Annotated in this window: 58 protein-coding genes and 1 tRNA gene (1 of these 59 running past the window's edge); 18 read left to right on the top strand and 41 right to left on the bottom strand. The window is 63.3% G+C overall.

The window, feature by feature from the left end:
- On the bottom strand, window positions 1-424 hold the 5' portion of the coding sequence (tsf, locus tag BAUR9175_RS05430) for a translation elongation factor Ts (RefSeq protein ID WP_009885085.1). The gene continues 404 nt to the left of window position 1, outside the view; the window shows 424 of its 828 coding nt (coding positions 1-424); the start codon lies at window positions 422-424; its stop codon lies off the left edge, out of view.
- Between the two features lie 33 nt (window positions 425-457).
- A complete protein-coding gene (gene rpsB, locus BAUR9175_RS05425) occupies window positions 458-1,438 on the bottom strand; it encodes a 30S ribosomal protein S2 (RefSeq protein WP_009885086.1) in 981 nt (326 codons plus the stop codon).
- A gap of 616 nt (window positions 1,439-2,054) precedes the next feature.
- On the opposite strand from rpsB, the gene BAUR9175_RS05420 reads away from it, so the two are divergent.
- Complete coding sequence (locus BAUR9175_RS05420; protein WP_257944279.1) at window positions 2,055-3,080, top strand: D-alanyl-D-alanine carboxypeptidase family protein; 1,026 nt, start codon at window positions 2,055-2,057, stop codon at window positions 3,078-3,080.
- 33 nt (window positions 3,081-3,113) lie between these two features.
- Here the strand turns inward: BAUR9175_RS05420 and BAUR9175_RS05415 are convergent, their stop codons facing one another.
- From BAUR9175_RS05415 to smc, 18 genes are all read right to left on the bottom strand, one after another.
- Complete coding sequence (locus BAUR9175_RS05415; RefSeq protein ID WP_009885089.1) at window positions 3,114-4,073, bottom strand: tyrosine recombinase XerC; 960 nt, start codon at window positions 4,071-4,073, stop codon at window positions 3,114-3,116.
- Between the two features lie 52 nt (window positions 4,074-4,125).
- Window positions 4,126-5,340 carry a DNA-processing protein DprA gene (dprA, locus tag BAUR9175_RS05410; RefSeq protein ID WP_009885090.1) on the bottom strand — a complete coding sequence of 405 codons (1,215 nt, stop codon included), beginning with the start codon at window positions 5,338-5,340 and terminating at the stop codon, window positions 4,126-4,128.
- Window positions 5,337-6,887: a YifB family Mg chelatase-like AAA ATPase gene (locus BAUR9175_RS05405; protein WP_009885091.1), complete on the bottom strand. Its 1,551-nt coding sequence runs from the start codon at window positions 6,885-6,887 to the stop codon at window positions 5,337-5,339. Before BAUR9175_RS05405 ends, dprA begins: the two co-directional genes overlap by 4 nt.
- Window positions 6,884-7,282, bottom strand: a complete 399-nt coding sequence (locus BAUR9175_RS05400) for a YraN family protein (RefSeq protein ID WP_009885092.1) — start codon at window positions 7,280-7,282, stop codon at window positions 6,884-6,886. Before BAUR9175_RS05400 ends, BAUR9175_RS05405 begins: the two co-directional genes overlap by 4 nt.
- A 170-nt stretch (window positions 7,283-7,452) precedes the next feature.
- Window positions 7,453-7,770, bottom strand: a complete 318-nt coding sequence (locus BAUR9175_RS05395; RefSeq protein WP_009885093.1) for a DUF2469 domain-containing protein — start codon at window positions 7,768-7,770, stop codon at window positions 7,453-7,455.
- A complete protein-coding gene (gene rnhB, locus BAUR9175_RS05390; RefSeq protein ID WP_009885094.1) occupies window positions 7,767-8,498 on the bottom strand; it encodes a ribonuclease HII in 732 nt (243 codons plus the stop codon). Before rnhB ends, BAUR9175_RS05395 begins: the two co-directional genes overlap by 4 nt.
- On the bottom strand, window positions 8,498-9,202 hold the full coding sequence (lepB, locus tag BAUR9175_RS05385; protein ID WP_009885095.1) for a signal peptidase I: 705 nt from the start codon (window positions 9,200-9,202) through the stop codon (window positions 8,498-8,500). Before lepB (BAUR9175_RS05385) ends, rnhB begins: the two co-directional genes overlap by 1 nt.
- Before the next feature lie 177 nt (window positions 9,203-9,379).
- Window positions 9,380-10,003, bottom strand: a complete 624-nt coding sequence (lepB, locus tag BAUR9175_RS05380) for a signal peptidase I (protein ID WP_009885096.1) — start codon at window positions 10,001-10,003, stop codon at window positions 9,380-9,382.
- Between the two features lie 33 nt (window positions 10,004-10,036).
- On the bottom strand, window positions 10,037-10,378 hold the full coding sequence (rplS, locus tag BAUR9175_RS05375; protein ID WP_009885097.1) for a 50S ribosomal protein L19: 342 nt from the start codon (window positions 10,376-10,378) through the stop codon (window positions 10,037-10,039).
- Between the two features lie 175 nt (window positions 10,379-10,553).
- Entirely contained in the window at window positions 10,554-11,336 is a 783-nt protein-coding gene (gene trmD, locus BAUR9175_RS05370; RefSeq protein ID WP_101583156.1) for a tRNA (guanosine(37)-N1)-methyltransferase TrmD, read from the bottom strand.
- Between the two features lie 8 nt (window positions 11,337-11,344).
- Entirely contained in the window at window positions 11,345-11,845 is a 501-nt protein-coding gene (rimM, locus tag BAUR9175_RS05365) for a ribosome maturation factor RimM (protein WP_069600462.1), read from the bottom strand.
- Window positions 11,846-12,079: 234 nt separating this feature from the next.
- Window positions 12,080-12,310, bottom strand: coding sequence for an RNA-binding protein (locus BAUR9175_RS05360; RefSeq protein ID WP_009885102.1), 231 nt, complete (start codon window positions 12,308-12,310; stop codon window positions 12,080-12,082).
- Between the two features lies 1 nt (window position 12,311).
- The gene (gene rpsP / locus BAUR9175_RS05355) at window positions 12,312-12,749 is read right to left on the bottom strand and encodes a 30S ribosomal protein S16 (protein ID WP_009885103.1); all 438 of its coding nucleotides are present in this window, start codon (window positions 12,747-12,749) and stop codon (window positions 12,312-12,314) included.
- Between the two features lie 160 nt (window positions 12,750-12,909).
- Entirely contained in the window at window positions 12,910-14,517 is a 1,608-nt protein-coding gene (ffh, locus tag BAUR9175_RS05350; RefSeq protein ID WP_101583214.1) for a signal recognition particle protein, read from the bottom strand.
- Window positions 14,518-14,773: 256 nt separating this feature from the next.
- Window positions 14,774-15,994, bottom strand: a complete 1,221-nt coding sequence (locus tag BAUR9175_RS05345) for an ammonium transporter (protein WP_009885105.1) — start codon at window positions 15,992-15,994, stop codon at window positions 14,774-14,776.
- A gap of 212 nt (window positions 15,995-16,206) precedes the next feature.
- On the bottom strand, window positions 16,207-17,349 hold the full coding sequence (gene ftsY / locus BAUR9175_RS05340; protein ID WP_009885106.1) for a signal recognition particle-docking protein FtsY: 1,143 nt from the start codon (window positions 17,347-17,349) through the stop codon (window positions 16,207-16,209).
- A 180-nt stretch (window positions 17,350-17,529) separates the two neighbouring features.
- Entirely contained in the window at window positions 17,530-17,931 is a 402-nt protein-coding gene (locus tag BAUR9175_RS05335; RefSeq protein ID WP_009885107.1) for a hypothetical protein, read from the bottom strand.
- Between the two features lie 199 nt (window positions 17,932-18,130).
- Window positions 18,131-21,730 carry a chromosome segregation protein SMC gene (gene smc, locus BAUR9175_RS05330; RefSeq protein WP_101583154.1) on the bottom strand — a complete coding sequence of 1,200 codons (3,600 nt, stop codon included), beginning with the start codon at window positions 21,728-21,730 and terminating at the stop codon, window positions 18,131-18,133.
- Window positions 21,731-21,816: 86 nt separating this feature from the next.
- Here smc and BAUR9175_RS05325 point away from each other — a divergent pair.
- The 6 genes from BAUR9175_RS05325 (at window position 21,817) to BAUR9175_RS05300 (ending at window position 25,324) form a co-directional block, all read left to right on the top strand.
- Window positions 21,817-21,889: transfer RNA gene (locus BAUR9175_RS05325), tRNA-Asn, on the top strand.
- A 263-nt stretch (window positions 21,890-22,152) separates the two neighbouring features.
- Window positions 22,153-22,371, top strand: coding sequence for a choline/carnitine/betaine transporter (locus tag BAUR9175_RS05320; RefSeq protein ID WP_009885109.1), 219 nt, complete (start codon window positions 22,153-22,155; stop codon window positions 22,369-22,371).
- 9 nt (window positions 22,372-22,380) lie between these two features.
- Window positions 22,381-23,943 carry a BCCT family transporter gene (locus BAUR9175_RS05315; protein WP_101583153.1) on the top strand — a complete coding sequence of 521 codons (1,563 nt, stop codon included), beginning with the start codon at window positions 22,381-22,383 and terminating at the stop codon, window positions 23,941-23,943.
- A gap of 102 nt (window positions 23,944-24,045) precedes the next feature.
- A complete protein-coding gene (locus tag BAUR9175_RS05310; RefSeq protein ID WP_125178233.1) occupies window positions 24,046-24,330 on the top strand; it encodes a hypothetical protein in 285 nt (94 codons plus the stop codon).
- A gap of 30 nt (window positions 24,331-24,360) precedes the next feature.
- The gene (locus BAUR9175_RS05305) at window positions 24,361-24,681 is read left to right on the top strand and encodes a hypothetical protein (protein WP_125178234.1); all 321 of its coding nucleotides are present in this window, start codon (window positions 24,361-24,363) and stop codon (window positions 24,679-24,681) included.
- 97 nt (window positions 24,682-24,778) lie between these two features.
- The gene (locus tag BAUR9175_RS05300; RefSeq protein WP_009885112.1) at window positions 24,779-25,324 is read left to right on the top strand and encodes a hypothetical protein; all 546 of its coding nucleotides are present in this window, start codon (window positions 24,779-24,781) and stop codon (window positions 25,322-25,324) included.
- On the opposite strand, the gene mutM is transcribed toward BAUR9175_RS05300, so the two are convergent.
- From mutM to BAUR9175_RS05265, 7 genes are all read right to left on the bottom strand, one after another.
- Window positions 25,315-26,238 (bottom strand): bifunctional DNA-formamidopyrimidine glycosylase/DNA-(apurinic or apyrimidinic site) lyase, encoded by a 924-nt coding sequence (gene mutM, locus BAUR9175_RS05295; protein WP_009885113.1) that lies wholly within the window; start codon window positions 26,236-26,238, stop codon window positions 25,315-25,317. The genes BAUR9175_RS05300 and mutM overlap by 10 nt on opposite strands.
- A 10-nt stretch (window positions 26,239-26,248) precedes the next feature.
- Window positions 26,249-26,953, bottom strand: a complete 705-nt coding sequence (rnc, locus tag BAUR9175_RS05290; protein WP_009885114.1) for a ribonuclease III — start codon at window positions 26,951-26,953, stop codon at window positions 26,249-26,251.
- 3 nt (window positions 26,954-26,956) lie between these two features.
- Window positions 26,957-27,160: a 50S ribosomal protein L32 gene (gene rpmF, locus BAUR9175_RS05285; protein ID WP_009885115.1), complete on the bottom strand. Its 204-nt coding sequence runs from the start codon at window positions 27,158-27,160 to the stop codon at window positions 26,957-26,959.
- Between the two features lie 2 nt (window positions 27,161-27,162).
- A complete protein-coding gene (locus BAUR9175_RS05280; protein ID WP_009885116.1) occupies window positions 27,163-27,681 on the bottom strand; it encodes a YceD family protein in 519 nt (172 codons plus the stop codon).
- Between the two features lie 121 nt (window positions 27,682-27,802).
- On the bottom strand, window positions 27,803-28,990 hold the full coding sequence (locus BAUR9175_RS05275) for an MFS transporter (protein WP_009885117.1): 1,188 nt from the start codon (window positions 28,988-28,990) through the stop codon (window positions 27,803-27,805).
- A gap of 3 nt (window positions 28,991-28,993) precedes the next feature.
- The gene (gene coaD / locus BAUR9175_RS05270) at window positions 28,994-29,482 is read right to left on the bottom strand and encodes a pantetheine-phosphate adenylyltransferase (protein WP_009885118.1); all 489 of its coding nucleotides are present in this window, start codon (window positions 29,480-29,482) and stop codon (window positions 28,994-28,996) included.
- On the bottom strand, window positions 29,479-30,240 hold the full coding sequence (locus tag BAUR9175_RS05265) for a GntR family transcriptional regulator (protein ID WP_009885119.1): 762 nt from the start codon (window positions 30,238-30,240) through the stop codon (window positions 29,479-29,481). Before BAUR9175_RS05265 ends, coaD begins: the two co-directional genes overlap by 4 nt.
- A gap of 115 nt (window positions 30,241-30,355) precedes the next feature.
- Between BAUR9175_RS05265 and ehuB the strand changes: the two genes are divergently transcribed.
- The 4 genes from ehuB to ehuA are packed head-to-tail and all read left to right on the top strand — an operon-like array spanning window position 30,356 to window position 33,511.
- Complete coding sequence (gene ehuB, locus BAUR9175_RS05260) at window positions 30,356-31,237, top strand: ectoine/hydroxyectoine ABC transporter substrate-binding protein EhuB (protein ID WP_009882490.1); 882 nt, start codon at window positions 30,356-30,358, stop codon at window positions 31,235-31,237.
- Window positions 31,238-31,261: 24 nt separating this feature from the next.
- Entirely contained in the window at window positions 31,262-32,053 is a 792-nt protein-coding gene (gene ehuC, locus BAUR9175_RS05255) for an ectoine/hydroxyectoine ABC transporter permease subunit EhuC (RefSeq protein ID WP_096145859.1), read from the top strand.
- Window positions 32,050-32,709: an ectoine/hydroxyectoine ABC transporter permease subunit EhuD gene (gene ehuD, locus BAUR9175_RS05250; RefSeq protein ID WP_009882488.1), complete on the top strand. Its 660-nt coding sequence runs from the start codon at window positions 32,050-32,052 to the stop codon at window positions 32,707-32,709. The genes ehuC and ehuD overlap by 4 nt, the downstream gene beginning before the upstream one ends.
- Complete coding sequence (gene ehuA / locus BAUR9175_RS05245) at window positions 32,696-33,511, top strand: ectoine/hydroxyectoine ABC transporter ATP-binding protein EhuA (protein WP_096145860.1); 816 nt, start codon at window positions 32,696-32,698, stop codon at window positions 33,509-33,511. Before ehuD ends, ehuA begins: the two co-directional genes overlap by 14 nt.
- A gap of 68 nt (window positions 33,512-33,579) precedes the next feature.
- Here ehuA and BAUR9175_RS05240 read toward each other — a convergent pair whose 3' ends face one another.
- From BAUR9175_RS05240 to BAUR9175_RS05220, 5 genes are all read right to left on the bottom strand, one after another.
- The gene (locus tag BAUR9175_RS05240) at window positions 33,580-33,828 is read right to left on the bottom strand and encodes a hypothetical protein (protein WP_009882486.1); all 249 of its coding nucleotides are present in this window, start codon (window positions 33,826-33,828) and stop codon (window positions 33,580-33,582) included.
- Window positions 33,825-34,571: an RsmD family RNA methyltransferase gene (locus BAUR9175_RS05235; protein WP_096160628.1), complete on the bottom strand. Its 747-nt coding sequence runs from the start codon at window positions 34,569-34,571 to the stop codon at window positions 33,825-33,827. The genes BAUR9175_RS05240 and BAUR9175_RS05235 overlap by 4 nt, the downstream gene beginning before the upstream one ends.
- Window positions 34,572-34,638: 67 nt before the next feature.
- Entirely contained in the window at window positions 34,639-36,786 is a 2,148-nt protein-coding gene (locus tag BAUR9175_RS05230) for an ATP-dependent DNA helicase RecG (protein WP_009882484.1), read from the bottom strand.
- The gene (locus tag BAUR9175_RS05225; protein ID WP_009882483.1) at window positions 36,783-38,465 is read right to left on the bottom strand and encodes a DAK2 domain-containing protein; all 1,683 of its coding nucleotides are present in this window, start codon (window positions 38,463-38,465) and stop codon (window positions 36,783-36,785) included. The genes BAUR9175_RS05230 and BAUR9175_RS05225 overlap by 4 nt, the downstream gene beginning before the upstream one ends.
- 1 nt (window position 38,466) lies before the next feature.
- Complete coding sequence (locus tag BAUR9175_RS05220; protein WP_009882482.1) at window positions 38,467-39,555, bottom strand: thiamine-phosphate kinase; 1,089 nt, start codon at window positions 39,553-39,555, stop codon at window positions 38,467-38,469.
- 32 nt (window positions 39,556-39,587) lie between these two features.
- On the opposite strand from BAUR9175_RS05220, the gene BAUR9175_RS05215 reads away from it, so the two are divergent.
- Window positions 39,588-40,106: a DUF3515 domain-containing protein gene (locus BAUR9175_RS05215; RefSeq protein WP_081448534.1), complete on the top strand. Its 519-nt coding sequence runs from the start codon at window positions 39,588-39,590 to the stop codon at window positions 40,104-40,106.
- Window positions 40,107-40,113: 7 nt separating this feature from the next.
- Here the strand turns inward: BAUR9175_RS05215 and BAUR9175_RS05210 are convergent, their stop codons facing one another.
- From BAUR9175_RS05210 to leuC, 7 genes are all read right to left on the bottom strand, one after another.
- Window positions 40,114-41,229: a D-alanine--D-alanine ligase family protein gene (locus BAUR9175_RS05210; RefSeq protein ID WP_009882480.1), complete on the bottom strand. Its 1,116-nt coding sequence runs from the start codon at window positions 41,227-41,229 to the stop codon at window positions 40,114-40,116.
- A gap of 56 nt (window positions 41,230-41,285) precedes the next feature.
- On the bottom strand, window positions 41,286-41,819 hold the full coding sequence (locus tag BAUR9175_RS05205) for a YbhB/YbcL family Raf kinase inhibitor-like protein (protein WP_009882479.1): 534 nt from the start codon (window positions 41,817-41,819) through the stop codon (window positions 41,286-41,288).
- Window positions 41,820-41,869: 50 nt separating this feature from the next.
- On the bottom strand, window positions 41,870-42,883 hold the full coding sequence (locus tag BAUR9175_RS05200; RefSeq protein WP_009882477.1) for an NAD(P)H-dependent glycerol-3-phosphate dehydrogenase: 1,014 nt from the start codon (window positions 42,881-42,883) through the stop codon (window positions 41,870-41,872).
- Entirely contained in the window at window positions 42,880-43,668 is a 789-nt protein-coding gene (locus BAUR9175_RS05195; RefSeq protein WP_009882476.1) for a lysophospholipid acyltransferase family protein, read from the bottom strand. Before BAUR9175_RS05195 ends, BAUR9175_RS05200 begins: the two co-directional genes overlap by 4 nt.
- Entirely contained in the window at window positions 43,665-44,981 is a 1,317-nt protein-coding gene (gene murA / locus BAUR9175_RS05190) for a UDP-N-acetylglucosamine 1-carboxyvinyltransferase (protein ID WP_096145868.1), read from the bottom strand. Before murA ends, BAUR9175_RS05195 begins: the two co-directional genes overlap by 4 nt.
- 155 nt (window positions 44,982-45,136) lie before the next feature.
- Window positions 45,137-45,736, bottom strand: a complete 600-nt coding sequence (gene leuD / locus BAUR9175_RS05185) for a 3-isopropylmalate dehydratase small subunit (RefSeq protein WP_009882472.1) — start codon at window positions 45,734-45,736, stop codon at window positions 45,137-45,139.
- Window positions 45,737-45,748: 12 nt separating this feature from the next.
- A complete protein-coding gene (gene leuC, locus BAUR9175_RS05180; protein ID WP_101583151.1) occupies window positions 45,749-47,239 on the bottom strand; it encodes a 3-isopropylmalate dehydratase large subunit in 1,491 nt (496 codons plus the stop codon).
- Between the two features lie 198 nt (window positions 47,240-47,437).
- Between leuC and BAUR9175_RS05175 the strand changes: the two genes are divergently transcribed.
- The 4 genes from BAUR9175_RS05175 (at window position 47,438) to BAUR9175_RS05160 (ending at window position 51,083) form a co-directional block, all read left to right on the top strand.
- Window positions 47,438-48,154, top strand: coding sequence for an IclR family transcriptional regulator (locus BAUR9175_RS05175; RefSeq protein ID WP_009882470.1), 717 nt, complete (start codon window positions 47,438-47,440; stop codon window positions 48,152-48,154).
- A gap of 10 nt (window positions 48,155-48,164) precedes the next feature.
- Window positions 48,165-48,923, top strand: a complete 759-nt coding sequence (locus BAUR9175_RS05170; RefSeq protein ID WP_101556927.1) for a DeoR/GlpR family DNA-binding transcription regulator — start codon at window positions 48,165-48,167, stop codon at window positions 48,921-48,923.
- Window positions 48,924-49,086: 163 nt separating this feature from the next.
- The gene (locus tag BAUR9175_RS05165) at window positions 49,087-50,784 is read left to right on the top strand and encodes a sodium:solute symporter family protein (protein WP_009882468.1); all 1,698 of its coding nucleotides are present in this window, start codon (window positions 49,087-49,089) and stop codon (window positions 50,782-50,784) included.
- A gap of 17 nt (window positions 50,785-50,801) precedes the next feature.
- Window positions 50,802-51,083 carry a hypothetical protein gene (locus BAUR9175_RS05160; RefSeq protein ID WP_069600478.1) on the top strand — a complete coding sequence of 94 codons (282 nt, stop codon included), beginning with the start codon at window positions 50,802-50,804 and terminating at the stop codon, window positions 51,081-51,083.
- A gap of 62 nt (window positions 51,084-51,145) precedes the next feature.
- Here the strand turns inward: BAUR9175_RS05160 and galK are convergent, their stop codons facing one another.
- Both galK and galT read right to left on the bottom strand, forming a co-directional pair.
- On the bottom strand, window positions 51,146-52,384 hold the full coding sequence (gene galK, locus BAUR9175_RS05155; protein ID WP_069600479.1) for a galactokinase: 1,239 nt from the start codon (window positions 52,382-52,384) through the stop codon (window positions 51,146-51,148).
- Window positions 52,381-53,550, bottom strand: coding sequence for a galactose-1-phosphate uridylyltransferase (gene galT / locus BAUR9175_RS05150; protein WP_101583149.1), 1,170 nt, complete (start codon window positions 53,548-53,550; stop codon window positions 52,381-52,383). Before galT ends, galK begins: the two co-directional genes overlap by 4 nt.
- A 179-nt stretch (window positions 53,551-53,729) precedes the next feature.
- On the opposite strand from galT, the gene BAUR9175_RS05145 reads away from it, so the two are divergent.
- Window positions 53,730-54,686, top strand: coding sequence for an aldose 1-epimerase family protein (locus tag BAUR9175_RS05145; protein WP_101583148.1), 957 nt, complete (start codon window positions 53,730-53,732; stop codon window positions 54,684-54,686).
- 72 nt (window positions 54,687-54,758) lie between these two features.
- Window positions 54,759-55,565, top strand: coding sequence for a DUF4282 domain-containing protein (locus tag BAUR9175_RS05140; RefSeq protein WP_096145873.1), 807 nt, complete (start codon window positions 54,759-54,761; stop codon window positions 55,563-55,565).
- Window positions 55,566-55,778: the final 213 nt, after the last annotated feature.

The following is a 55,778-nucleotide window of genomic DNA, read 5'->3' as shown; positions in this document are numbered from 1 at the left end:
CGACGCGACGCAGGGCGACCTTCTCGCCCAGAGTCGCACCGCTTTCGGTGATGAATTCCGAGACGGGCTTGCCGTCCTTCGTGGACTCGAGGACAGCTTCGGCCGAATCGGCGTTGCTGGACACGGCCAGAGCCAGAACTTCGTCAGCGAGTGCGACGAAGGGATCGGACTTCGCAACGAAGTCGGTCTCCGAGTTGAGCTCGATCATCGTTCCGACGCCGCCGTCGACCTGTGTGGCCACGAGACCGTCAGACGTGGAGCGACCTTCACGCTTGGTCGCGCCCTTGAGGCCCTTCACACGGAGGACCTCGATAGCTTTCGCCTGATCGCCGTCTGCTTCGTCAAGAGCCTTCTTGACATCCATCATTCCGGCGCCGGTCTTCTCGCGCAGTGCCTTGATATCAGCGGCAGTGTAGTTTGCCATTCTTTCTCCTCAGGGTGGTGGAGTTATGGAAAATCAGGACTCGGTCGACTCGGTGGAGTCTGCAGCGGCGTCCGCAGCCGGAGCAGCGGTCTCTTCCGTTGCTTCAGCAGCTGGTGCAGCGGCTTCCTCGGCAGCTGGCTTCTCAGCAGCAGCGTCGGCAGCAGGAGCAGCAGCTTCTTCAGCGGCTGGCTTCTCAGCAGCGTCAGCGGCCGGAGCGGCGGCTTCCTCAGAGGCAGGAGCGTTGCCCTCGAGCAGTTCGCGTTCCCACTCAGGCATCGGTTCGACGGCGGAGACGTTCTTCTCGCCGCTGTCATCGTCGGAGGAGTGACGGGCGATGAGGCCCTCTGCCACTGCATCGGCGATCACGCGGGTCAGCAGGGACACCGAGCGGATGGCGTCGTCGTTGCCCGGGATCGGGTAGTTGACGTCGTCAGGATCGCAGTTGGTGTCGAGGATCGCGATGACCGGGATGCCCAGCTTGCGAGCTTCGTCGACTGCGAGGTGTTCCTTCTTGGTGTCAACGATCCAGACAGCCGAAGGGGTGCGCTGCATGTCGCGGATACCGCCGAGGGTCTTCTCGAGCTTGTCCTTCTCACGACGGAGAATGAGCAGTTCCTTCTTGGTGTGCGAAGAACCTGCAACGTCGTCGAAGTCGATCTCTTCGAGTTCCTTCAGGCGGCGCAGACGCAGCGAGATGGTCTGGAAGTTGGTGAGCATGCCACCGAGCCAACGCTGGTTGACGTAGGGCTGGCCCACGCGCTTAGCCTGTTCGGCGATCGATTCCTGTGCCTGCTTCTTGGTGCCGACGAAGAGGATCGAGCCACCGTGGGTCACGGTTTCCTTGACGAACTCGAAGGCAGTGTCGATGTAGCCCAGCGACTTCTGCAGGTCGATGATGTAGATGCCGTTGCGCTCGGTGAAGATGAAACGCTTCATCTTCGGGTTCCAACGACGGGTCTGGTGTCCAAAGTGAACGCCGCTGTCGAGCAGCTGGCGGATGGTGACGACGGCCATGCCGACGCCCTCCTTTCTCTTGCACCCGTAGGTGCTTTTACGTCAGTGTTCTCCGGCAGCATTGAGCTGTCGGCAACAGTGACCTTTTCGGTTGATTCCTGGTATTCGGTTCATCCGCCCCACAAATTCGCCCTGACGGACAATTTGCACCATGGGATGGAGAAGAAATCGAATACGCGTAGTCAGAAGACACGCTTCTGCTGAGGCCAGTCTATCCCCGTTGCCCAAGGCATTTCCAATCGATCGGGCACCTGCCGGATGGTCTGCATCACATGCAACGCACATTCGCTGTCCTTTTCGAAGACGATGCCCATTGACTCGTGCGCGTTGGTATGTGGACACAGCCGGATCTGCGGAAGTGTGAGCCCCGATTCTGCAGCCGATCGTGTTCGCCCAGATCGTTCTCGGCCGCCTCATCAGACGCGGCGGCCCGTCACTCATGCGCGCTCTCCTGTGGATTGCCCGATGACTCGTGTTCGTTTCGCCTGTGCACACTCGCGACCTGTCCACAGGGGCCGAGCTTGGGCCTGACTTCGGCAAGTGATCCCGCTTCCATGGGCTCATGGATCTCTTCACCGACTCGTCTCACACCGCCCTCCCGTCCTGGCTTCGGCCTGTGCCGGCAACTCGTCGTCTGCGACTCCTGCTTGCCGGGAGTCTGCTGGCCCTGACCTTCACCGTCGCCGAGGTGGCCCTGCCGTTGGAGTCACCGACGCACATCTCGTCGGCGGCGGCCGCCACCTCGACAGTGGCTGCCACCTCGGTGTCCGAGGCAGAGCCGACGTGGGTGTCCCCCGTGCCTGCGATGGAGATCATCGAGGCCTTCGATCCGCCGACCGAAGCCTGGCTGAAGGGACACCGCGGCATCGATGTGCTGACGGTCAGCGGTGAACCGGTCCGTGCGCCCGCCGCGGGCACTATCCGATTTCGCGGCACTGTGGCCGGCACCGCGACCGTGAGCATTGTGACGGACTCCGGGCATGTGGTCTCCTTCCAACCAGCGAAGTCGGAACTGAATAAGGGTGAGAGGTTCGCTGCCGGTGAGGAGATCGGGACTGTCGGCAAAGGTTCGCACTGCGATGAATCGTGCCTGCACATCGGAGTTTGGGCGGCTCAGGGCGACAAGGTCTACATCGACCCGGCAGGCTTCTTCGGGCAGGAGGAGTCGATCCTGTTGCCTCTGTCTCGCAAACCTGCGAAGGAGCCAACCGGGGATTCCACGACCTCGGGTGCAGGAGCCTGGGGCGGGCATCGCAATGGCCGAATTCCTGCGGCTGCCATGTGCACGCTGGACTCGGCACCAGGGCAGATGCTGCGCTGTGATGCGCAGAAGGCATTCGACCGCATGTCCCACGCCTACGAAGCCAGATTCTCGACCCCGATCTCCGTCACGGATGCTTACCGCGACTACGACACCCAGGTCATCCTCAAGAAGCGCAAGGGACGGATGGCTGCAACCCCGGGGACCTCGAATCACGGATGGGCGCTGGCCGTTGACTTGGGCGGCGGAATCAATTCCTTCGGCAGTGCCCAACATCAGTGGATGCGCGCGAATGCACCCAAGTTCGGGTGGATCCATCCCGGCTGGGCCCGCCAGTCCGGTTCTCTGCCGGAGCCGTGGCATTGGGAGTTCCGTCAATGACGACACCCCAGGACCGCGCACGGCCCGCTGCGATCAGGCCCGGGGGTGTGCCTGTCGGTAGGTCTCCTGCAGCCGCTGCATCGAGACGTGGGTGTAGATCTGGGTGCTGCTCATCGTCGAGTGCCCCAGAAGTTCTTGGATCTGCCGCAGGTCCGCTCCCCCGTCGAGCATGTGTGTAGCGGCCGAGTGTCGGAGTCCGTGTGGGCCGATATCAGGTGCGCTGGGGTCAGCGGCACCGTAGCGGTGGACGAGTTCCCTCACCTGCCTGGCTCCGATGCGGCCACCTCTGACGCCGAGGAAGAGCGCGTCACCGCTGCTCTCGGAGGCGAACGTGTCCCGCAGACTCAGCCACTTCTGCAGTGCCGTCTGGGCTGGTTTCCCGTAGGGAACGCGGCGTTCCTTGTTGCCCTTGCCCAACACGGTGATCATCGAGCGCTGGTGATCGACGTCGCCGCGGTTCAGCCCGGTCAGTTCAGAGACTCGCACCGCTGTGGCATAGAGCATCTCCAAGATGGCTGCGTCTCTGACCCATTTGGTGGCCTCGATGGGGTCGCTGTTGTCGGCCTCAGTATGAACAGTCCGTTGCCGGGATACGAGATCGGCGGCCTGCTGCGGTTTGAGCACTGTGGGCAGACGTGAGTCCTTCTTGGGAGTTCGCAGTCGTGCCGCTGGATTGTTCGACAGCCCATGCTGGTTCACGCAGTAGGCGAAGAATGACTTCACTGCTGCGATCTTCCGAGCCACCGTCGACTTCGCGGCTCCAGCATCATCGAGCGTGATGAGCCACGACCGCAGATCGTTGAGATCGATGTCGCTGACTTGAAGTTCAGCAGCCCGGGACTTATCGCCAGCGCCCGGTGCGTGGGCCGTGTGGTCGAAGAAGTCGCTGACATCGGCGACGTAGGCTCTCGAGGTGTGGGCTGAGACGTCACGCGATCTCAGGTGGTCGGCATAGCCGGACACCACCTCGGCGATGGTCGTCGGAAGGGTCACAGCCCCAGGTTACGCGATCGGACGTGTTCAGCGGCGGACCTTCATCGGCGTCTCATTGTGCTGGCCGCAGCTTGACCCAACCGGATTCCCGGCGGGCGCTCAGGCCTGCCAGTTCGAGGACGGCGAGCGCGGAGAGAGTGTTCGACACTGTCAGTCCGGCCCGTGAAGCCACGGTTGAGACGTCGAGAGCCTTGGTCACTGAGAGCACGTTGACGCAGATCTTCTCCCGTTCAGCAAGATCATCGACCGGGTCGGAGGCCGCTGTGCTGGGGTGTTCGCTCGTGAGTCTTCCGTCGTCGAACAATGTCGGTTCCTCTCCGCCGATGAGTTCGATGACGTCTGTGCAGCTGGTCACCAGTTCCGCTTCATGCGCGCGGATGAGTCTGTGGGTTCCCGTCGAGGATGCCGAGTACACGGATCCGGGGAATGCTGCGACCTCGCGGGAGAGTTCCAATGCGTGCCGGGCGGTGTTGAGGGCTCCGCTGCGCCAGCCGGCTTCGACGATGACCGTGACTTGCGATGAGGCGGCGATCAGGCGGTTGCGGAGGAGGAACCTGTGCCGCATCGGGGTCATTCCGGGAGCGGTCTCCGAGACGATCGCGCCGTCTTCGAGCACCTGCTGGAACAGTTCGGTATTGGCCACCGGATAGAAGCGATCGACTCCCCCGGCCATGAAGGCGATCGTGGTGCCCTCTCGGGCGATGGCTGCCCGGTGGGCGGCCGCATCGATTCCGAAGGCCCCGCCGGAGACGATGGTCAGTCCCCGTGCGGCCAGGTCCCAGGCAAGATCTGAGGCACACTTGGTGCCGTAGTTGCTCGACGCACGTGCTCCGACGATGGCGACGGCCGACCGCAGCGCTGTGTTCAAACGTGCCGCGCCTCGAACCCACAGTCCCAGTGGTGCCGCCGGCCCCAGGTCGGTGAGAGCTGTCGGCCATTCGTCATCGCTGGGGATGACGAGTCGCCCTCCCAGCCTGTGCACGGCTTCAAGATCACGATGCCCCTGGGCGTCCTCGCCGCGCACGGCCCACCGGTCGAAGGCCTCTGGAAGCTGCCCGCTGCCTGGAACTTCTGTCACGATCGTTGAGAGACTCGCAGCAGCTTCGGCCGCAGATGACGTTCCCACAGCCACCGCCCGAATCAGTTCGAGGACTGCGATCGGTCCGATTTCGGCGACGAGCCCGGTGAGCAGACCGTCGCCGGGTTCGCCGATTCTCAGCAGCGCGGCCACGGCTGCCCTGATCTCCCCGTTGGCGTCGTCGTTCATGATTCCTGCGTCCTCAATGCCAGCGCCGCCGTGATCTTGTCGGGTGTCGGCGCACCGGCTCCCTCGAGGTCGGCCAGAGTGGTTGCGACCCTGAGCACTCGGTCATATCCGCGCATGGTGATCCTTCCGGTGTCGAGAGCACGGTCCAGGTCGCGCAGACTGTTCGGGCTCAGCGCAAAGTGTTCACGCAGCCAGGCTCCGGGAGCATTTGAGTTCAGCGTCCACTCGCAGTCGACGTATCTCTCCGCCTGTCGTTGCCGGGCGAGATGGACCCGCGCTGCCACAGTTGCGCTGTCCTCCTGTCCCCCGCCGAGGCGGATGTCTGCTGGGGAGACCGGGAACAGTTCGAGCTGCAGGTCGACTCGGTCCAACAAAGGCCCGGAGAGCCTGTTGCGGTAGCGGCGTTTATCCATCGGTGTGCACCGGCACGTGGATTCGGCTCCGCGCATTCCTACCCCGCACGGGCAGGGGTTGGCCGCCATGACCAGTTGGAACGATGCGGGAAGCACCATCGAGCCCCATGCCCTGTGGATGTGGACCTGTCGAGATTCCATCGGCTGCCGCAGCGCTTCGAGGACGTCCCGTGAGAATTCGGGGGCCTCATCCATGAAGAGGACGCCCCGGTGAGCTCTGCTGAGTATTCCTATCGATCCTGGTCGGCGCCCACCGATCAGCGCCGAGGCGGTGCTGCGGTGGTGGGGCGCTTCGAACGGGGGCGTGCGGTCGAGTCCTTCGCCGCCGTTGAGCTCTCCCCGCAGCGAGCGCACCGCCGCCGCTTCGATGGCCTGCTCGTCATCCAATGGTGGAAGTATCCCCGGCAGGCACTGTGCCAGCAGCGTCTTTCCGGCTCCTGGGGTGCCTCGCATCAGCAGATTGTGTCCACCGGCGGCGGCGACTTCGAGACCGAATCGAGCTTCGGCCTGGCCTTGGACTTCGACAAGGTCGTGACGTTCGGAGGCTTCCGGGCTAATGGTCTCAGCCTCGACGACCGGTGGCAGCTCCGGGACCGCAAGGCTTCCACCGTAGATGTTGATGAGTTCTGCCAGTGAGGCGACGGCCTTGACTCCGCCTCCCCCGAGCAGGGCTGACTCCTGACTGTTACCGACCGGAACGACGAATCGCTCGAAGCCGGCTTGGAGACCGCTGTGCAGACTCGGCAGGACCCCAGTGACGGGACGAATGCGCCCGTCGAGGCCGAGCTCACCGCAATGGATGATCGATTCGGTGTCCGTTGCGGTGATGATGCCTTGAGCCTTGAGCACGGCCACTGCGATTCCGAGGTCGAATCCTGTGCCGATCTTCGGCACGGTGCCCGGGGTGAGGTTGATCGTCAGATGCTGCGAAGCAACAGGGATTCCCAGATAAGCCAGTGCGGCCCGAAGTCGCTTCCTGGACTCGCTCACGGAGGCATCAGGCAGGCCCACGATGTCGATGCCCGGCAGGCCGGCGCTGACGCATGCTTCGATGGACACGATCTTGCCCGCCAGCCCCCAGAGTGCGACGGCGGAGGCCCGTCCGATCACGTTGAGCTTCGTCTCCTCGCTCACGAGTCGACCTGCACGTTGCGGCGATGGGAGTAGTCGGGTTCAGGGTCCATCACGATGCCGAGGGCATCGATGCGGATGGATGCGAAGAAGTCCTTCTGCTGGCTCAACCAGATTCCCGACAGTGTTCTGATCTTCCGCAGCTTCGCTGCCGTCACCGCTTCGAGAGGTGATCCCTGTGCGAGGGTTCTGCGGGTCTTCACCTCGACGAAGACGATGGTGTCGCCGTCTTTGGCGATGATGTCTATCTCTCCGCGTGGGCACCGGAAGTTGCGTTCGATGATGACCATTCCCTGCCGTTGCAGGAAATCTGCGGCCAGGTCTTCTCCTGTCTGCCCCAGCGCGCGCTGGCGCAGTCCCGATGTCGTTGCGCTGCGTCTGCCAGTTGTCGGTCCCATGGGGCTCAGACCACCATCGGGGATACAGACGCGGCAAGGGCAGAAGATCGGCCTGTGGACGACGATGTGTCGTCCACAGGCCGAGCACACACAAGTCGAGGCCCCGTCCACAACGGAGCGGTGTACGAGTCACCCTGAACGCGTCAGGAGCTCACAGGCACCGGCTGCGTTCAGCCTCTGATCGACGTCGGCGGTTCCAGATCGTTCTTGGAGATCTCTTCGATATTGACGTCTTTGAAGGTCAGCACGTGCACGGTTTTGATGAAGCGTGCTGATCGGTAGCTGTCCCACACCCAAGCGTCGCGCAGCGTCAACTCGAAATAGACGTCTCCGGCGTCGTTGTGGGCCTTGAGGTCAACGTGGTTGGCCAGATAGAAGCGTCGTTCCGTCTCCACAACGTAGGCGAAGAGTCCTACGACGTCGCGGTACTCCTTGTAGAGCTGCAGCTCCAGTTGAGCTTCGTAATCGTCCAGATCATCAGTGCTCATGACGATCCCTCCTTCGCATCGTGTGCCGTTTGCAGGCGGAAGCTTCTCCGGTGGTGAATGCTGGGACCGAAGTCGGCGATGCCCCGACGGTGCTTCATGGTTCCGTACCCCACATTCGACTGCCAACCATACTGGGGGTTTGCCTTCGCGAGTGCGATCATCTCCTCGTCTCGCTGCACTTTTGCCACAATACTTGCTGCGGCAATCACCGGAACACTTCCGTCGCCCTTGATCACGGTTCGCACCTGAGGCAGCTGCAGGTCGGCGGCGTCGCCGAATATCCCCAGACAATCGAGCGTGAGTGGCGCCGAAAGCCAGTCATGCTTGCCGTCGAGGAGGATCATCGTCGACGGCGGAAAGTCGGTCGATCCGACACACTCCAGCAGCATCTCAGACAGGGCCCTCCGACCGGCCAGGTTCAAGGCCATGGTCATCCCGAGTTCGTCGAGTTCGTTCGGAGTCGTCGAACCCACGGAGGTAGCCCTGGCCCAGCCATTGACGCGATCAGTCGCGGTTTGACGGGACAGCGCACTAAGCTGCTTGGAATCATGGATGCCAGCGGGCACCTCGGCGGCGGTTACCTCTCTGAGGTCGAAGAGGGCGACCCCGACGCTGACCGGTCCTGCCAATGCTCCCCGACCGACCTCGTCGACGCCGATGACGAATTCATAGCCTTCTGCCAACAGTGCGCTCTCATAGCTGAGGTCGTACAATCCTGTCTGCGCCATCAGTTGCCGGTGATTCCTTCGGAGTCGGGGACATCGGCGAAGACCGCCTTCGGCGTCGACATCCAGCTGAAGTGCTTGAAGGGCCAGTTGATGAGGAAGACGGTGCCCACCACATTGTCTTCGGGCACATAGGGCTGTGTGTCGACGTGGTACCTGGAATCGGCGGAGTTGCTGCGGTTGTCGCCCATGACCCAGTAGTGGCCGTCGGGGACGGTGACCTTGAACTCCACCTCCGAGGGGGCGGTGTCATCTTCCAGGTAGGTCTCATCGATGGGTTCGCCGTTGACGAGGATGCGTCCCTGCGCGTCGCAGCATTCGACGGTGTCGCCGCCGACGCCGATCACCCGTTTGATCAGCTGCTGACCCCCGTCTGCCGGAGCCAATCCGACGAATTCGAGGATCGGGTTGGGCTCATATTCCGAGACTTCCTGGGGGCTCAGCCAATGGTCGGGATCATCGAAGACGATGATGTCACCGCGGCTGGCCGGTCCGAAGCGGGGTGCCAACTGATCGACAAGGACCCTGTCGTCGATCTGCAGAGTTTCCATCATCGATCCCGACGGAATGTAGAACGAGCGGACGACCCAGGTCTTGAGTGCGGTGGAGATGAGGATGGCGACGAGGATGATCGCTGCGGTCTCGAGCAGGCCCCGGAGGAGTTTCTTCGAGGCTGAAGGTGGGGAAGCTTCTGATTCGGTTGACATTCGTTCGCTTTCGCATCGGACCACAGGTTCCGCAGAGGGACTGAAATGAGCGTACCAGCACCTCGTCGCGTCACCTGTCAGGCTGCGATCATCTCTGAGAACCGTTCAGTTTTCAGACTGGGTCCTGTCGGAAGATGGGTCAGAGACGAGTTCGGGCAGCCGGGTGAGATCGCCTTCTCAGTCGACCGAGGAGCCGTGTCCGATGACGGGGCCGATGACCCGATCAAGGGGAATGAAACCGCCTCCGGGTCTGCCCAACAGCGCTCGGGAGTCTGCCGAGTCGTTCCGGTTGTCGCCCATCACCCACATGGTGTCGGCGGGGACCTCGATCGAGAACTCCGTCTTCGAAGCTGGCAGAGGGGCGTAGTCCTCTTTCAGTGGTTCGTCGTTGAAGAGCAGTCGACCATGGGCATCACAGCATTGGAGTGTGTCGCCGCCGACGGCGATGACGCGTTTGACGTAGTAGACGTCTTTGCTTCCCAGCCCCACCCATGACCCCACCTTCTGGATGGGGGTCGGAAGGGCATCGTCGACGAAGGAGCCTCGTCCGTCGAAGACGACGATGTCGCCGCGTTCGATGTCAGAGCTCAGAGCGTCGGGGCGCCAGACGCTGATATCGTCGCCGACATCCAGGGTCGGCTCCATCGATGCACTGGGAATCGTGAACCGTTGGACGATGAACCCGCGAACGGATCCGCCGATGACGATGATGAGGATCGCGATGACGGCGATGAGCTTCCAGAAGCGGCCAGAATACAGAAAACGCGACCCGAAGGTCGCGTTTTCTTGTTGCTTCGGCACAGCGCGATCATTGCCCACAGTGCCAGGCAATAATCAGGCCTTTTCGCGGATGCGAGCAGCCTTGCCGCGCAGTTCGCGCAGGTAGTACAGCTTGGCACGACGAACGTCACCGCGGGCGAGAACTTCGAGCTTCTCGACGATCGGCGAGTGCACCGGGAAGGTACGCTCGACACCGACGCCGAAGCTGATCTTACGAGCGGTGAAGGTCTCGCGGACTCCGTCGCCCTGGCGACGGATGACGATTCCCTTGAACACCTGGATACGCGAACGCGATCCTTCGACCACGCGGACGTGAACGTTGAGCGTATCGCCCGGGCGGAAATCAGGAACGTCAGTCTTCAATGAGGCTGCGTCAACAACATCAAGCTTCTGCATTGTGTTTCTCCATGTGTCCCCTGCTTCAGGTCGAGAACACGCATATCGGACCGGTTGTACCGGTGATTGGATCGTCTGTCGGGATTGCTCCCCGGAATTCTGCGATATCAACACCGCAGAATCGCTGTGGGCATCCATCCCCCTGAAGCAGGTGAATGCCAACAAACGCGACGATCTATTCTGTCATGGATTCGTCTCCGGACTCAAACCGTTCCACAACGGCACGGTCGTGCTTGTCCAGATCCTGGAGTTCGGCGAGCAGATCGGGCCTGACCTCGGCCGTGAGTTCGAGTCTGCGGTCTCTTCTCCAGCGTGCGATCGCACCGTGATTTCCGCTGAGCAGGATGTCCGGAACGTCCCGGCCCCTCCAACTGGCGGGCTTCGTGTAGATGGGGTATTCGAGGAGTCCGTCCTCGTGGCTTTCCTCAGTCAGCGATTCCGGGTTGCCGATGACTCCAGGAACGAGACGGCTGACGGCTTCGATCATCACCATCGAGGCGACCTCTCCCCCGTTGAGCACATAGTCTCCGATGCTCATGGGGCGCAGATCGAAATGCTCGGCCGACCAGTCGATGACCCGCTGGTCGATGCCCTCGTAGCGTCCGCACGCGAACACGAGGTGTTCGGCCTCGGACAGCTCCTCGGCGATGCGCTGATTGAAGACCGGGCCGGCAGGGCTGGGGACAATGAGGATCGACTTCTGCGGCGTGCCCGCCCCCGCAGCCTTCGGCTCGTCGAGGATGTTCTCGAGGGCCAGCGCCCAAGGCTCGGCCTTCATCACCATGCCCGCACCCCCACCATAGGGTGAGTCATCGACGGTGTTGTGCCGGTCGAACGTGAAGTCGCGCAGGTCATGCACTGTCAAATCGAGCAGCCCCTGGTCGACGGCCTTGCCGATGAGAGAGAGCTGAAGCCCAGCGAGATACTCCGGGAAGATGGAGACGACGTCGATCTTCATGCCGGTACTCACGAAGCGTCGAAGAGACCGGCCGGAGGTGTGACCTTGACCCACCCGGCCTCAACATCAACCTCGGGCACGATCTCCGTGACGAAGGGAATGAGTGCCTGATGTCCATCGACGTGCTTCATATGGAGCAGGTCCTGGGCGGTGCCGTTGGTGACATCGACGATCTCTCCGACCTGCGTCTCACCGTCGAAGACTCGGAGTCCGATGAGGTCCTCAAGATACCAAGCATCGTCTTCGACCTCGTCGTCCTCCTGGTCGCTGAGGATCAGGGTATTGCGGATCTCCTCTGCCCGGTTGCGATCGGGGACCTCGTCGAAGGTCAGCAGCAGACGGTCCCGGTGCCACCTCGCGGTCCTCAGCGTCAGCTCACCGATGTCGGGGTCAGTGGAATAGGTCTGTCCGGGAACGAGTCGTTCGTCGGGTCGGTCCGTGCGCACCTCGACGGTGAACTCACCTTTGATGCCGTGCGGCTTGCCCAACCGGGCGATCACCGTGTCCATGCTGCTCCTCGTGTTCGTGGAAGTGCTCAAGTTCGTGTTCGTGAAGACGCAGGTGCCCCTCCAGATGCGGGCGCGCATTCACTTCAGTCACACAGTTTAGTCCGCTGATCCGTCGCTCGCGGCAGTGGCCACAGCAACGCTCACCTGCAAGCCGGCGAATACGCCAGCACGCCAGTGAATACAGGAAAGGGGACACGGCGATGATTCGCCGTGTCCCCTTTCCTGATGAAGGTGTTACGCCTCGATGAGGTCCACTCGCACCGACTCACGGCCGGCAAGAGAGTTGATCACGGTGCGCAGAGCCTTTGCGGTTCTCCCCGCGCGACCGATGACACGACCGAGGTCTTCGGGGTGAACCCGGACCTCAAGCGTGGTCCCGCGCTGTGACGAGCGGGATCGAACTGCAACATCGTCTGGATGATCGACGATGCCGCGGACCAGGTGTTCGAGCGAATCAGCCAACATGTCAGGCTTCAGCGCTCTCTTCGGAAGCAGCAGGTGCAGCTTCTTCAGCAGACTCAGCAGGTGCTTCCGCGGCCTTGTCCGAACCCTTAGGGGTGATAGCTTCCTTGATGACGGAGCCAGCGGTGGGAGCCACGTAGGCTTCCTTCTCCGGCTGCGGCTTCACAGTGTTCACTGCTTCGCCGACGCCGGTGTGCTTCTGCCAGTCACCGGTGAGCTTGAGCAGGGTGCGAACCTGATCGGTCGGCTGAGCGCCGACGGAGAGCCAGTGCTGTGCACGCTCCGAATCGATCTCAATGACCGAAGGGTTGCGTGTCGGGTGGTAGATGCCGATCTGCTCGATGGCCTTACCATCACGACGTGTACGCGAATCAGCGACAACGACGCGGTAGAACGGTGCACGGATCTTGCCCATGCGGGTCAAACGAATTTTGACTGCCACTTTAGTGGTGTCTCCTTTTGTCTTTAAGTTGCACAGAGGTCCCAGAAGAATCGTGGGGTTGATCTGCCGGAATCTGTGACCTGGACTATCACTCCGGGGCGGAAGAGAGGGCCCGCACCGGTAGCAAAAGTACAAGAGTCAATTGTGCCAGAAAGCCCTATTACTTTCCACCTGGGAACATTCCGCCGAAGCCCTTGGGCAGGTTCTTCATATCGAACTCTTCGTCACCGTCGAGATCGACTCCCCCGAAGGCCGAACCGACCGGATCCTTCGTCTTACCGGCCTTCTTATCTTCAAGCGCCTGAGCCTGCTGTGCCCGCTTGGCCGGGTTGCCCGACTGACCGCCCTTGCGGCCCTTCTTCTTGCCCACGGCCTTCTTCTTGCGGTTGGCTCCGCCACCGGGCATTGAGCCCATGCCGGGCATACCGCCCATGCCCGGCATGCCGCCTCCGCCCGGCATACCGCCGCCACGGGTCATTCCGCGCATCATCTTCTGCGCCTGAGTGAATCGCTCCATGAGCTGGTTGACCGCGGTCACCGTCGTGCCGGCGCCCTTGGCGATGCGTGCACGGCGCGAGCCGTTGAGGATCTTCGGGTTGGTGCGCTCTGCCGGAGTCATCGACCGGACGATGGCCTCGACCCGGTCGACTTCGCGCTCGTCGAAGTTCTCCAGCTGGTCTTTGTACTGGCTCATGCCGGGCATCATGCCCAGCATCTTCTTCATCGAGCCCATCTTCTTCAGGCCCGACATCTGAGTCAGGAAGTCATTGAGGTCGAAGTCCTCACCGGCCTCGACCTTCTTCTGGAGCTTCGCGGTCTCCTTCTCATCGAAGTTCTTCTCGGCCTGCTCGATGAGGGTCATGATGTCGCCCATATCGAGGATCCGGTCAGCCATCCGGTCGGGATGGAACTGCCCGAACTCCTTCATCGACTCACCAGTCGATGCGAACATGATCGGCTTCCCGGTCACCTCGGCGACGGACAGCGCGGCACCGCCACGTGAGTCACCATCGAGCTTCGAGAGCACGACACCGGTGAAGTCGACTCCTTCGAGGAAGGCCTCAGCAGTCTTCACCGCATCCTGACCGATCATCGCGTCGATGACGAAGAGGACCTCATCTGGGTTGACCGCGGAACGGATGTCCGCAGCCTGCTGCATGAGCTCTTCGTCGATGCCGAGTCGACCGGCGGTGTCGACGATGACGACGTCGTGGAGCTTGGCCTTGGCGACCTCGAGCGAATCCGTGGCCACCTGCACCGGGTTGCCGACGCCGTTGCCGGGTTCTGGTGCATAGACGAAGGCGCCCGCACGTTCACCGACGATCTCGAGCTGATTGACCGCGTTGGGACGCTGCAGGTCGGCTGCGACGAGCATCGGACGGTGGCCTTCGGACTTCAGCCAATAGGCGAGCTTGCCGGCCAAGGTGGTCTTACCCGCACCCTGAAGACCGGCGAGCATGATGACCGTGGGTGGTCGTTTCGCATAGTTGAGGCGACGGGTCTCCCCGCCGAGGATGCCGACCAGCTCATCGTTGACGACCTTGACGACCTGTTGGCCCGGGTTCAGTGCACCCGAGACCTCTTCGGACAGGGCCCGCTCGCGGATGCGTCCGGTGAATGCACGAACGACCGGCAGTGCGACGTCGGCGTCCAGCAGGGCGCGGCGGATCTCGCGGATGGTGCCATCCACATCGGCTTCGGACAGCCGGCCCTTGCCGCGCAAGTTCTTGAACGTCGCGGTGAGCCTGTCGGAGAGAGAATTGAACACGTACAAGCCTTCTTCACGATAATTGGTCGACTCCCTAGCCTAACAACTCAGTAGTGTCCGACTGAAACCGAGAATGCTGGGAAAGCGCCCACAACCGCCTCACCCCAGAACCTGTCGACTGCGCTGAGATGACTGATCGCCTCGGTGGGGTGGCTGCTTCCACCCCACCGAGGCGATCGGTGAGTACGCTCACGCACTCCCCCTCACCGAGGCGGCCGGCGAGACCGACCGACCCCCTGGCGGGAGATTTCGGGGCTCAGCGGAACGAGTAGGCCTGCTCCGCGTGTTCGAAGGCATCGATGCCCGCCAGTTCGTCTCTGGGATCGATGCGCAGCCCCATGGTCTTGCGGAGGACGAGAGCGATGACCAAGGTTACGACTCCGGCGTAGATCAGGGCGACGAGTGTGGCCACGATCTGGGACACGAGAAGCCCCAGCCCTCCACCGTGGAAGAGACCCGCGGCCGAATCTGGACTCGGAACCGCGAAGAGGCCGATCATCACGGTGCCGATGACACCGGCGACGAGGTGGACGCCGACGACGTCAAGAGCATCGTCGTAGCGGAGGCGGTTCTTGGCCTCCACAGCGAGCACAGCTCCAGCTCCTGCGGCGATTCCGATGATGACTGCCGCGTACGGTTCGACATTTGCACAGGCTGGGGTGATGGCCACGAGGCCGGCGATCGCGCCGGAGACGCTGCCGATGCTGCTGGGGCGAGTCGCCCGAATTCTCTCGATCGCGATCCAGGTGATCATTCCGGCAGCTGGGGCGGCGAGGGTGTTGACCCAGATCAGCCCGGCCTGTTCGATCGTCGAGGCGGCTCCCCCGTTGAACCCGAACCAGCCGAACCACAGCAGTGCCGCGCCGAGAACGGTGATCGGAATGTTGTGGGGCTTGTGTGGTGTCGAATAGCGAGCCCGGCGCCCCATGACGACGACGAGCACGAGGGCCGAGATCCCGGCATTGATGTGCACGACCGTGCCACCGGCGAAGTCGATCGCGGGCCCGAAGGCGCTGCCGATCGCACCCGATTCGCTGAGCAGTCCGTCACCCCAGACCATGAAGGCCAGAGGGCAGTACACGAGGGTGACCCACAGCCCGGCGAAGACCAACCAGGTGGAGAACTTCGCCCGATCAGCCACGGCACCGGCGATGAGTGCGATCGCGATCATTGCGAAAGTGGAGCCATAGCCGATGGAGATGAGGGCTTCGGGTTCGTTGGCGACTGCGTCGGCGAGGCCGATCTGGGACAGCGGATTGCCGAAGATCCCCAGCACCGAGTCACCGGAGCTCAACCCATATCCGAAGAGGACCCAGACGAGCCCGCCCATCGCCATTGCCGAGAACACCATCATCATCATGTTGATGCTCGAGGTGATTCGGGTCATTCCGCCGTAGAAGAAGGCCACACCGGGGGTCATGAGCAGGACCAGACCGGCCGCGACCATCATCCATACATTCACTGCGTCGAGTTCCATGTCGTCTCTTTCGTGTCTCTGTCGGCTCCGATTAGAACCGAACAGTGACAGTGTCCATGACGGATGTCACACCTGAGAGTCGATCATGTTTCCAACATGTTACACGGACGCTCTCACAGGGGGATATTGCCGCATTCGCCTGCGGAGATGATGGAGCCTGCGCAGTGCCGATTGAGTCACCGCGACGACGGAGTCTCTGCGACGAAGCGGAGTCAGTCGAGGAGTGCGTCGACGAAGCCCTCAGCGGTGAATGGTGCCAGATCATCGGCGCCCTCACCGAGGCCGATGAGCTTGACGGGAACTCCGAGCTCACGCTGAACGGCCACGACGATTCCGCCCTTGGCCGTGCCGTCGAGCTTCGTAAGCACGATGCCGGTGATGTTGACCGCCTCGGCGAAGACCTTCGCCTGCTGCATTCCGTTCTGACCGGTCGTGGCATCGAGGACGAGGAGCACCTCGTCGATTTCGTGCCCCTCACCCAGGGGACGAGTCGCGACACGTTTGACCTTGCCGAGTTCGTCCATCAGGCCGATCTTGTTCTGCAGGCGTCCGGCCGTGTCGATGAGCACGACGTCGGTGTTCTCCGACTTGCCGCGTTCGACGGCGGAGTAGGCCACGGAGGCGGGGTCTGCGCCCTCCTCACCGCGGACGGTTTCGACTCCGACGCGTCCGCCCCAGGTCGACAGCTGCTCTGCAGCCGCGGCGCGGAACGTATCGGCTGCGCCCAGGAGCACGGTCTGGTCTTCGGCGACGAGCACGCGGGCGATCTTGCCCACGGTTGTGGTCTTGCCGGCGCCGTTGACGCCGACCACGAGCATCACTGCTGGGTCGTCGCCGGTGCCTGAGACCGCGAGCTCGCGGTCCATGGTGGGGTCGACCAGCTTGATGAGCTCCTCGCGCAGCAGCCCTCTGACCTCTTCGGGTTCGCGGGTGCCGAGGACCTTGACGCGTTCGCGCAGCCGGTCGACGAGTTCGGTGGTCGGATCGACTCCGACGTCGGCGAGGATGAGCGTGTCTTCGATTTCCTCCCACGTCGATTCGTCGAGGTTGTCACGCGAGAGCAGACTGAGCAGTCCGCGGCCCAGGCCGGAGTTGGACTTCGCCAGGCGTTCGCGGAGGCGAACGAGTCGGTTCGCTGGTTCGGTGGGAACCTCGGAGCCGCGAGTCGCCTCCTTCTCCTTGGCGACCGCCTCGGAGATGTCGTCGATCTTGAGTTCGCCGGTGACATCGGCGTCGATGCTGCGCCGGTCGCGCAGTCCCTTCCGCTTGGCGTTGACGCGCAGGGTGAAGCCCAGCCCGACGACCAGCATGAAGACGATGGCTGCGACGATGAGCAATACGATCGGCTGATCCATTGACGTACGTCCTCCTTTGAGTACCTTTGCAGGCCCCACGTTCTCACGTGGCGACCGCCGGTCAAGGGTGCAGTCCTGGTTCCGTTGCGCGCATCAGCCCGAGACCGTTGTCGCGTTCCGGTGGCCCGCACCCAGCGCCCCGTTGTCTCGGGGCGCGTGTGATGATGTCGTGTTGTCCGGTCAGGAACCTCGGCTGCCGAAGAGCAGACCGGCTGTGGTTCTCCATCCGGTCCCGGATTCCGGGATCTTCCAATGGCGGGTGCGCGGTCTCACGGTCAGCAGAGACGGCGCTGCGTGCCGGCGCGGCTGCGGCCTGAGCACGTAGGAATGGTCCCGGATCGCGGTGACGGCGGCCTGTTCCCGAGTCGCGAGATGGGAGGTGCCGTCATCATGTCCGAAGAATTCGTGGACCTCGTCGTCGTAACCGGTCCATTGTCCCGGCAGTCGAAACCGCTGCACATCGGAGGAGTACTTCAGGCGACCTTCGGCCCTCAGCCCCGGCAGTGCGACAAGGAGCACGACGATGAGGGCGAGTGCGAACGATACGGCGAGTCCGACGATGACGACGAGTACTGCATTCATGCTCTCGAGTCACCTCGTGATTCAGCCGACTCGGCCATGGACGTCCCGCTCCTCAAGCTTTTCGATAATGCTTCCCTGTGCTCAAGTCTATCGTCCAAACACACGACATTTGTGCTCAGGGGCCGTGAGCCTGTTGGAGAATTTCCTGGGACTCCCCTGGACATCCCTGCCAAATCGGCGTCTGACGAAGGTCCGCCGATCATGGGATCCGCTGCGAGATGACCTTCGACACACCGTCCCCATGCATCGTCACCCCGTAGAGTGCGTCGGCGATCTCCATCGTGCGCTTCTGGTGGGTGATCACGATGAGCTGGGAGGAATCCTGCAGCTCCTCGAACACGGTGAGCAGGCGGGACAGATTGAGATCGTCAAGGGCCGCCTCGACCTCGTCCATGACGTAGAACGGGCTGGGCCTGGCCTTGAAGATCGCCACCAGCATGGCCACAGCGACCAGTGACCGCTCCCCGCCGGAGAGCAGCGACAGCCGTTTGACCTTCTTGCCCGCCGGCCGGGCGTGGACATCGACGCCGGTCGTGAGCATGTCATCGGGGTCGGTCAGGCTCAGTGAACCCTCACCGCCGGGGAACAGTCGGGAGAAGATGTCCTCGAACTCCCGCGCGGTGTCCGCATAGGCTTCGGCGAAGACCCGTTCGACGTGCCGGTCGACCTCGTCGACGAGCTTCATCAGGTCCTTCCTCGAGGTTTCGATGTCGGTGATCTGCTTCTCGAGGAACTGGTGCCGTTCCTTGAGCGCCTCGTACTCCTCGAGCGCCAGCGGGTTGACCGTACCGATGCGTTTGAGTGCGGCAGTCGCCTGCTTGTGTCTCTTCTCCACCTCGGCCCGCACATAGGGCCGTTCCTCTTCGTCCTCACCGAACGCAGGAACCGGAGTATGGGGACCGTAGAGTTCGACCAGCCGCTCCAGGCTCAGTCCCGTCTCCTCCCCTGCCCGGTTCTCGATCTCCTCGAGTTTGAGTCGGAACCGCTCCTTCGCGAGTTCGGCTTCCGCCGCGGCATCTTTGAGCCGCTGCAGCTCGGTGCGCGTGGTGCCCAATTCCTCGCCGAGGTGGCCCTTCTCCTCCCGCATCTGCCCGCGCTCTTCGACGAGGACCTGGATCTGGGAGGCCAGTTCGGTCACTGTCGTCTCCGCGAGTGCCGTCGCGTTCTGTGCGGTCTCGACGATGAGCACCGCCGAGGCCGCGGACCGCTTCTTGCGGGCGATCGTCCGCTGCGTCTGTTCGCGTGCGCTTTCTTCGGCTGCTGCCTGTCGCAGCAGGGAGTCGACCCTGTCGGAGAGGAATCGTGCCCGGTCCGTGGCTGCCTTGTGGCTGATGCGGGTCTCGATGACGTCTTCGGAGGATTGGGAGACCTGTCGGCTCAGTTCGTCGCGGTCCGTGGTGTCGACGACCTCTTCGACGTCCCCTGCCCCGGCGAGGGCGGATTCGGCCGTGCGGGCATCACGTTCGGCCGTCTCCAACCGTGTCGCAAGCTCCACCTCGTTGTCCTTGGCCCGTTGCAGGCGGGTTTGGGCTGTGGTGATGTCGCTCGTGATTCGTGAGACTTCTTCGCCTGCGGCCATGATCGCCGCATCCGAGGAATGCAGCTTCTCAAGCGCCGCGGCGGCCACTGTCTTCGCTTCGGTGAGCTTCGCGGCGACCCGATCGATGTCGGTCTCGACTCCGCTGTGAGCTGTCTGCAGTTCGGACATGGAGGCTTGGGTCTCCTCGAGCGCGGTCTGCGAGGCCAACCGCGTCCCCGAGGCGGTGCGTGCCCGACTGACCCGCGTCGCGGTCACGATCTCCCCGTGGATGGTCACGGCGGTGAGTTCGGGATGGGAGTCGATGACGGACAGCGCACTGCCGGCATCGTCGACGCACACGACCGTCTCCAGCGCAGCGTTGAGGAGCTGGGTGAGCTCGGGGACATCGCTGCTGACGACCTCGGTGAGCCACCGCACTGTCGACTTACCGTCGGCAGAGCCGGTGAGCGTGGGCAGTGCCCGCGACTTGGCCATCGTCTCGGCTGTCGGGTTCGCCCCCTTGCCTGCGCTGGACTTGCCCGCCGCTCCCCCGCGTGACCCCGCACCGGCGGGAATCGTGAGATGGACGTTCGTGTCCTCGCCGAGGTGGTCGAGCACTGTCAGCGCCACCTGGCCGGAGTCGACGAGCACACCGGAGACCGTGTTCGACAGAGCAGCGGCCACGGCCATCTCGAACCCGGTGGCCACGCTCAGTCGTTCGGTCACCGCCGAACCGACACCCGGCAGATCGGCGTTGAGGATGTCTTCGAGGTCGGCTTCCAGCGCGGTGCCCAGTGACAGGGCTTCGGCCCTGGCCTGCGCCGAGGCCAGCTCGGAGGCCGTCTTCGCCTTCTGTGCGCGCAGACCCTCGAGTTCAGTCTCCAACGACGTCGCAGCCTCGTTGGCAGACTCGTATTCCGTGTCGAGTTCGGATTCCCCGGCTTCGACCCCTTCGACGGCGGCTTCAGCTGTGGCCAGTTCCTCGCGGCGTTCGGCGATGCGGGCCGATGCGGTGTCGATCTCCGTCCGGTTAGCTTCGATTCGGGCTGTGAGGTCGCTGATGCGCTCACGCGCCTGGGAGTGCTTCGACTGCAGTGCCGACCGGTTCTTGATCGCCTCGGTGATGGCCAGTTGTGCCGCTTTGACCTCGTCATCGGCCTTCTTCAGCGCCAGAGCGAGTTCTTCCTTGCGCATCTGGCTGCGGTCCAGTGCTGCTGCGGATTCCTCCACTGCAGTCTCCGCGGTGCCGAGCTCTTCCCGGTGATGCTCGGCTTGGGATCTCAGCTCTTCCGGTGATTTCGATTCGCGGCGGCCCAGGCTCGCGACCTCGGAGAGCAGGTGTGCGCGTTTGTCCTCGGCGCGCTGGGCGATCCCTTTGGCCCGCACGATCTGGGTCTGGGTGCGCGACTCTGCGGTGCGCAGGTATTCGAGTTCGGAATCGAGCGTCCCCAGGCGTGATTCGATCTCCTGCAGCCGCTCTTCGGTGCGGGAGCGGCGATGTTCGAGGTCGCTGATGCGATCGCCTCCGTCCTCGCCGCCGGCGCTGGCGGTCGAGGCCAAAGAGGACTGCAGGCGCACCGTGTCATCGGCGAGCAGTCGTGCTGTGGAGTCGCGCAGTGTGGCTTGGACCGTGGCGGCCTTCTGTGCGGCCTCCGCCTGCCGGCCCAATGGCCCCAGCTGGCGGTTGAGTTCGGTTCGCAGGTCAGAGAGGCGATCGAGGTTCGTCTGCAGACCCGTGAGTTTGCGCACAGCCTTGTCCTTGCGCCGCCGGTGCTTGAGGACGCCGGCGGCCTCTTCGATGAAGCTGCGGCGCTCGATCGGATCCGCGTGGAGGATCGCATCGAGACGACCCTGGCCGACGATGACGTGCATCTCCTTGCCCAGGCCCGAGTCGTTGAGCAGCTCCTGGATATCAAGGAGTCGTGCCGGTGTCCCGTTGACGGCGTATTCGCTTCCCCCTGTGCGGAAGAGGGTGCGTGAGATCGTGACCTCGGTGTAGTCGACGGGGATGGCTCCGTCGGTGTTGTCGATGGTCAGGGTCACCTCGGCGCGGCCCAATGCCTGGCGTTTGGAGGTGCCGGCGAAGATGACGTCGTCCATCTTGCCGCCGCGCAGATTCTTCGCTCCCTGCTCGCCCATCACCCAGGACAGGGCGTCGACGACATTGGACTTGCCGGATCCGTTGGGGCCGACAACACAGGTGATGCCCGGCTCGAATCGGAGAGTCGTCGCCGAGGCAAAGGACTTGAATCCTCGCAGGGTCAGGCTTTTGAGATGCATTGTCCACCCAGCATATCCCGAAGGAGTTCCAACAATTCTCGAATCTTTTGATAGAGTATTTCCTCGTGCGCCGAAATCGGCGTCTTTCCTCCGTAGCTCAGTTGGCAGAGCATTCGACTGTTAATCGAAGGGTCGCTGGTTCGAGCCCAGCCGGGGGAGCTGATCGAGGCCCCGTCGTCCGCGACGGGGCCTTGACCATGTCCGGGCAGAATCGTCGGCACCATGGCGAAGTCTGACCCCGTCTCGCATCTCAGCTGAAATGATCTTTGGTGTGAACCGATAGGAAACTGAAAAATCGGACTAATTTGGACTCAGCGCCCCAATCGGCCCGGTGACAATCAACGCCGTCCATGAACAGGAAGGAGCGCCGACCGGGACCGGCCGCGGACTTACTGCGGCCACGCTGATCGGCAAGCATCCCTATGAGCAGTGAAACGACAAAGACTCAGGAGCTGATACGGCACCTGAAGAATCCGACCACGAAGCAGAAGCCGCTCATCCGCAAGGGCGTCGACAAAGTGGTCTTCTTCACGGCAGGCGTCCTCGCAGTCGGCTTCGTCGTCTGGGGCTTCCTCTCTCCGGACAGCCTCGGTGCTGTGGCAGGAACTCTGCTGACCGGCGTGATGGACAACTTCGGCTGACTCTTCGTCATCGCCGCCACCGTCTTCACGATCTTCGTCATCATCGTCGCCCTGTCCAAGTTCGGGCGGATTCCGCTGGGCCGAGACGATGAGAAGCCGCAGTTCAAGACCTCATCGTGGATCTCGATGATGTTCGCGACCGGTATGGGCATCGGTCTGGTGTTCTCCGCGGTCGGCGAGCCTCTCTTCTTCTACATGTCTCCCCCGCCGAACACGGTCGATGGTTCGACTGCGGAGGCCATGGGCACCTCGATGGGTACCACGCTCTTCCACTGGACCCTCTACCCCTGGGCGATGTACGCGATCGTCGGACTCGGCGTCGCCTACGGCTCCTTCCGTCTGGGACGCTCCCAGCTGTTCTCGTCGATGTTCACCCCACTCTTCGGTGAACGTGCGGTCAACGGCGCCGGCGGCAAGGTCATCAACATCCTCGCGATCCTCGCCACGCTCTTCGGCTCGGCCTGTTCACTGGGTCTCGGTGCGATCCAGATCGGCGGAGGCATCGAATCGGCTGGCATCATGTCCGATGTCTCCTCGCCGATCCTCGTCATCATCATTGCGATCCTCACCGCAGCCTTCGTCGCTTCGGCCGTATCCGGTGTCGCAAAGGGCATTCAGTGGCTGTCGAACATCAACATGGTCCTGGCGATCATCATCGCCCTCATCGTGTTCATCGGCGGACCGACTCTGTTCATCCTCAACGTCATTCCCTCCTCTCTCGGTTCGTTCATCCAGGATCTGCCGCAGATGGCGTCGCGGACCGCAGCCAACGGCCAGGACGTCAACACCTGGCTGTCCTCGTGGACCGTCTTCTACTGGGCCTGGTGGGTCTCATGGTCACCCTTCGTCGGCCTCTTCATCGCCCGCATCTCCCGCGGTCGCACCGTGCGTCAGTTCGTCCTCGGCGTTCTCATCGTTCCTTCGGTTGTCTCGACAATCTGGTTCGCGATCTTCGGTGGCGGCGCCATCGGCATCCAGGAACGTGCTGAGCGCGGCGAAGGCACCGTCAAGGCCTTGGCGAAGATCGTCGACGGGGAACCGGACATCAACATGGATACGATCCTGTTCGATCTCCTCGGCGCTCTGCCGCTGCCCAACGCCATTGCCATCATCTTGATGGTCGTCACGGTCATCCTCATCGCGATCTTCTTCGTCCCGGGTGCCGACTCCGCGTCGATCGTCATGGGCACGCTGTCGGCCAACGGCCGCGAAGAGCCCGGCAAGGGCCTCGTCCTCTTCTGGGGTGTGGCTACCGGTGCTGTGGCAGCGGTGATGCTCCTGGCTGGAGGTTCCGACCCGGCCGAGGCTCTCGAGGGTCTGAAGAACATCACGATCGTGGCGGCATTGCCGTTCGTCATCGTCATGCTGCTGTTGTGTGTGGCCGTCTGGAAGGACCTTTCCCGAGATCCGCTGATCATTCAGGGACAGCTGGCCAACCACGTCCTCGAGCAGTCGGTCGCCACGGCCGTCAACGAGTACGACGGTTCGGTCTTCGGACTCGAGACCTCTGAGCTGCCGGCCGAGGACATCGAGAACGACTCCGACGACGATACAGGCACAAGCCAGAGCTGACCTTCCGGTCACCAACGGTCCGAGGGCCGGGTACTGCTCCGAACGGAGCGGAACCCGGCCCTCGTTCTCGTTCCCGGCTGGCCACCGCTATATTCTGTGTGTATGGATTCGATGACCGGGCTGAGCAGCATTCTGCAACGCTTGGAATTCCAGGGCAGCGTGACGTTGCCCGGTCGACCGTCCGAAGCGCTGTCTCGTTGGCGACGGAAGAGAAGCATTGCCATCGGAATCTCGTTCGCAGCAGCCGGCGCTGGAGTGGTGCTGATTATCATCGGTGCCATTGTCCGCGATGTCGGATTCTGGTCTCTCAGCATCATCGTCGGCGCGTTGCTTGGCGTGCTGGGTCTGTTTGTCGGAGTGATTCTCGTCGGCGTGGGTCTGCTCTAGCGTGAGCGCATCGCCTCCGAGAAACTTCCCGTGCGCCTTGATGCTGTCGGAATCTCCCTGCGCGGCATCGGCCACATACCTTGGAGAGATCTTCGCGCCCCCGAACGCCGTTATGTGCCGGTCAAAAACGACATCGGGGGCCGATGCACCGTCATGCCGCTGACGCAGCGCGCTCAGGCCCGGGTACGCATGCAGCCCGGTGATTGGCAGCTGCGAGTCGGTCCCCGCCCGTACCTGAGCTTCGACCAGCCGTTCCTTCTCCTGCCCGGAGTCCAGGGCCTCAGTGAGGACGAGGTCGTTCGACTCTTCCACCATGTCTGGTCCACGTTCTCGACTGGGTACCAGCGCTGAGGGACGGTATGGGCTCAGGCGCCCATCCTGCCGCGCCGCTGACGTGAGAAGATAGCGCCGTGCGCCTGACGGATCAGCGGGAAGGAAGCGACGACGAATGAATACGATCATCCGAACCCACGGCGTGGTGTCACTCGTCGTCGGGTGGATGCTGACCGGCATGGGGATTCTGGCCATCGCGACGGTGATCATTCTTTCCGTATTCGTGGAGGACTGGATGATCATATTCCTCTTCGGTCCTGTCCTCCTGTTCATCGGTGCTGCAGTCAACTTCTGGATGGGGTCTAGGGCACGATTGGAGATCACTCCCGATCGCTTCATCTGGTGCGGATTCATCGGTCGAGCTCGAAGCATCGCCTGGCACGATGTGCACCGGATTGTGCGACCCCCGCCAGGTTCACCCCCACGTCTGGCCGCGGTCGCGCACCTCAGAGACGGCAGTTTCGTCGAGGTCACAGCCCTCTGGAAATCTCCTTCCTGGCCGACGACCTATCTCAGTCACCAAGACCACGGGCGCGCGCAGCAGGCCCTGATCGATGGGCACATCGCACACCTCAATCGGATGTCACGAGGTTCCCGGCAGCAGCATGGGCGACAGCAGCCCGGCTGGTCTCAGGGGCAGTCCGGCTCGCCTCAGCGGTAGCGGGGCGGCTTCTGGCAGTTCGGGCAGAAGTGGCTGCCACGTCCACCGATCGTCATCTTCTCGATCTCGGTCCCGCAGCGCACACATTCCTGGCCGCCGCGTCCGTAGACGAGCAAGGCACGGTCGAAGTAGCCGGATTCGCCGTTGACATTGACGTAGAGCGCGTCGAAGCTCGTCCCACCCACAGCCAGGGCATCGCTCATGACTCGTGTCGCGGAGTCGAGAACGGCGGCCAGACGGGACTTGCGCGTGCGAGCGGGAATCGCCAGGGGGTGGATTCCGGCGCGGAACAGTGCTTCGTCGGCATAGATGTTGCCGATGCCGCTGACCAGGGACTGGTCGAGCAGCGCTGATTTGACCACCGTCCGCTTACGAGCAAGCTGCTCGAGAGCGAGTCCGGGTTCGAAGGCCGGTTCCAGAGGATCGGCTGCAATGTGATTCGCCGAGGCGGGCACGAGCCGACCATAGGCATGCACCAGTGGCTGTACGCCGAGATGGCCGAAGATCCGCTGATCGATGAAGCGCAGCTGAAGGCTCTCACTCCCCCGCTCAAGGCGAAGGATTGCCCGGGTATGTCGGTGGATCTCGTCAGCGGCATCGTGGACGCGCAGCTGTCCGCTCATGCCGAGGTGGACGAGCAGGCTGAGTTCGGGGGCAGCCGGCTCGGCGGCCGGGCCGGCCCCGAGGTCCTCCCCCAATGTCAGCCACATGAACTTGCCGCGACGTTCGGCAGCGATGATCCGGCGACCGGTGACAGCGGCGATGAACCCGTCGACGGCGGAAGCATCGATGCGACGCTGGGATGTCGTTCCCAGGATTCGGGGGTCGATCACCTCGGCGCCGGTGATGGTGGTGCCGGCAGTCCATTCATGGACGCCCACACGGACGCTCTCGACCTCGGGAAGCTCAGGCATCAGGAATGCCTCAGCGCGTGTAGTCCGGGTAGATGGTGCGGATGGCCTTGACGGCGACTTCCGCTGCTGCCGCTTCGGCGTTCTTCTTCGAGGATCCGTCGCCGGTGCCCCAGCCGTTGGCACCCAGAAGGGCGGTGGCGGTGAAGACCATGGCGTGGTCGGGTCCCGAGGACACGATCTCGTAGCTCACAGCACCCAGGTCAAGGTCGGCCGCTGCTTCCTGCAGGGTCGTCTTGTAGTCCATTCCGGCACCAAGATTCACAGCGTCGGAGAGCATCGAATCGATGAGTCGGTGGACGAATGCGAAGGCCTCTTCACGTCCCCGGGCGACAAAGGTCGCGCCGATGAGGGCTTCGACGGTGTCGGCGAGGATCGAGTCCTTGTCGCGTCCGCCGGTGAGCTCTTCGCCCTTGCCCAGAAGTATGTGGGGGCCGATGCCGTGCCTGCGCGCGATCGACGCCAAGGCTCGGGTATTGACCACGGCGGAGCGCATCTTGGCCAGTGAGCCTTCGGCCAGATCCGGGTTGTCGTAGTACAGCGACTCGGTGGCCACGAGGCCCAGGACGGAGTCGCCGAGGAATTCGAGGCGCTCGTTCGTGGGAATGCCGCCGGCTTCGAAAGCGAAGGAGCGGTGAGTTAAAGCGAGACGAAAAGTCTCGGGATCAATATCGATCCCGAGACTCTTCTGCAGTTCTGCTGTGGTGTCAGTGTCCACAGGTCAGACGTCAGCGACCTTGCGTCCCTTGTATTCAAGGAACAGCGGGGTGCCGGCTGCGTCTTCGACAACTTTGGCCTGGTGAGGGCGCGAGTACACAACGCGACCGTTCTCCACAGTCTTGACCAGGCTAGGAGCCTGTGCCTTCCACTGCGAACGACGGTGGCGGGTGTTGCTGCGCGACAATTTACGCTTTGGAACAGCCACGTCTAGCTCTCTTTCTTCTCATCCAACAAACTCTTCAATGATGCGAACGGCGAATCCGCTTCGCTCTCGTCCACCTCGAGGTCTTCCCCCACGGTGAAGCTGAACTCTTCGCTTTCGTCCTTTGACGGACTGAACGGAAGAGCCATTACGACAGCGTCTCGAATCGCGGGCTCGAGGTCGAGCTGATCGCGGTCGATGACATAGGAATCCTCGTCGCCCTCGGCCTGCTCATAGACGTACATCTCTTGGATGTCGACATCTATAGGCAACTCGATTTCGTCGAGAGTCCTTACATCTTCGCCGCGGGCCGTGGCCGAGACTGAGCCCGACACGTAGATTCCCTCTGACACGCTTTCGAACATCAGCTCGAGTGCCAGTGGTGAACCTTCTGCGACCCCGATCACTTCGATCTTGAGATCCGCCGGAGCAGACAGGGTGGTGTTCACCCGTTCCCATTCACCAGGATGACCGAGCAATCCCATCGACCTGAGATCGTAGACGAACTCAGACTGCTTCTTCATGCTCACTCCTCCTTTACGTGATTGAGGATGCTTACTCCTGCGTTCACACGCGACTCACCATTCTAGTCATCATCGCCGGTCATTACCAATCGAGCCTGCGAAGTTGCACAGGTGTTCCTGGTCACCATTTCTCGCGGTGATTGCGCAGCGTCACCCCACCGGCGGCCAAGAGCAGCGCACCGGAGATCGTAAAGACGATGCCCGAGCCCGCGATGAGGGTGAGCAGGGACGCCGCCGAGGGGATTGCGACTTGGCTGAGTCGGTTGCCGGCGAGCCGGATAGAGAGGACCGCGGCACGGTTGGCCGGGTCCGACAGGGTCGAGACCCAGGTCATCGTCAGCGGCTGCGTGAGCCCGAAGCAGAACCCGGAGATGAGCAGCAGGATCGCCAGCGCCCAAGGCTGAGTGAAGACGGGGATGAGGATGATGCAGACCCCTGCCAGCGCCGAGGCGGTCCACAGGAGCGAGAGATTGTGCCATCTGCGGGTCAGCACCCCGATGATGAGCCGCGAGATGACCGAGGCGAGCGTGCGCAGGGTCAGCAGCCAGGTCACCGTCGTCACCGACAATCCGTTCTGCTGACCGATGAGCGGCAGATAGGCCGTCATCAGGTCCACGGCCGCCAGCGTGGTCATCGAGGCGAGGATCGCGGGCTTCATTCCCCGGATCGAGAGCAGAGACCAGGGCGTGCGGGCGTCCTTGGCCGCATCGGCGCGGGAGACGTGCGGTGTGCGCCCGCGGAGCATGACGATGACCGCTGCGACCAGTGTCAGCGCGGAGACCCCGGTCATGAACCACAGGGCACCGACGATGTGCGGTGACCCGTCGGTCGAATCCGCGATCATGCCGGCCACAGGCAGACCGATCGTCTGACCGATCGAGACGCCGAGCGTGAGAAAGCCGAACTTCGACGTCAGGGCCGAGGCCGGGAAGCTCTGCGGGATCAGCGCTTGGGAGGCCACGGTCGTCAGCAGCTGACCCAGGCCCAGGCTCATCGTGGCGATGAGCAGAACGCCGAGGTTGGGCGCCAGCGCGGCGAGACCGACGGGCACGATCGAGAGGATCGTCCCCGTCCACAGCACAGCTGTGGCATAGCCGCGATCGACGAGTCTGCCGACGAAGAGCGCAGTGAGCAGCGGGACAAGTGAGTAGCAGGCGGTCATGAGACCGAGAACGACACCGCTGCCGCCCAGCTCCAGAGTTCGATAGGAGATGAGGACGCGCACACCGTTGTAGGTCGCGTGCGCGATCACGGTGTGGAAGATGAGGCCGAGGAACCATGCCCTGGAGGAGGAAGAGGGAATCGGCATGCCTCAGCGGCTGGCGTTCAGCGCCGACAGCACCGCATCCGGCACCAGACCCGTGATGTCTCCCCCGCCGGAGTGGACTTCCTTGATGAGTGAGGACGAGACGTGTTCGTACTCGGGATTCCCCGGAACGAAGATCGTCTCGAGCTCGCTCAGATGCTTGTTCATCAGCGCCATCGGCAGCTCGTAGGCGAAGTCCGTGCCCGAGCGCAGCCCTTTGACCACGGCAGGTGCGCCGATGGAGGTGCAGTAGTCGACGAGGAGGCCCCCGGCGACGGTGTCGATGGTGACGTTCTTCGCGCCTCGGGTCCGCTCGTCCTCGTCGAGTGAGCGGCGGATGAGATCGGCGCGAACCTTCGGGTCGAAGCGTCCGGACTTCTTCGGATTGTGCACTACGGCCACGACCACCTCGTCGAAGAGTCGGACACTGCGGGCGATGACATCGAGATGACCCATGGTGATCGGGTCATAGGAACCGGGGCAGACAACCTTCATGGCTTCATCGTATCTCTCAGCTGCGACCACTGGTCGTCGACAGGCTCGTCGAGGTCCTCGGCCCTGACGATGACAGCCTCGGGTTCCGTCAGCGGATTGTGCAGACGGGATGCGGCGCAGCTCATGACTCTGCCCACGATCGCCAGCGACAGCTGCTCGTCACCGGCTGCGATCGCCTCGGCGAGCTCCCGGTGCGTCTCGATGAGGTCACACCTGACCTCGTAACCGCGCGGATCGGAGAGCGAGAGCAGACGAGTGTGGACCATGGAGACCTTCATCAGGTCACTGAGTCTGACGGACCCGGAGCAAGCGATGATCGAGTGGTGGAAGTCGAGGTCGGCATCGCCGATGGTGCGCGCCGTGTTCTCCGTGATCGCCTCCTCCAGCCTGGCCAGCGCCTGGTGGATGCGGGCGATCGGCTTGCCCGATCGAATCACGATCTTCACAGCCTGGGCTTCGATGGCCTCGCGGACCGCATAGACGTCGTCGATGTCATCGGTGCTCATCCGCTTGACCCAGACTCCGCGGCCGGGCGCATGCGTCATCACTCCTTCGCTGACGAGGCGCTGCAGAGCCTCCCGCAGTGATGGTCGGGAGACGACGAGGAGCTCGGCCGTGCGGACTTCGTTGATGGACTGCCCCGGCGCCAACGAGCCGCTGTAGATGGCGTTTCTGATCTGGTCGGCGATGAGGTCGATCGTCGAGGAGCGGATGACCTTGCGCAGGACAGGGAGCTCCGAGGTCGGGGGTGAAGGCATATCACGATCATATAACGTTGTCTGACAGTGTGACATCCGGACAACAAAAGTATTGAATAGTGTTCTTGAGACGCATGTCATGAAGATGTGTCAACGCACTAAGAAAGGGACAGCTATGAAAGCCATCAAGGGGCTAGCCGCCGCGACCTCGATTCTCGCTCTGACACTCACCCTGGGGGCTTGCGGCGGAAGCGATTCCGACAAGAGCACTCTGCAGAAGGCCATCGACGACGGAAAGATCTCAGTCGGCTTCGCCGGTGAGGCACCGTACAGCTTCGAAAAGGACGGCGAGCTCCAAGGCGCCTCGGTTGAAATGGCCAAGACAATCTTCAAGGAGCTCGGCGTCGACGACGTCGAAGGTGTCAACACCGAATTCGGCTCACTGATCCCCGGCCTCAATGCCGACCGCTTCGGGGCCATCTCTGCCGGAATGTCGATTCTTCCTGATCGCTGCGAACAGGCCGCCTTCGGCAATCCTGAGTTCATGTACACCACTGCCCTGATGACCAAGAAGGGCGAACAGGACGGCATGAAGACCATCGACGACGTCAAGGAGAAGGGCCTCAAGCTGGCCACCATGACCGGTGCGATCGAATCCGACTACGCCAAGGACCTCGGCATCAAGTCGCAGGAAGTCGGCACTCCCCAGGACGGCATGGACGCCGTGACCACAGGCCGTGCCGATGTCTTCGCTCTGACCGGCATCTCGCTCAACTGGATGGCACAGAACAACAAGGATGCCGACGTCGAGGTCAGCGAATCCTTCGTCCAGGAGATCGACGGCGTCCCGCAGATCGGTGCCGGCGCCACGGTCTTCCGCACGGATGACACAGAACTCAAGGATGCTTGGAACAAGGAACTCGACAAGATCGTCAGCGACGAGAAGAAGTACCTTGACGTTGTCGGCGACTACGGCTTCACGAAGGAAGAACGCCCCGACGGTGAGATCACAACGGATCAGCTGTGCAAGGGCGAACTTCCCACAGCCAAGTCCTGATCTGTCTACTGATCACCTCAGATCATGACTGACAATTTCACAACGTTGCTGAATTTCCTCCCACAGCTGTGGGAGGGAATTCAGACAACGCTCATCCTCACCGTCGCGGGCGCGATCGGCACCATCATCATTGCGATCGTCCTCGGGCTCGCGATGACGTCGCTCCACGCCTGGATGCGTATCCCGGCACGCATCATCGTCGAGTTCTTCCGCGGCACATCGCTGCTCGTGCAGCTGTTCTGGCTCTTCTACGTCTTTCCGCTCCTCGGCGTCGACCTCGACCCCATTCTCTGCGGCATCGGAGCTCTGGCTCTCAACTACGGTGCCTATTCCGCCGAGGTGGTTCGGTCGTCGATCAAGACCGTCGACAAGGGCCAGTGGGAGGGTGCCATCGCACTCAGCCTCTCCCCCACCAGACGAATGGTCCGCGTCATCTTCCCCCAGGCCTGGGCACTGATGGTCCCGTCCCTGGCGACCTTGCTCATCCAGCTCCTCAAAGGCACAGCGGTGGTCTCCTTCATCACTTTGCAGGACCTGACCGAAAAGATCGATCAGCTGCGCCAGTCGACGAACGACACCTACTTCGCCTTCACCATCGGGCTCATCATCTACTTCGTCATCGCCTGGCTGATCCAGGAGGGTATGAACTTCCTCGAACGCAGGGCCACAGCAAAGCTGGGCCGCAGACGACCCAACTCACGTGCCGACAGACGGGTAGCGCGCCGCGACGCCCGCGCAGATAAGAACAGTGACCCCGGTTCCACTTCAGTGGCTGGGCCGAACGCAGGCAACGTCGGATACGGAGGCCCACTGTGATCTGGAACTGGGAATTCGCCGCCGAAGCGCTGCCGATCCTCCTGCGAGGATTCGTCAACACGCTCATCGCCACCGTCATCGGCACGCTCATCGCCGTGGTCCTCGGCCTCATCATCGCCGTCGCGATTCGGTCGCTGCCACGCTGGATCAATTGGCTGATCCGACTGCTCGTCGCTTTCGTCCGCAACACACCGCTGGTCATGCAGCTGATGTTCGTCTACTTCATCTTCGCCGGGATCCCGGGCCTCGTCGATGTTCCGGCGCTCGTCATCGGCTTCATCGTCATCGGCATCCACTATTCGACCTACATGTCGGAAAGCTACCGTGCGGGCATTGATTCGGTGCCTCCGGGCCAGCATGAGGCAGCGACCGCGCTGTCGCTGCCGCCGGTCCGGAAGTTCACCGCGATCGTCCTCCCGCAGGCTCTGCGCGCCACGGTCCCGTCGTTGGGAAACTACGCCGTCGCGATGTTCAAGGACACCCCGTTCCTGTTCGCGATCTCTGTGGTCGAGCTCGTCACCTCAGCACAGCAGTTCGGAGCGGCGAAATTCGCCTACACGGAAGCCTTTACTCTGGCCGGTCTCATCTTCCTCGCCGCCAGCTACCCGACATCCCTGCTCATCCAACGAATGGAGAAGCGCCTTGCCACCTACTGAGAACACCTCATCAGCACCGGGCACCACCTCGACCTCCGGCACTCCGGCGATCGAATTCAAGGACGTGGAGAAGCGGTTCGGGAAGACAACGGTCCTCAAGGACCTCAACTTCACCGTCGCCCCCGGAGAGCGTGTGACGCTCATCGGCCCCAGCGGCTCCGGCAAGACGACGATTCTCCGTCTTGTCATGACCTTGGAGGAGCTGACCGGCGGCTTTATCTTCGTCGACGGCAAACCCCTGACGCACACCGAGAAGAACGGCAAGCGCGTCGAGTTGCCGTCGAAGACGACGCGCGCCATGACGACGCGGATCGGGATGGTCTTCCAGCAGTTCAACCTGTTCCCCAACATGACGGTGCTCGAGAACATCATCGAGGCTCCCGTCCATGTGCTGGGCAAGCCGAAGGCAGAGGCCGTCAAAGAGGCGAAGTCTCTGTTGGAGAAGGTCGGACTCGGCGAGAAGGCCGATGAGCATCCCACCAGGCTCTCGGGCGGTCAGCAGCAGCGTGTGGCCATCGCCAGAGCATTGGCGATGAGCCCGGAGATCCTCCTCCTCGACGAGGTGACCTCCGCGCTCGACCCCGAGCTCGTCGGCGACGTCCTCGGCGTCCTCCGCGACATCGCAGAGACCACCGACATCACCATGCTGCTCGTGACTCACGAGATGCAGTTCGCCCGCGAGGTCTCACACCGGGTGATGATGTTCGACGGCGGTCAGGTGCTCGAGGAAGGTCCGCCGGACCAGATCTTCAACAACCCGCAGCACGAGCGGACGCGGACGTTCCTCTCCAGCGTGCAGTAGCCACACGTTCAGCAAGGCCCACCGGAGTACGACTCCGGTGGGCCTTGCTGCATCTCATCCCGCGTGCTTCAGCTGCGGATGCGGCGCACGAGCCGCCAGATTCTCACGATCACCGCAATGCCGATGAGCACCATGGCCACCCAGAACAGGATGTCCGTAGGTCCTGGCCAGAAGATGTCAGATCGACTCACCGGATCGGCAGCTTTCGCATCCGACAGGCTCCTCAGCCACTTGAGTGCCAACCAGAAGAGCAGCAGACCCACTCCGCACGCTGCGAACACCCAGGGTGTGCGGTACCAGGGGCGGCGGGAGCTCACGCCGACTCGTTCGCTGCTGCTGAGTCCGATACCTCTTCAGGCTTGCCTTTGAGCTGGACGAAGTACAGAGCGGTCTCACCGAAGGTCTTCGAACGGAAGACCTCGAGGGCCGCCGGCATCGTCGGTTCCGGGGCCCGAGATGCCCGTTCGACCACGACGATGGATTCCATGTCGAGGAGTCCGGAGAGTCTGCCCAGAATCTGAGTCACAGCGTCCTCACCCAATGGGTAGGGCGGGTCCATGAAAACCAGGTCGAAGATGCGCCCATCGCCGTCGTCCAGGTCGCTTCGTGTCTCGAGCACCTCGCCGTCCAGAACCGCATCGAGCCCTTCTCCGTGCTCGCCTTCCCCACTGTGGGTTCCCCCGCTGTGCCCCTCGGATTGCAGCTGCGCCGAAGCGTGCTGCTTCGGGACACGCTGGGAGCTGAGGAAAGACACGACATCCGAGGAATGGATCCGAGTCGAGTGATCGATTCCGAGCTTCGCGGCATTCGCCTCGACCGCACGGGCAGAGGCACCGGCCGAATCGACGAAATCGACTTCGGCGGCACCCCGCGACATGGCTTCGAAGCCCAGTCCACCGGACCCGGCGAAGAGATCGAGAACGTTCGCGGCCTGCAGCACCCCGTAGCCGTCGAGCATGGAGAAGAGTGATTCCTTGACTCGATCCGAGGTCGGGCGGGTGTTGGACCCGCCCGGTGCGACGAGCTTGGAACCTTTGTACGCACCAGCGATGATTCTCATTGCGGCTCCTCCTCATGAGGGTGGTTCGACAGCACACGAAGGCTTGTCTTCTCACAGTAGCGCGACATCAGCTCGCCTCGATGAAGTGAGCCGACTCTGCGGGCAGAACCCTGCTGATGAAGGCCCGCAGTGCCGGCAGCGCACTCAGGTCGGGGTCGACGGAGATGATCTTCTCCGCGATGGTTCTCGCCTCTTCGACGATCGGTGCATCCCGGAGAATGGACAGATGCTTCAATGACGATCCTCCCCACTGTGAGGACCCGAGCACATCGCCTTCTCCCCTGGTGCCGAGGTCGTATTCAGCCAGAGCAAAACCGTCGAGGGTGCCTGCGACCTCGCTGAGTCGCTCGAAGCTCTCATCGACTTCAGGCATGTCGGTGAGCAGGAAGCACATGGCCGCACTGCCATCGCGTCCGACGCGTCCGCGCAGCTGATGGAGTTGAGCGACGCCGAAGCGCTCCGCCTCGAAGATGACCATCATGGTGGCCCGAGGGACGTCGACACCCACCTCGACGACGGTGGTGGAGACCAGGATGTCGGTCTCGCCGGAGACGAACGCCGCCATCGTCCGGTCCTTCTCCGCCGGAGACATCCGACCGTGAAGAAGCGCAGTCGAACGTGAGCGGAGCTCATCGGAGTTCTGCAGAAAGTCCTTCAGATCCTCAATTCCCTTTCTGGCGCCGATCACATCACCCGTCTCGGGATCTTCGATGTCGGAGGGCTCGATGCGTGGGAAGACCACGAAGGTGCCTCGCCCGTTCTCGGCCGCCTCGTCGATGAGCTGAAGGACTCGGCCCAACCAGTTGGGATGGTCGCCCAGGGAGACGGCGTGGGTGGTGATGTCCTTGGTGCCGGCAGGCATTTCGTCGAGAGTGGAGACATCGAGGTCTGCGAAGACCGTCATCGCCACGGTGCGCGGGATCGGAGTCGCGGACATCACGAGGGTGTGCGGGACCTTGAGCCCGGCCTTCGCCCGCAATGCCTCCCGCTGTTCAACGCCGAAGCGGTGCTGCTCATCGACGACGATGAGGCCCAAGGTGTCGAACATCGTCGTATCCGACATCAGGGCATGCGTGCCCACGACGATGTCGATCTGGCCGGTGGCGAGGTCGAGTGCCAGCTGTTTGCGTTCCCGGGCCGGCATCGACCCCGTCAGCAGCGCCACCCGCACCTGATCATCACTCGAAAGCAGAGGACTCAAAGCCATCTGATCGCCGAGGAGGGTCTCAATGGAGCGGAAATGCTGAGTGGCGAGGACCTCGGTGGGGGCGAGCATCGCGGCTTGGGCTCCGGAATCGACGGCCGTGAGCATCGCCCGCAGCGCCACGACGGTCTTGCCGGAGCCGACGTCGCCGTGGAGCAGGCGATGCATCGCCGTCTTCCGGCCCATGTCTGCCTCGATCTCCTCACCGACCCGCAGCTGGGAGGCGGTGAGGTAGAAGGGCAGACTGTTGTCGAACCGCTCACTTCTGGCTCCGACGTTGAGCAGCGGGGTGGCCTCGAGCTTTTCGTAGTCGGCCTTGCGGGAGACGAACTCCGCCTGCAGGGCGAGCGCCTCTTCCCATTTCCATCGCTGCTTGGCTTTCTCCGTCGCTGCGGCTGACCTTGGTCGATGCATGTCGTTGAGAGCGGTGCGCAGGTCTGGCAGGTCGAGGTTCTCTCGCATGGCGGTCGGCAGCGGGTCCTCGAATTCGTCCGGGCCGGCGACATCGAGGAGGACCTTGATGGCCTTCCACAGTCGCGTCTGTGCGATGCCCTTGACTCGTGAGTAGACGGGGAATGGGGAGTTAAGGTCCTCCGGCGTCCACTTCTCATCGTGTTCGTCCCGGTTGAGCCAGGTCGGTGAGTTCAGGGTCAGCTGCCCGCGGTACTCCTCGACCTTCCCGGCGAAGACGACGGTGAGTCCGGGCACCAGCTGGCTGTCCAGCCAGCGCTGGTTGAAGAAGGCGATCTTCATCGACTGCTGCCCATCGTGGACGATCACATCGGTGATGGTGCCTCGACGCTTCTGCATGCGCCTGGTGTCCACGGAGATGACTTCAGCCTGCAGGATCGCGGTTTCGCCCAGCGGGAGCCCGCCCAGGGGCGTCTTCTCACCGGGTACAAGGAATCTGCGTGGGAAGAAGCGGAAGAGATCCGCCACCGAGGTGATCCCTCGTTTCTTCAGAGCACCGCGGTCTCGTGCGGTGAAGTAGTCCTCAAGGCGGGCGCTCATTCGACTCCCATGATGAGCAGCGTGGCCCGGTCCCTCGAATCGATGTCCTGGAACCGCACCTGGGCATGCGACTTCCGGATCCAGTCCCGCAGGTGCGAGAGGACATCGGGGGCGCAGCCGGGGCCGTGGACGACGGTGAGGAGCTCTCCCCCGGCGCCCAGGAGGCGATCGGCGAGCTTCTCGACCAGGGTTGTGAGTTCCGTGCTCTGAGTCTTCACCTTCCCGTCGATGAACACCCGATAGAACTGGGAGGGATGGGAGAGCGGGATCCTGCGCATCCCCACCGTTGCGGAGTCAGACGCAGTGCCAGAGTCAGGCGTAGAGTCTGGGCTCGAACTCGTTCCTGGGGCATCATCGATGACCGGCAGGGCACCTGTGGGCGGGTTGAGGGCAAGCTGTTCGGCGGAGACGATGGTGCCCACGCGGGTGCCGGCAGCAGCCTCGGTCATATCCGCAAAGATCTCACCGGACGGGGCGAAGGGATCATAGACCGCGAGTGCTGAGAGCAGAGTGGCGACATTGCGGGAGCGGACCACCTGCACACCGGAGACCTGTCCCAGTGCATTCAGGACGGTCGTCGAACTGGGGACGACGATGACATCACGTTCCTCCTCGGCGATGATGTCCCTGGTCATGGCCCGCACATCACCGGAATCGGGTGACAGGGCACTTGCCCCGTTGAGCGCGCAGTGCATGAGGAGTCCGGTGCCGGAGACAATGGCCACCAGATGGGTTTCGCCCTCTTCCTCGTGCAGACGCAGGTCTTCCATGTCCAGACGGACGATGCCGAAGCCGGCGAGGTGATCAAGAACGGTCACAGCGGTCGCCTCGTCGGCGACGTGGACGTGAACCTTGGGTCCGTTGATGACGATCGAGGTTCCACCCAACTCATCGAGCGCCTCGGCGAGGGTGGATGTCGTCTCTTCGGAATCGGTCGATGCCGGGGAAGAAGCCAGGATGGCAACGATCTCGAGTTCATCGGCACTGGCCTGATGGACGATCCGTGGAGACCTGGTGACTTCGCCGAGCATCGAATCCTGCGGCGTCCTGCCGGTGACAGTGGCGTAGAGGAGGTCGAAGAGTTCCACGATCCCCGTCGATCCGGCGTCGACGACCTCGGCTTGGCGGAGCACGGGCAGCTGCCCGGTGGTCTCGCGCAGTGCCGATCGGGAGCGCAGCCGCACAGCGGAGATGAGTTCGATGAGGTTCGCCCCGTCTTCGGCCTTCTCAGCTGCCTCAGTGGCCATGGCATCAAGCACGGTGAGCATGGTCCCGTCGACGGGCCGGGCCACGGACTGCCGGGCCCTGGCGGAGGCGAGTTCGAGGGCTTGAGCCATGGCCTCGGGCGTCGCCACTGTCACCCCGTCCAGGGCATCGGCGACGCCTTGGAGTGCGACAGCGAGGATGAGTCCGGAGTTTCCGCGGGCGCCGCGTCCTGCGCCCTCGGCTAGTGCAGCGACGACCTGGGGCAGCGTGACGGGCCCGGTCAGCTCTTCGACGGCCAGATACGCGGCGCGCAGCGTGTGGTACATATTCGTGCCGGTGTCACCGTCGGGGACGGGGAAGACGTTGAGTTCGTCGATTTCGACGCGTTCCTTGCGCAGTCGATCAACGGCTCGCCGAGCCCACCTGGCGGCCAGACGCCCATTGAGGCCGATGGCTTGATTGGGTCCGCTCATGTCACTTCCCGAAATGGCTGAAGCCGCTCGTCGGCACCGGTGCGCCGTCGAGAGTGACCCCGCTGCCGTCTCTCATCTCTCCGATTCTCCGCCAGCCTACCGGAGGCGTGTCGAACTGCGCCGACGACGCGACGAAGCCGTGGTCCTCTCCTCCGTTGAGCACCCAGTGCAGCGCCAATTCCTCGGCCTTGTCGGTACTTCCGGCCGCTTGAGTGCCGGAGCTCCTGGCCACCAGGTGCCGAGCTGCTGGCAGCAGCGGGTCGATGAGCTCCTGGAGTGCAGTTCGGTCGATGCAGGCGTGGACTCCCGAGGCTGCCGCCACCCGTCCCAGGTCCGTGCTCAGACCATCGGAGACATCGATCATCGCCGAGGCTGCCCTCATCTCAAGGACGGCCGCGTAGTCCGGCTGCGGGGCCAGTTGAGTGTTGATGAGTTCGGTGAGGCTCGTCCCCGGCTGAGGATCATCCTGGCCGACGTCTGCGTTTGGGTCGACACCGGCGAAGAGGAGATCCAGTCCGGCGGCCGCGCGACCGATGGTCCCGGCCAGGTAGATCGAGTCCCCAGGCTGCGCCCCAGCACGGGTGATCGCTGCGCCTGATCCGTGGGTTCCTGCAGACGAAGCAGCAGTACCAGTACCAGAACCACCGACGGTGCCCAAGGCAGTGATCGCGACGACGATGAGACCTGAGGAGGAGAGGTCTCCGCCGATGATCGGGATCTCGCAGCCAAGTGCTTCACCGGCACGGGCCGCCTCGGCGACGATGCCGGCGAAGAGAGCCTCGAGGTCCTCGATCTCCGTCGAATTCGGCACGGCCAGCGACACGAGCAGCCCGTGCGGTTTCGCGCCCATGACGCACACGTCGGAGAGGTTCTGTGCGGCGGCCTTGGTGCCCAGTCGAGACCAATCGAGCCAGGTGCGGGTGAAATCCTCGTTCTCCACGAGCATGTCGGCCGTCGACACCAGGTTGCCGTCCACCGCAGTCACGGCGGCATCGTCCCCGGGTCCGATGATCACCTGCGAACCGCTGCGATTGTGAGAGAGGATACGTTCGAGCACGTGTGATTCGCCAAGTTCGGACAGTCGGGTCATGACTCCAGGTTATCGGGAGATACGGTAGTTGTATGAGATCTCGTCGCCTCCGCCCGTCGCCTCGAACGTCGCCTCGGAAGACGCGCACTTTCGCCCTCGCAGCCGTTGCCACAGTGTTGGCCGGTGTGAGCCTGGCCGGATGCGAGCGAACCGTCGTCGTCGAGCCTGCGCAGGACGCACAGAACCCCAAATGCGCCGACATCATGCTGCGCCTGCCCGATGAGATCGCCGGCCAGAAATCACGCACAACCTCTTCCCAGGGCACGAAGGCCTGGGGAGATCCAAACATCGCGGTCATCCGCTGCGGAGTCACCCCACCCGGACCGACCACGGATCAGTGTGTGAGTGTGAGCAGCGTCGACTGGATCTCGAAGGCCTCCGATGAAGACGACACCTGGGTGTTCACCAGCTACGGACGCACCCCGGCCGTCGAAGTCCTCGTCAACCGCAAGGCCGAATCGGGCAACAATGTGCTCGCGGCCATCTCACCGGCCCTGACGGCCGTCAAACCCGAGGCCAAGTGCGTGGGAGCCCAAGACCTCGAAGGCTGAGCAGCCCTCAGTGGGTGCGGGCGTGATCAACCAGGGCGATGGTGATGAGCTCTGAGATGAGCGCCGGGTACTCGATCCCCGACTTCGACCACATGAATGGGTACGCCGAGGTGGGGGTGAATCCCGGGAGGGTGTTGATCTCGTTGATGAGGACCTCACCGGCATCCGTGACGAAGGTGTCGACACGGGAGAGCCCGGTGCAGTCGAAGAGACGGAACACCTGGGCCGAGAGCTCCTGGATCCGCGCCGTCGTCGTCTCATCGACACGAGCCGGGCAGGTCAGCTGGGCATCGGCAAGGTTGAGGTATTTGGCTTCGAAGTCATAGAACGAGTGTTCGCCGGAGACCTCGATCTCCCCGGGGAACGAGACCCGAACCTCACGGTCGTGGACAGAGCCGAGCACCGCGCATTCGATCTCCCGGCCGACGACCTGCGGCTCGACGATGACCTTCGAGTCATGCTCGAAGGCCGAACGCAGCGCCTGATCCAGCCCTTCGGCGGATTCGACGCGGCTGACACCCATAGAGGACCCGGCACGGGCAGGCTTGACGAACACAGGCAACCCCAGACCGGTGATCCGGTCCTGGGCCTCGGCCTGGTCGGCCTCCCACATGGTTTCGGTCACGAGCTCCCAGGGACAGGTCGGAATCCCGGCATGGGCCATCAGGGATTTCGTGTAGTGCTTGTCCATGCTCGCCGCCGAGGCGAAGACCCCGGAGCCGACGAAGGCCGTGTCGCTGAGTTCGAACAGTCCCTGCAGGGTCCCATCCTCCCCGTACTGCCCGTGCAGGAGCGGGAAGTAGACGTCAACCGATCCGAGTTCGCTGTAGTTTCCCTCGGCGTCCCGCTGCAGCAGGGGCGAACCCTGAGCTGAGATCGGCGGAATGATCTCGGTTCCGTTGTCGACAACCTCGGGCATATTGTCCGGGTCGAAGGCCATCGTCGACCAGTCTTCGACGATGCGCCAGACGCCGGCCTTCGTGATGCCGATCGGCAGTACACGATAGGCGTCGTCGGCGATGGCCCGGATGACCCCGGCAGCAGTGACGCAGCTGACGGCATGTTCGCTCGATCGTCCGCCGAAGAGGACTGCGACGAGTGGCCGGTGATCAGATTCAGGCATAGAAATCCTTGGTCGTTAGCGCGCGTGACCGTTTGTACGGACTGGAAAACTCTAGCTCACTTGAGCTCGAACGTGCATTCCAGGGATGCACGGGCGATGCCCTTGAAGAACATGTTGAATCCGGCGAAGGCCGGTGATGCAGATTCGTCAAGACCCAGAGGCTCCGCCAGAGCAGTGACGATGAAGAAGTAGCGGTGCGGTCCGTGGCCCTGGGGTGGTGCGGCACCGACGAAGCGAGGTTCGCCCGCATCGTTGCGCAGCGTCACCGTTCCGGCCGGAAGCAGGTCCGCCGAGGGGTCGCCGGCGTTGGCGGGCAGGCTGGTCGTCGAGGCGTCGAGATCGGTCACGACCCAGTGCCAGAAACCGGAGCCGGTGGGTGCGTCCGGGTCGTAGCAGGTCACGGCGAAGGCCTTGGTCTCTTCGGGGAAGCCCGACCATGACAGCTGCGGCGAGACGTCCTGACCGCCGTCGACGCCCATCGCACCCGAGAGCTGTGGTCCGGTCAGTTCGCCCCCGGCTTCGATATCCGTGCTGGTGAGGGTGAAGCTGGGGACATCGGAAAGGTTGTAGAACGGTGAGTTGACGCTCATGTCTGCTCCTAGTCGTACGAGATGATTCGGTACTGGACAGCCCGAGGTGCTCAGGCTGGTGGTCCCTCGTGCTTACGCTTCCGAGACAACAGCAAACCGGCGAGTTCGTCAACCCGCAGCCGTCCTCCGAGGACCGCGCACACGGCTTCCGTGATCGGCAGATCGACGGAGTACTTGCGTCCCAGGGCGAGGATGGCGGGCGCCGATTTCACTCCCTCTGCGGTCTGCGAGGTGTGAGCGATGACATCCTCCAGGCTCATCCCCTCACCGAGGTGGCGCCCGAATGTTCGGTTCCGCGACAGTGGGGAGGCACAGGTGGCGACGAGGTCGCCGAGTCCGGCCAGGCCCGACAGGGTGTGTGGCTGCGCACCCATGGCAGCGGCCAGACGTGAGGTCTCGGCCAGGCCGCGGGTGATGATCGAGGCCTTCGAGTTGTCGCCGAGCTTCTGGCCATCGGCGATGCCGACGGCCAGGGCGATGACGTTCTTGACGGCACCGCCCATCTCAACGCCGACGACGTCGGTGTTCGTATAGGGACGGAAGTACCCGTTCGCGCTGATCTCAGCGACAGCCTCGGCGGTGTCGATGCTCTCCGCGGCGACCACGGTGGCCGTCGGCTGCTGATCGGCGATCTCACGGGCCAGGTTCGGACCGGAGACGACTGCGATCTGGGTGGAGTCCACCTCGGCGACCTCGGCGATGACCTCGGACATGCGCTTGCCCGTGTCGACCTCGATGCCCTTCATCAGGCTCACGAGCTTCACCCCTGGGCGCAGATGCGGCTTCCACCGGCTCAGGTTCTCCCGCAGGGTCTGTGCGGGAACGGCGAGGATGATCACCTCGGCGTCGGTGACGGCGGCGATGTCGTCAGCGGTGGCACTCAGCAGCTCGGGCAGGACCCGGTCACCCAGGTACCGTTCATTCGTGTGTGAGGTGGTGATCTCCTCGGCGACCTCGGACCGGCGAGCCCAGAGGGTGACGGGAAATCCGGCATCAGCGACGACTGCGGCATAGGTCGTCCCCCATGATCCGGCTCCCAGCACTGCGGTCTTCTCGACGCTCATTCGCCGACCTCCTCGTTGTGGAATCTCTCGGGCAGCTCACGATTCGACAGCTCGCCGACCATCGCTGCAATGGTGTTCGTCAGGCGGTGGGTGAGCACCGTCTTGGACTTCTTCTCCTCACGGTGGGCCCACAGGTCCTCGTAGTCGATGGGGTCACCGAATCGGACCACCGAGGTGTGTCGCAGAGGTCGGAACTTGGGCACCTTCGCCCCTTGCGGGAAGATCTCCTGAAGCCCCCAGTGCGCGGCAGGGATGATCGGGGCACCGGTTTCGAGCGCGAGTCTGGCGGTGCCGGTCTTGAAGTGCTGTGGCCACAGTTCCGTGTCCTTCGTCAGCGTTCCCTCCGGATAGATGACGACGCATTCGCCCTTGGCCAGAGCCTCCTTCGCGTATTCGAGGGAGTCACCGGCCTGTGTGGAGGAGCGCAGGACCGGGATCTGGCCCAGTCCGCGGAGGACGGCGCCGAGGGCACCTGAGAACAGACCTGATTTGGCGAGGAAGTGCGGCAGGTGCCCGTTGCGCCACAGGGCGAGCCCGACGAGGATCGGGTCGAGGTGGCTGGCATGGTAAGCGGCGATGATGGCACCGGTGCCCTGCGTCTCCGGCATCCCGCGCATGCGCCGCATTCGCGGCGTCCGAGGCGGCAGGATCTCGGCATTGTCGACCTTGATCTTCGAGGTCAGCCGGTAGAGCCCATAGGCGGTCGAGGCCACGACGAAGGCGACTCGGCGCTGGGACCGGACCGCGGAGGGTTCGAAGGAGACCAGCACGTCCTCGTCACTCATGCGGCCACCTCGGCGCCGAGGCCGATGAGCTTGTCGAGGAAGTTCTCGTATCCGCGGTTGATGAGTTCGATGCCGTGGACCTGGCTGGTTCCGCGTGCGGCCAGGGCCGCGATGAGGTGGCTGAACCCACCGCGCAGGTCGGGCACGTCGATACGTGTTCCCGTGAGTTCGGTGGGCCCGGAGACCACGGCCGAGTGCTGGTAGTTGCGGCGTCCGAAGCGGCAGGGTGTACCGCCGAGGCATTCGCGGTAGAGCTGGATCTGGGCACCCATCTCCCCGAGCGCGTGGGTGAAGCCGAAGCGGTTCTCGTACACGGTTTCGTGGATGATCGACAGGCCCTCGGCCTGGGTCATGGCGACGACGAGCGGTTGCTGCCAGTCGGTCATGAAGCCCGGGTGAACATCGGTCTCCAGGGCGAAGGACGTGAGCTTGCCGCCGGGGTGGCGGAAGCGGATCCCAGTCTCCTCGACCTCGAATTCACCGCCGATGCGGCGGAAGACGTTGAGGAAGGTGATGAGCTCGGGCTGGGAGGCGCCTTCGACGAAGATGTCTCCCCCGGTGGCCAGCGCGGCCGAGGCCCAGGAGGCGGTCTCATTGCGGTCGGGCAGCGCCCGGTGGATGAAGCCGCGCAGGGAGTCCACGCCTTCGATGCGCACGACCCGGTCGGTGTCGACGGTGATGATGGCGCCCATCTTCTGCAGCAGGGCGATGAGGTCCATGATCTCGGGTTCGATGGCCGCATTGCGCAGTTCGGTCACGCCTTCGGCGCGGACCGCGGTCAGCAGCACCTGCTCGGTGGCACCCACGGAGGGGAAGGGCAGTTCGACCTTCGTGCCCTGGAGGCGCCCACGGGTGGTGAGCATGATGCCGCCGGAGGTCTTGTCGACCTCGGCGCCGAACTGGCGCAGCACGTCGAGGTGGAAGTTGATGGGACGATCCCCGATGTGGCAGCCGCCCAGATCGGGAATGAACGCCTGGCCCAGGCTGTGCAGGAGGGGTCCGCAGAAGAGGATCGGGATCCGCGAGGAACCGGCGTGCGCGTCGATGTCGACGATCGATCCCTGTGCCATATCGGAGGGGTCGAGGTGCAGCTCACCGTCGGAGAGGTCTCCATCGCTGCCGGGCGTGACCCGAACCCCGTGGAGCTCGAGCAGACCGGTGACGATCTCGACGTCCCTGATCTGCGGCACGCCGCGCAGCACGGAGGGCGTCTCCCCCAGCAGCGCTGCGACCATGGCCTTGGGCACCAGGTTCTTGGCACCTCTGACCTGGACTGTTCCACCTAGCGGATTACCGCCGCGAACTTCGAGCATGTTCCTCCCTGCGTCACACTTGCACCCGGTGGGATCCGGGCGTGGCCCAGACTAGTCCGGACTCGTCCAAGACTAGCGCAGAGGACACGCGGGTCCCTTGTGGGAAGGCTCTCAGACCGTCGCGTCGGACGATTCGAACCTTCGCACGGGGTGGGTCAGACCTTCGCCGGCAGGGTCGTCGGCTTGAAGGTCGCCCGCTTGGACTCGAAATCGGAGATCTCGGATTCCTTGGCCAGCGTCAGGCTGATGTCGTCATGGCCTTCGAGGAGGCGCCAGCGTGTGTAGTCATCGATCTGGAAGGTCACGGTGACCGAATCACAGGTCACGGTCTTCTCATTGAGGTCGACGGTGATCGGGGTGCCCGGGTGGTTCTCCAGGATCTTCCAGATCAGTTCGATGTCAGCCTGGTCGAGCTGAGCGGCCAGGAGTCCCTCTTTGCCGGAGTTGCCGCGGAAGATGTCGCCGAAGCGCGAGGAGAGGACGACGCGGAAACCGTAGTCCTTGAGCGCCCACACGGCGTGCTCACGCGAGGAGCCCGTGCCGAAGTCGGGTCCGGCTACGAGGACTGAGCCCTTCGAGAACTCCGGATCGTTGAGGACGAATTCGTCGTTCGTACGCCACCGGTAGAACAGGGCGTCTTCGAAGCCGGTGCGGGTGACCCGCTTGAGGAACTTCGCCGGGATGATCTGGTCAGTGTCGATGTTGGCGCGGCGCAGCGGGACGCCGATTCCGGTATGTGTGCTGAAAGCTTCCATCAGTCGGTCTCCTTACGCGTTCGCCGAGGTGGGGGTGGGTGTCAGTGTCAAGGTGGGCTTATCGTCCGTCCACGCCACCGGTTCGGCGTCGCGGGGCAGATCCTTGACGTCACCGGGTGAGGACAGCGTTCCGCGCACGGCGGTGGCCGCTGCCACGAGCGGGGACACCAGGTGGGTGCGCCCACCCTTGCCCTGGCGGCCCTCGAAGTTGCGGTTCGAGGTCGAGGCGCAGCGTTCACCGTCGGCCAGCTGGTCCGGGTTCATGCCCAGGCACATCGAGCAGCCGGCGAAGCGCCATTCTCCTCCGAAGTCCTTGAAGATCGTATCGAGGCCCTCGTCCTCGGCCTGGAGGCGAACCTTGGCGGAACCGGGAACGACCATGAAGCGGATGTTCTCGGCCTTCTTCCGGCCGCGCACCACCTCGGCGCCGGCACGCAGGTCCTCGATGCGAGAGTTCGTGCAGGAACCGAGGAACACGGTGTCCACCTCGATCTCGCGCAGCGGGGTGCCCGGTGTCAGGCCCATGTAGGCCAGAGCGTTGGCGGCCGAGGCCTTGTCGTTCTCGTCGGCGAAATCATCGGGTGAGGGCACCGAGGCAGACAGCGGCAGTCCCTGGCCGGGGTTGGTTCCCCAGGTCACGAACGGTTCGATGTCCTTGGCCTCGAGGACGACCTCATGGTCGAAGGTGGCGCCCTCGTCGGTGTACAGAGTCTTCCAGTATTCGACCGCCGCATCCCAGTCCTCGCCCTCGGGTGCGTGCGGACGGCCCTTGACGTACTCGAAGGTCGTCTCATCGGGGGCGACCATGCCGGCACGGGCACCGGCCTCGATCGACATGTTGCAGATGGTCATCCGTGCTTCCATCGACAGCGCCCGGATCGCCGAGCCGCGGTACTCGAGCACGTAGCCCTGCCCGCCTCCGGTGCCGATCTTCGCGATGATGGCGAGGATGATGTCCTTCGCACTCGACCCTTCGGGCAGTTCGCCGTCGACCGTGATCGACATCGTCTTGAACGCTTTGAGGCTCAGCGTCTGAGTGGCCAGCACATGCTCGACCTCGGAAGTGCCGATGCCCAGAGCCAGCGCACCGAACGCGCCGTGGGTGGACGTGTGGGAGTCACCGCAGACGACGGTGGTGCCCGGCTGGGTCAGGCCCAGCTGTGGGCCGACGACGTGGACGATGCCCTGATCGGCATCGCCGAGGCTGTGCAGGCGGATCCCGAATTCCTTCGTGTTCTTGCGCAGGGTCTCGATCTGCGTGGCGGAGGTGGGTTCGGCGATGGGCTTGTCGATGTCCCACGTCGGAGTGTTGTGGTCCTCCGTGGCGATCGTCAGGTCGGGGCGGCGCACAGGGCGCCCGGCGAGTCGGAGTCCGTCGAATGCCTGCGGGCTGGTGACCTCATGGACGAGGTGGAGGTCGATGTAGATGAGGTCGGGCGCACCGTCTTCGCCCAGGGATACGACGTGATCGGCCCAGACCTTCTCGGCCAGAGTGCGTGGCATGATTCCTCCCGCCAATACAGGGATTGCCTGTACGTGCTTACAGCTGCGACGTCCGCGATTTCGCGGCGTCTGTGACATTCGACATGGTGACTCGGCGAGTGCGCAAGGCGGTCTCAACGAGTGTGTACAGGAAACCTACTCGTCCGTATCGCATTTCGAACTTGCATCTCGCCCACTGAGACGCGCACAATAGTGTCTATGACAAGCAATGGTAGCGGCGTCGGAGTCATCGACAAGGCCGCAATGGTTCTCTCCGCCCTCGAGGCCGGACCCGCTTCACTGGCCGAACTGGTCTCACTGACCGGACTCGCCCGACCCACTGCCCACCGCCTGGCTGTTGCGCTCGAATTCCATCGCATCGTCGGTCGTGATCTGCAGGGCCGCTTCGTCCTCGGCCCACGCCTGGCCGAACTGTCCTCCGCCGCCGGTGAGGATCGCCTGCTCGCCGCGGCCGGACCGGTGCTCGGCCAGCTGCGCGACCAGACCGGCGAGTCCGCACAGCTCTTCCGCCGCCAGGGCGACCTGCGCCTGTGCGTGGCTGCCGCAGAACGCCCCGTGGGACTGCGCGACTCGGTGCCGATCGGTGCCACCCTGAGCATGCGCGCCGGTTCCGCCGCCCAGGTCCTCCTGGCCTGGGAGGAGCCCGACCGCCTCCACACCGGCCTGCGCGGAGCCCGCTTCTCCGCCACCATGCTCTCCGGTGTCCGTCGCCGAGGCTGGGCCCAGTCGATCGCCGAACGCGAACGTGGCGTCGCCTCCGTCTCCGCCCCCGTGCGCGGACCCAGCAATCGCGTCGTGGCCGCCGTGTCGATCTCCGGCCCCGTTGACCGCCTGACACGTCAGCCCGGACGCCTGCACGCGAAATCCATCATCGAAGCGGCTCGAACCTTGAGCGAAGCTCTCATCAGAGGCTGAGGACGACACCATGATCGCTGCCCAACGACGCAATGTGATCATCGAGACGATCGAACGCGACGGCGCGGTGTCCATCTCAGCTCTCTCCGAACGGCTGGAGACCTCGGCCGTGACGATCCGGCGCGATCTCGATCAGCTCGCCGACGAAGGACGCCTGACCCGCACCCATGGAGGGGCAGTCCCCTTCTCCAATGCGCGCGAGTCGAGCTATGCAGAGAAGCTCGAGCAGGCCCTGGCCGAGAAGTCGGCGATCGCCCGTGCCGCGGCCAAGCATGTTCGCACCGGTGACGTGGTCGCCCTGGGGCCCGGCACCACGACCGAACTCCTGGCCAAGGAACTCAGCGGACGCTCGGGCATCCGCATCGTGACCAACTCCCTCCTCGTCGCCGAGGCTATGGTCTCCTCCCCCGATATCGAAGTCATCGTCGTCGGCGGAATCCTGCGACATTCGATCCGCGCCTTCGTCGGCGGAGGAACGGTCTCACAGCTGCTTGGCCTTAGGGCCGACACCGTCTTCCTCTCCGGCAATGGTCTGGCAGCGGACTTCGGCCTCTCCACTCCAGCCTTCCCCGTGGCCGACACCGACCGCGCCATGGCCACAGGCGCCGGGCAGGTCACCGCCCTCGTCGACCACACGAAGGTCGGGCTGCGCTCGTCCGTGCTCACTGTTCCGACAGAGGAGATTCACCACCTCATCACCGACTCGGACAGCAATCCCGGTGAACTCGACGCACTGCGCGAGGCCGGGGTCAACGTCGAAGTTGCGTGACACGCCGAGAATAGAACCAAATTCCCCGCCAAACAGCGACCGATCATAAACAATCAAAACTTTTCATGTTCGATCACTGGTGATCGGACGATCCGTCCTCTAAAGTATCGGTTTGAGGTGGCTTAACCACAAGGAGCCATTCACCGAAGACGTTGGAGGAACCTTGGAAGACATCCGTCTGGACGCCCAGTGGATCGACTATCTGCTGATCGCGATCTACTTCGTATTCGTCCTTGGAATCGGCTGGTTCGCCAAGCGCGGCATCTCCTCGAGCATCGAGTTCCTGCTCTCCGGACGCAGCCTTCCCGCATGGGTGACGGCATTGGCCTTCGTCTCGGCCAACCTCGGTGCAGTGGAGATCATGGGCATGTCGGCCACCGGCGCGCAGTACGGCATGCCGACGATGCACTACTTCTGGATCGGTGCCGTCCCGGCGATGCTCTTCCTCGGTGTCGTCATGATGCCGTTCTACTACGGCTCGAAGGTCAGATCCGTTCCGGAGTTCATGCGCAGGCGCTTCGGCACCGGCGCCCACCTCGTCAACGCGCTGTCCTTCGCCGTCGCTCAGATCCTCATCGCCGGCGTCAATCTCTTCCTGCTCGGCACGATCGTCAATCGACTCCTCGGCTGGCCATTGTGGATCGCCCTGGTCGTCGCCGCCGCCATCGTCCTGTCCTACATCACGCTCGGCGGGCTGACCGCCGCCATCTACAACGAGGTGCTGCAGTTCTTCGTCATCGTCGCAGCCCTGCTGCCGCTGACGATCATCGGCCTCAACCGCGTGGGCGGCTGGGACGGCCTCGTGGCGAAGGTCAGCAATGACGGCATGCTCGGCGCCGAGCAGCTCAGCAGTTGGCCAGGCGAGCAGCTCTCCGGGTTCTCCAACCCGGTGCTCTCTGTGGTCGGGATCGTCTTCGGGCTCGGCTTCGTGCTCTCCTTCGGCTACTGGACGACGAACTTCGTCGAAGTCCAGCGAGCGATGGCCTCAAAGAGCATCAACGCCGCACGACTGACTCCGATCCTCGGCGCCTTCCCGAAGATGCTCATCCCGTTCATCGTCATCATCCCGGGAATGATCGCGGCAGTCCTCGTGACCCAGCTGACCAAGTTCAAACAGATCGCATCCAGCGTCGACGAGGCGACCGCTCAGGCCCAAACCGGAGTGACCTACAACGATGCGCTCCTGCTGCTCATGCGCGAGGTCCTGCCCAACGGCCTCCTCGGCGTGGCGATCGCCGGCCTGCTCGCCGCGTTCATGGCCGGAATGGCTGCCAACATCTCCGCGTTCAACACGGTCTTCAGCTACGACCTGTGGCAGCAGTACGTGGTCAAGGACAGGGAGGATTCCTACTACCTCAAGGTCGGCCGCTACGCCACAATCGGCGCCTGCATCGTCGCGATCTTCACCGCCCTCATCGCCGGCAACTTCGCCAACCTCATGGACTATCTGCAGACACTGTTCGGCTTCTTCAATGCGCCGCTGTTCGCCACCTTCATCCTCGGTATGTTCTGGAAGCGCATGAGCCCCACCGCCGGCTGGGTCGGTCTGGTCGGCGGCACCCTTTCCGCCGTCGCCGTCTTCATCCTCAGCGAGACCGGCGTATTCGACCTGCCCGGCCAGGGTGCGGCGTTCCTCGCCGCCAGCACGGCCTTCGTCGTCGACATCGTCCTCTCGGTGATCGTGACCTTCAGGACCACACCGAAGCCCGCGAGTGAACTGCGAGGGCTCGTCTATTCGGAGACCCCGAAGACCGACTTCGAAGACCTGAACGAACCGAAGCCCCCGATCTGGAAACGCCCGGTGCCTGTTGCAGGCGTGGCACTGGTCCTCGTCATCATCCTCAACGTGGCCTTCGGCTGAAGGAGCAAGAGAGAACAATGAGCAAAGCAAACGAACTGACCAAAACCGCAGGTGCCTTCGACATCCGCAACTTCATCGGAGTGCTGCTGGGCATCTTCGGGATCATCCTCACCATCGCCGGCGTCGTCGGCTACACCCCCGACGAGGCAGAGCGCACCGGCGGAATCGATGCCAACCTCTGGACCGGAATCGGCCTCATCCTCACCGCGGCATTCTTCCTCATCTGGGCCAAGCTGCGCCCGATTCGGATCATCGCCGATGACGCGGCTGAGGTGGTCGACACGGATCCCCGCGACTAGCGCGACCGTGCCTAGCCTGACCGTGCTCTGCGCGAGTGCGGCACTGGCCGAACGGAGGCCGATCAGTCGACACGGCCGGCGCCTGGCCCCGGGCCGACGGCGAAGATATCGGGCGCTCGGAAACCGCGGTCGGAGAATTCGGCCACGACAGCCTCGGCGATCATCTCAACGTTCTCCGTATCGACCAGCGCGATCGCCGATCCGCCGAAGCCACCGCCGATCATCCTGGCACCGAGCGCTCCCGCTGACATCGCTGCGCTGACTGCAGCATCGAGTTCGACGCAGGAGACCTCGTAGTCATGGGCCAAGGAATCGTGAGAGGCAAGCAGGAGTTCACCGATTCCGCGGATGCTGCAACCCTCCCTGCCTTCACCCTCCAGGAGTTCGACAGTGGATGTGACCCGGGCATTCTCGCTGAAGACGTGCCGCACTCGCTTCCGTTGCACCTCGGTGAGAGGGCCGAGGTCGACGGTTTCGTCGAGTTCGCGCAGACTCTGTGCTCCGAGGAGTCCGGCGGCCTCCTCGCACGTGCGTCGCCGGTCGCCGTAGCCGCTCTCGCTGTGGGAGTGGGACACCCGGGTGTCGATGACAAGCAGTCGCAGCCCCTCGGCGTCGAGGCTGAAGGGAATCTGTCGAGCTCGCAGGTCGCGGCAGTCGAGGAAGAGTGCGTGCCCGGCCTCGGTCATGATTGAGGCGGCCTGATCGACGATTCCTGTCGGAGCACCGACGAAGTTGTTCTCGGCGCGCTGGGTCAGCAGCACCTTCTCTCGGTCGTCGAGATCGAGCCCGTAGACCGCGTCGAGAGCGATGAGGACCGCCACCTCGAGTGCATGAGAAGAAGACAGTCCTGCACCGACTGGCACAGTCGATTCGATATAGAGGTCGATGCCGCCGACAACCGTGCCCGTCGTCTTGGCGATCTCATCGACGACTCCCGCTGGGTGGTTGAGCCACGCTGGAAGAACTCCTGGCACGAGGTCCTCGGCGATGAACTGGCCTGCGAGTCGCTGGCCCCGGTCGTCTCGATGGTCGGAGACGATGCGGATGCTCTTCTCTTGGGCCGGCGGTGCCGCGGTTCCACTGCCGTTGGCGTCCGCACGGCTTCCAGGGCGCCGTCCGATGGCCACGTGCACAGCCCGGTCAATAGCTATGGGCAGGACGAATCCGTCGTTGTAGTCGGTGTGCTCGCCGATGAGGTTGACGCGTCCTGGAGCACGAAAGCAGTCGAGCGGCTGATAGCCGAAGATCGTTTCGAACTCGGCACGCAGGCTCTGCCCGACAGAAGTGTCAGTCGCGTTCATCGGTGACCGTCCTCGTTCGTCGGTTCTGCCGCCGGCATCGAGTCTGCCGACCGCGGTTGCACGTTGCGCAACCTTGCTGCGGTCTCCTCGGCGGAGACGTCGCCGACGAAGGCGCCCATGGCCGCTTCGGACCCGGCGAGGAACTTCAGTTTATTCTCGGCACGCCTGGGGCTGGTGATCTCCAGATGCAGCCACTCTGCCGCGCGGTCCTCACAGTTGACCGGTGCCTGATGCCAGGCCGCGATGTAGGGAGTCGGCGTGGAGTACAGGCCGTCGATCCTTCGCAGCGTCTCTGAGTAGATGCGAGCGAGGTCCTCGCGTTCGGCCTCGTCGAGTTCGTCGATGCTCAGCACCTGCCGATGCGGGACGATATGGACTTCGACCGGCCATCGAGCCGCATAGGGTACGAAGGCAGAGAAATGGGCGGATTCGAGAACCATCCGCTCACCGGATCGGCGCTCGAAGGCGAGGATGTCGGCCATCAGTGCTCGGCCCGTCTCACGTCTGTGCTGGACCGCCCTGGCCGAGGTGACCTTGGTGTGTGGAGTGACATAGGGATAAGCGTAGATCTGACCGTGTGGATGATTGATCGTCACGCCGATCTCCTCGCCCCGATTTTCGAATACGAAGACCTGCTCGATCCCTGCGCAGGAGGCGAGCTCACGCGTCCGATTCGCCCAGGCGTCGATGACTGTGCGGGCTCTCGCCGTGTCGAGGTCGGCAAACGATCCGTTGTGCTCGGATGAGAAGACGACGACCTCACAGCGTCCATAGGCCGGTGCGGTCAGGGCGGACTCTGCGGCCACCTCGGCGAAGTTATGGCTCGGATCGGCACTGACAGCACCGATTCCAGGACCCAGCGACGGGAAACGATTCTCGAAGACCACGACCTCGTAGTCAGCGGCCGGGATCTCCGTTGGTCGCCCCGGTGCCGACGGGCAGAGGGGGCATTCGGCGGCAACGGGAAGATGAGTGCGCGACTGGCGATGCGTGGCCACGGCCACCCACTCTCCGGTGAGCAGGTCGAAGCGCAGCTGGCCGCCACTGGGACGCGGCTCCGCGGAGCGCTGGTCCTCGGCTAACGGCGCGACAGGCGAATCGGTGTCGTGGAAGAACAGGATCTCTCGGCCGTCGGCAAGGGTGTTCCTGCTGATCTGCGTGCTCAACGCGGACCTGTGAGCTCACCGCTGAAACGGTGGATCTGAGAAATGCAACGCTGGCTCATCAACCCTCCAAAACCGATCATTTTCGATCATAATGCTAACATCTGGTCGGTGGAGAACACAGTTCTGCCGTAGAATTCTGGGACACCAGAACATTCGCACACAAATTGCGCAGGAGTCGCATGACCGGTTCCATCGAGCTCACTCAGGGCAACGACAGCGCGGTCGTGTCCACACGCGGTGCGGCTCTGCTTCACTACACCGTCGGCAATCGTCCTGTCGTCGTTGAGATGTCCGCCTTCGACGGCGCCGTGCTGGCACCGTGGCCGAACCGGATTGCCGATGGGCGCTATGACTTCAACGGCGTCTCCCACCAGCTGCCCATCACCGAAGCCACCCGCAGCACCGCCCTGCATGGCCTCGTGGCCGACGTCGACTGGACGGTGTCCGAACGCGATGCCGATTCGGTGACACTGAGCACCGAGATCTCCGACGTGCCGGGATACCCCTTCGCGATGTCCCTCGAGGTGACGTACTCCCTCATCGGCCACGACGACGAGGGCGAAGATGCTGGACGCGGTGAACTGCGGGTGAGAACACTGGCACGCAACATCGGGCAGGAGCCGGCTCCCTTCGGACTCGGCTTTCATCCCTGGATCCACCCCGGCGCGGAACAGGTCGATGAGGCTCAGCTGCTCATTTCCGCCGACACCTGGCTCGAGACCGATGACAGACTCATCCCCCATACGGTCCGACCCTTCGACACTGGAACGTTCATCCCCGCCGATCATGGGCCCGATGAGACGAGCTGCCTCCTCTGCAAAGATTTCCGCGCACTGCGCTCTCTGGGCCATGGTGTGCTCGATGATGCCTTCGGCACACCTCAACGCGATGACCACGGGTGGTCGTGGGTGCGGTTGAAGGGTGCCGACGACAGGACGGTCGTCATCGGAATGGACGATCATTTCCGGTCCTGGCAGATCTGCACCGGCGACGAACTCGGCTCGGAGCTTCGGCGCACCGCGATCGCGATCGAACCGATGACGTGTCCACCGAATGCCTTCGCCACCGGCTCGGACTACGACGTCATCGACCCACAAGGTGAACTCACGGTGGAATGGAGCATTGCTCTGCGTTAAGAGTTCCGGGTGCAAAGTCATCTTGCCCTGATACGTTGCGACTATCGGCTCCAACACGTACGAAGGAAGATAATGTCGACACCACAGAACCCGTACTCCGGTTCGGACGCAGAGAACAACCAGAACATCCAGAACGACCAGGTCGATCCCGATTCGAATCAGGTCAGCCCTGTGTCGGACGAAACCGGCCCTGATTCGAGCGCTGCTGGCACAGAATTCGGGCAGGCCGAGCAGTACAGGCAGGCCGAGCAGTACAACGATCAGCAGAGTCAGTTCGCCCAGCCGAATATGCAGGGTCAGCAGAACCAGTACAACCAGTACGATCAGGGCGCTCAGTACAACCAGGGCGGTCAGTACAACCAAGGCGGTCAGTACGGTCCTCAGAATCAGTACGGACAGTTCGAACAGCCCAGCCAGCAGGGCCAGCACCCTCAGGGCGCCGACTACGCCGCGTATGGCCAGGGCAATTACGCCGGTTCTCAGCACGCCCCGGTAGGCAACTTCCAACAGCCTGCAGCGCAGCAGAAGGCTGGTGGCAGCGGCGGCTTCTTCAAGTCGCTCTTCGACTTCCGCTTCGACAACTTCATCGCCGTTCGCTGGGCGGGATTCATCTACATCATCGCCATCGTGGTGGGCGCGCTGTCGTGGCTGGGATCCATCATCGGCGGAATCGTCACAGGTGCAGCTGCGGGCAGCGCATCCGCCTACTTCGGCGAGGCTCCGAGCTTCAGCCCATGGCCGCTGCTGCTGGCGATCATCTTCGGTTGGATCATCCCAGCCCTCTGGGTGATCTTCGTCCGCCTGGGCCTCGAGCTCATCGTGGCCAACGTCAAGACCGCTGAGAACACGAAGCACATCGCGGACTCGCTCAGGCGCTGAATCGCTTCGGTATTCGCTCTGAGGCTCAGGGATCGGCTACGCAGTCGAGCTCTGAGGCTCAGACAAACTCTGCGGCTCGGAAGAGCGGGTTAGCGGCATAAATGTGTGTACAGGATAGGCCCCTTCCCCAGTAAACAGTAAGGCAAGACAGGATTAAACATGCTCTGGAAGCATGTTCAGTGTCTCTTCCTAGGAATCAACCCAGGTGTGGTG

Origin of the sequence: Brevibacterium aurantiacum (assembly GCF_900169065.1) — a bacterium.
Taxonomy (GTDB): domain Bacteria; phylum Actinomycetota; class Actinomycetes; order Actinomycetales; family Brevibacteriaceae; genus Brevibacterium; species Brevibacterium aurantiacum.
The sequence above is the reverse complement of the archived record's forward strand: the minus strand, read 5'-3'. Positions and strand labels throughout refer to the sequence as shown.

Excerpts from the sequence above, each read along its gene's own strand:
- rpsB (WP_009885086.1), bottom strand. The coding sequence starts at position 1,438 with ATGGCCGTCGTCACCATCCGCCAGCTGCTCGACAGCGGCGTTCACTTT.
- dprA (WP_009885090.1), bottom strand. The coding sequence starts at position 5,340 with ATGAACGACGACGCCAACGGGGAGATCAGGGCAGCCGTGGCCGCGCTG.
- BAUR9175_RS05400 (WP_009885092.1), bottom strand. The coding sequence starts at position 7,282 with ATGGGACCGACAACTGGCAGACGCAGCGCAACGACATCGGGACTGCGC.
- BAUR9175_RS05395 (WP_009885093.1), bottom strand. The coding sequence starts at position 7,770 with ATGAGCACTGATGATCTGGACGATTACGAAGCTCAACTGGAGCTGCAG.
- rnhB (WP_009885094.1), bottom strand. The coding sequence starts at position 8,498 with ATGGCGCAGACAGGATTGTACGACCTCAGCTATGAGAGCGCACTGTTG.
- lepB (WP_009885095.1), bottom strand. The coding sequence starts at position 9,202 with ATGTCAACCGAATCAGAAGCTTCCCCACCTTCAGCCTCGAAGAAACTC.
- rplS (WP_009885097.1), bottom strand. The coding sequence starts at position 10,378 with ATGCAGAAGCTTGATGTTGTTGACGCAGCCTCATTGAAGACTGACGTT.
- trmD (WP_101583156.1), bottom strand. The coding sequence starts at position 11,336 with ATGAAGATCGACGTCGTCTCCATCTTCCCGGAGTATCTCGCTGGGCTT.
- rimM (WP_069600462.1), bottom strand. The coding sequence starts at position 11,845 with ATGGACACGGTGATCGCCCGGTTGGGCAAGCCGCACGGCATCAAAGGT.
- BAUR9175_RS05360 (WP_009885102.1), bottom strand. The coding sequence starts at position 12,310 with ATGTTGGCTGATTCGCTCGAACACCTGGTCCGCGGCATCGTCGATCAT.
- BAUR9175_RS05345 (WP_009885105.1), bottom strand. The coding sequence starts at position 15,994 with ATGGAACTCGACGCAGTGAATGTATGGATGATGGTCGCGGCCGGTCTG.
- ftsY (WP_009885106.1), bottom strand. The coding sequence starts at position 17,349 with ATGGATCAGCCGATCGTATTGCTCATCGTCGCAGCCATCGTCTTCATG.
- BAUR9175_RS05335 (WP_009885107.1), bottom strand. The coding sequence starts at position 17,931 with ATGAATGCAGTACTCGTCGTCATCGTCGGACTCGCCGTATCGTTCGCA.
- smc (WP_101583154.1), bottom strand. The coding sequence starts at position 21,730 with ATGCATCTCAAAAGCCTGACCCTGCGAGGATTCAAGTCCTTTGCCTCG.
- BAUR9175_RS05320 (WP_009885109.1), top strand. The coding sequence starts at position 22,153 with ATGAGCAGTGAAACGACAAAGACTCAGGAGCTGATACGGCACCTGAAG.
- BAUR9175_RS05310 (WP_125178233.1), top strand. The coding sequence starts at position 24,046 with ATGGATTCGATGACCGGGCTGAGCAGCATTCTGCAACGCTTGGAATTC.
- BAUR9175_RS05300 (WP_009885112.1), top strand. The coding sequence starts at position 24,779 with ATGAATACGATCATCCGAACCCACGGCGTGGTGTCACTCGTCGTCGGG.
- mutM (WP_009885113.1), bottom strand. The coding sequence starts at position 26,238 with ATGCCTGAGCTTCCCGAGGTCGAGAGCGTCCGTGTGGGCGTCCATGAA.
- BAUR9175_RS05280 (WP_009885116.1), bottom strand. The coding sequence starts at position 27,681 with ATGAAGAAGCAGTCTGAGTTCGTCTACGATCTCAGGTCGATGGGATTG.
- BAUR9175_RS05275 (WP_009885117.1), bottom strand. The coding sequence starts at position 28,990 with ATGCCGATTCCCTCTTCCTCCTCCAGGGCATGGTTCCTCGGCCTCATC.
- coaD (WP_009885118.1), bottom strand. The coding sequence starts at position 29,482 with ATGAAGGTTGTCTGCCCCGGTTCCTATGACCCGATCACCATGGGTCAT.
- BAUR9175_RS05265 (WP_009885119.1), bottom strand. The coding sequence starts at position 30,240 with ATGCCTTCACCCCCGACCTCGGAGCTCCCTGTCCTGCGCAAGGTCATC.
- ehuB (WP_009882490.1), top strand. The coding sequence starts at position 30,356 with ATGAAAGCCATCAAGGGGCTAGCCGCCGCGACCTCGATTCTCGCTCTG.
- ehuC (WP_096145859.1), top strand. The coding sequence starts at position 31,262 with ATGACTGACAATTTCACAACGTTGCTGAATTTCCTCCCACAGCTGTGG.
- BAUR9175_RS05235 (WP_096160628.1), bottom strand. The coding sequence starts at position 34,571 with ATGAGAATCATCGCTGGTGCGTACAAAGGTTCCAAGCTCGTCGCACCG.
- BAUR9175_RS05230 (WP_009882484.1), bottom strand. The coding sequence starts at position 36,786 with ATGAGCGCCCGCCTTGAGGACTACTTCACCGCACGAGACCGCGGTGCT.
- BAUR9175_RS05225 (WP_009882483.1), bottom strand. The coding sequence starts at position 38,465 with ATGAGCGGACCCAATCAAGCCATCGGCCTCAATGGGCGTCTGGCCGCC.
- BAUR9175_RS05220 (WP_009882482.1), bottom strand. The coding sequence starts at position 39,555 with ATGACCCGACTGTCCGAACTTGGCGAATCACACGTGCTCGAACGTATC.
- BAUR9175_RS05215 (WP_081448534.1), top strand. The coding sequence starts at position 39,588 with ATGAGATCTCGTCGCCTCCGCCCGTCGCCTCGAACGTCGCCTCGGAAG.
- BAUR9175_RS05210 (WP_009882480.1), bottom strand. The coding sequence starts at position 41,229 with ATGCCTGAATCTGATCACCGGCCACTCGTCGCAGTCCTCTTCGGCGGA.
- BAUR9175_RS05205 (WP_009882479.1), bottom strand. The coding sequence starts at position 41,819 with ATGAGCGTCAACTCACCGTTCTACAACCTTTCCGATGTCCCCAGCTTC.
- BAUR9175_RS05200 (WP_009882477.1), bottom strand. The coding sequence starts at position 42,883 with ATGAGCGTCGAGAAGACCGCAGTGCTGGGAGCCGGATCATGGGGGACG.
- BAUR9175_RS05195 (WP_009882476.1), bottom strand. The coding sequence starts at position 43,668 with ATGAGTGACGAGGACGTGCTGGTCTCCTTCGAACCCTCCGCGGTCCGG.
- murA (WP_096145868.1), bottom strand. The coding sequence starts at position 44,981 with ATGCTCGAAGTTCGCGGCGGTAATCCGCTAGGTGGAACAGTCCAGGTC.
- leuD (WP_009882472.1), bottom strand. The coding sequence starts at position 45,736 with ATGGAAGCTTTCAGCACACATACCGGAATCGGCGTCCCGCTGCGCCGC.
- leuC (WP_101583151.1), bottom strand. The coding sequence starts at position 47,239 with ATGCCACGCACTCTGGCCGAGAAGGTCTGGGCCGATCACGTCGTATCC.
- BAUR9175_RS05175 (WP_009882470.1), top strand. The coding sequence starts at position 47,438 with ATGACAAGCAATGGTAGCGGCGTCGGAGTCATCGACAAGGCCGCAATG.
- BAUR9175_RS05170 (WP_101556927.1), top strand. The coding sequence starts at position 48,165 with ATGATCGCTGCCCAACGACGCAATGTGATCATCGAGACGATCGAACGC.
- BAUR9175_RS05160 (WP_069600478.1), top strand. The coding sequence starts at position 50,802 with ATGAGCAAAGCAAACGAACTGACCAAAACCGCAGGTGCCTTCGACATC.
- galK (WP_069600479.1), bottom strand. The coding sequence starts at position 52,384 with ATGAACGCGACTGACACTTCTGTCGGGCAGAGCCTGCGTGCCGAGTTC.
- BAUR9175_RS05145 (WP_101583148.1), top strand. The coding sequence starts at position 53,730 with ATGACCGGTTCCATCGAGCTCACTCAGGGCAACGACAGCGCGGTCGTG.
- BAUR9175_RS05140 (WP_096145873.1), top strand. The coding sequence starts at position 54,759 with ATGTCGACACCACAGAACCCGTACTCCGGTTCGGACGCAGAGAACAAC.